Genomic DNA, 53,050 nt, shown 5'->3' on the forward strand with positions numbered 1-53,050 from the left:
ACGTGTCGCTGATCGTGCCGATCGCGATGGAAGAAAAGCTGCGCTTCGCCATTCGCGAAGGCGGCCGTACGGTTGGCGCCGGCATCGTCGCCTCCATCATCGAGTGATCTCACGGCAGCAAGGAATGACGGCGAGGCGGGCTGATCCGCCTGCCTCCCGCAAGCCCTTTCAAGGATAAGACGCATGAACGGACAGAATATCCGCATCCGCCTCAAGGCGTTCGATCACCGCATCCTGGATGCTTCCACGCGCGAGATCGTATCGACTGCCAAGCGTACCGGCGCGAATGTTCGCGGCCCCATTCCGCTGCCGACGCGGATTGAGAAGTTCACCGTGAACCGCGGTCCGCATATCGACAAGAAGAGCCGTGAGCAGTTCGAAATGCGCACTCACAAGCGGCTCCTCGACATCGTCGACCCGACCCCGCAGACCGTCGATGCTCTGATGAAGCTCGACCTGGCCGCTGGTGTCGACGTCGAGATCAAGCTGTAAGACAACGCTTGGGAAGGAATTGACCGATGCGTTCTGGTGTTATCGCACAAAAGATCGGGATGACCCGCGTCTACAATGATGAGGGCGAGCATGTGCCCGTGACGGTTCTTCGCATGGAGAACTGCCAGGTCGTGGCGCAGCGTACCGAGGAAAAGAACGGCTACACCGCCGTGCAGCTGGGCGTCGGCCTGGCCAAGGTAAAGAATACGTCCAAGGCAATGCGTGGCCATTTCGCCACCGCATCCGTGGAGCCCAAGGCCAAGGTCATGGAGTTCCGGGTTTCCCCGGACATGCTGCTCGACGTTGGCGCCGAGATCACTGCCGACCATTTCGTCGCTGGCCAGAAGGTCGACGTGACGGGCACGACGATCGGCAAGGGCTTCCAGGGCGTCATGAAGCGCCACAACTTCGGTGGTGGCCGTGCCACGCACGGTAACTCGGTGTCGCACCGCTCGCACGGTTCGACCGGCCAGCGCCAGGACCCGGGCAAGGTGTTCAAGGGCAAGAAGATGGCCGGGCACATGGGCTCGGTGCGCGTCACCACCCAGAACGTCGAGGTCGTGTCGACCGATGCCGACCGTGGCCTGATCCTCGTTCGCGGCGCCGTTCCCGGCTCCAAGGGTGCCTGGATCATGGTCCGCGACGCGGTCAAGTCGGCGCTCCCGGACAATGCGCCGAAGCCGGCCGCCGTTCGCGCCGCCAATTCCGATGCCGCCCAGCCGGCGACCGAGGGAGCCGAATAATGGATCTCAAGATTACCACGCTCGCCGGGAAGGACGCCGGCAAGATCTCCGTCTCCGACGAGATCTTCGGCCTTGAGCCGCGTGAGGACATCCTGCAGCGCGTCGTTCGCTGGCAGCTGGCCGCACGGCAGCAGGGCACCCACAAGTCCAAGGGCCGTGCCGAGATCTCCCGGACCGGCGCGAAGATGTACAAGCAGAAGGGCACCGGTCGCGCCCGTCACTCCTCGGCGCGTGCGCCGCAGTTCCGTGGCGGTGGCAAGGCTCACGGCCCGGTCGTGCGCAGCCATGCCCACGACCTGCCGAAGAAGGTCCGTGCGCTCGGCCTGAAGCATGCCCTGTCGGCGAAGGCGAAGGCGTCCGATCTGATCGTCATCGACGACCTGGCCGCTGCCGATGCCAAGACGAAGGCGCTGGTCGCCCAGTTCGCCGGTCTCGGACTTTCCAACGCGCTGCTGATCGGCGGCGCCGAACTGGATCAGAACTTCAAGCGCGCGGCGTCGAACATTCCGAACGTCGACGTGCTGCCGATCCAGGGCATCAACGTGTACGACATCCTGCGCCGCGGCAAGCTCGTGCTGTCGAAGGCGGCCGTGGAAGCTCTGGAGGAGCGGTTCAAATGACCGATATTCGTCACTACGACGTGATCGTCGCTCCGGTGATCACCGAAAAGTCGACCATGGCGTCGGAGAACAACCAGGTTGTCTTCAACGTCGCCAAGTCGGCCAACAAGACCGAGATCAAGGCTGCGGTCGAAGCGCTGTTCGGCGTGAAGGTTACCGCGGTCAACACGCTGGTCCGCAAGGGCAAGGCGAAGCGCTTCCGTGGCATCGCCGGCCGCCAGTCCGACGTCAAGAAGGCGATCGTGACGCTTGCCGACGGCCAGTCGATCGACGTCACGACCGGTCTTTGAGGCCAGGCTAAGGAAGAGAAGAGATGGCACTCAAGAAGTTCAAACCGACCACGCCGAGCCAGCGCCAGCTGGTCATCGTCGATCGTTCGGGCCTGCACAAGGGCAAGCCGGTCAAGGGCTTGACCGAGGGCCTGACGCAGAAGGGCGGCCGCAACAACCTCGGTCGCGTGACCGCGCGCTACCAGGGTGGCGGTCACAAGCGGACCTACCGCATCATCGACTTCAAGCGTCGCAAGTTCGACGTCGTCGGTACGGTGGAGCGTCTGGAATACGACCCGAACCGCACCGCCTTCATCGCGCTGGTCCGCTATGCGGATGACGAGCTGTCCTACATCCTGGCGCCGCAGCGCCTGGCTGCCGGCGACAAGGTCGTGGCCTCCGAGAAGCCGGTCGACGTGAAGCCGGGCAACGCGATGCCGCTGGCGGCGATGCCGGTCGGCACCATCATCCACAACGTGGAGATGAAGCCGGGCAAGGGCGGCCAGATCGCCCGTTCGGCGGGTGCCTACGCCCAGCTGGTCGGCCGCGATGCCGGCATGGCCATCCTTCGCCTGAACTCGGGTGAACAGCGCCTGGTGCACGGTTCCTGCCTGGCCACGGTCGGCGCGGTGTCGAACCCGGACCATGCCAACATCAACCTCGGCAAGGCCGGCCGTTCGCGGTGGCTGGGCAAGCGCCCGCACGTTCGCGGCGTCGTCATGAACCCGGTCGACCATCCGCACGGCGGTGGTGAAGGCCGCACCTCAGGTGGCCGCCACCCGGTCACCCCGTGGGGCAAGCCGACCAAGGGCAAGCGGACGCGTTCGAACAAGGCGACCGACAAGTTCATCATGCGCTCGCGTCACGCTCGCAAGAAGTAAGAGAGGACATTTCAGTGACCCGTTCAGTCTGGAAAGGTCCGTTCGTTGACGGCTATCTGCTCAAGAAGGCCGACAAGGTCCGCGAAGGCGGCCGCAACGAGGTGATCAAGATCTGGAGCCGCCGCTCCACCATCCTGCCGCAGTTCGTCGGTCTGACCTTCGGCGTCTACAACGGCCAGAAGCACGTGCCGGTCTCCGTGTCGGAAGACATGGTCGGCCACAAGTTCGGTGAGTTCGCCCCGTCCCGTACCTACTACGGCCATGGCGCGGACAAGAAGGCGAAGAGGAAGTAATCATGGGCAAGGCCAAAGCTCCCCGCCGTCTTGCTGACAACGAGGCCCGTGCGGTTACCCGCACGATCCGTGTCAGCCCGCAGAAGCTGAACCTGGTTGCCGCCCTGATCCGCGGCAAGAAGGCTTCGGCGGCGCTCGCCGATCTCGAATTCTCGCGCAAGCGCATCGCCGGCACGGTCCGCAAGACCCTCGAATCGGCGATTGCCAACGCGGAGAACAACCACGACCTCGACGTCGACGCGCTGATCGTGGCGGAAGCCTATGTCGGCAAGTCGATCGTCATGAAGCGCTTCCATGCCCGTGGCCGCGGCCGCGCCAGCCGCATCGAGAAGCCGTTCTCGCACCTGACGATCGTCGTGCGCGAAGTCGAAGAGAAAGGGGAGGCCGCCTGATGGGCCACAAAGTCAATCCGATCGGCCTGCGCCTCGGCATCAACCGGACCTGGGATTCGCGCTGGTTTGCCAACACGGGCGAATACGGCAAGCTCCTGCACGAGGACATCAAGATCCGCGAGTACCTTGAAAAGGAACTCAAGCAGGCGGCCGTTTCCAAGGTCGTGATCGAGCGTCCGCACAAGAAGTGCCGCGTAACCATCCACGCCGCGCGTCCGGGCCTGATCATCGGCAAGAAGGGCGCGGACATCGAGAAGCTGCGCCGCAAGCTGTCCGAGATGACCAATTCGGAAGTGCACCTCAACATCGTCGAAGTGCGCAAGCCGGAGACCGACGCCACGCTGGTGGCCCAGTCGATCGCCCAGCAGCTCGAGCGCCGCGTTGCTTTCCGCCGTGCCATGAAGCGCGCCGTCCAGTCGGCGATGCGCCTGGGCGCCGAGGGCATCCGGATCAACTGCGCCGGCCGTCTCGGCGGTGCGGAAATCGCGCGTACCGAATGGTACCGCGAGGGCCGCGTTCCGCTGCACACGCTGCGCGCCGACATCGACTACGGATTTGCCGAGGCCGAGACGGCCTACGGCATCTGCGGCATCAAGGTCTGGATCTTCAAGGGCGAGATTCTTGAGCACGATCCGATGGCTTCCGAGCGCCGCGCCGTGGAAGGCGACAACCAGGGCGGCCGCCGCCGCGAAAATGCGTAAGCTTTTGGGCTTGCGAAATTGAGGATTTGGAGTAGAGAACGATGCTGCAGCCCAAGCGCACAAAGTTCCGCAAGCAGTTCAAGGGTCGTATCCATGGCGCAGCCAAGGGTGGGACGGACCTGAACTTCGGTTCCTTCGGCCTGAAGGCCCTGGAGCCGGAGCGCGTCACGGCCCGCCAGATCGAGGCGGCCCGCCGCGCGATCACGCGTCACATGAAGCGTGCCGGCCGCGTCTGGATCCGGATTTTTCCGGATGTGCCGGTCACCTCGAAGCCGACCGAAGTGCGCATGGGTAAGGGCAAGGGCTCGGTAGATTACTGGGCCTGCCGCGTGAAACCCGGCCGCATCATGTTCGAGATCGACGGCGTGAACGAAGAGATCGCTCGTGAGGCTCTGCGTCTCGGCGCCGCCAAGCTGCCGATCAAGACGCGCTTCATCCAGCGCATCGCCGAGTAAGAAAGGGTCAAGGCCATGAAAGCCGTAGACGTTCGGGCCATGAGCCCCGACCAGTTGAACGATGAGCTGGCCAAGCTGAAGAAGGAGCAGTTCAACCTGCGCTTCCAGAAGGCAACGGGCCAGCTCGAAAAAACCGACCGCGTGAAGGAAGTCCGCCGCGACATCGCACGCATCAAGACCATTGCCCGCCAGAAGGCGGCGGATAACAAGGCGTAAGGGGTCAATCCATGCCGAAGCGCATTCTGCAGGGCACTGTCGTCTCCGACAAGAACGACAAGACCGTCGTGGTCCGGGTTGAGCGTCGCTTTACCCATCCGCTGATCAAGAAGACGGTCCGTCAGTCCAAGAAGTACAAGGCTCACGACGAGACCAACGCCTGCAAGGTGGGTGACCTGGTCTTCATCCAGGAGTCGGCTCCGATTTCGAAGGACAAGTGCTGGGTCGTTGTCAGCGGCGACCAGGCCTAATCCCATCAGGAAAGACGGGGGAGGGCATCTCCCCGGCCAGAAGAACATAAAAGGCGGTCAGTCATGATTCAGATGCAAACAAACCTCGACGTCGCGGATAATTCCGGCGCCCGTCGTGTCATGTGCATCAAGGTGCTGGGCGGTTCCAAGCGCAAGTATGCTTCTGTCGGCGACATCATCGTCGTGTCGGTCAAGGAAGCCATCCCGCGCGGCCGCGTGAAGAAGGGCGATGTGATGAAGGCGGTCGTGGTGCGCACCGCCAAGGACATCCGCCGTCCCGACGGTCAGGTGATCCGGTTCGACAAGAACGCGGCCGTCCTGATCGACAACAAGAAAGAGCCGATCGGAACCCGTATCTTTGGCCCTGTGCCGCGCGAGCTGCGCGCCAAGAGCCACATGAAGATCATTTCGCTCGCGCCCGAAGTGCTCTGAGGAGACCGCAGCAATGCAGAAGATTCGCAAAGGCGACAAGGTCGTCGTGCTGGCTGGCAAGGACAAGGGCCGTTCCGGCGAAGTCCTGAAGGTCATGCCGAAGGAAAACAAGGCGCTCGTGGGCGGCATCAACCTGGTGCGCCGGCATCAGCGCCAGACGCAGACCCAGGAAGGCGGCATCATCACCAAGGAAGCAGGCATCGACCTGTCGAACCTGGCGGTGGCCGATCCGAAGGACGGCAAGGCGACTCGCGTCGGCTTCGAAGTCCGCGACGGCAAGAAGGTCCGCGTGGCCAAGCGCTCGGGAGAAGTGATCAATGGCTGACAATTACGAGCCGCGCCTCAAGACGCTGTACAACAGCACCATTCGCGATGCGATGCGTGAGCAGTTCGGCTATGCCAACGTCATGCAGATCCCGCGCATGGACAAGATCGTGCTGAACATGGGCGTCGGTGAGGCCACCGGCGATTCCAAGAAGCCCTCGATCGCCGCGGAAGACCTGGCGCAGATCGCCGGCCAGAAGCCGGTCATCACCCGGGCCCGCAACTCGATCGCCGGCTTCAAGGTGCGCGAAGGCATGCCGATCGGCGCGAAGGTGACGCTGCGCAAAGAGCGCATGTACGAATTCATGGATCGCCTGGTCAACATCGCGCTGCCGCGCGTTCGCGACTTCCGCGGCCTGAACCCGAAGAGCTTTGACGGCCGTGGCAACTTCGCCATGGGCATCAAGGAACACATCGTGTTCCCGGAGATCAACTACGACAAGGTCGATCAGATCTGGGGCATGGACATCATCGTTTGTACGACTGCCAAGTCGGATGACGAGGCCCGGGCGCTGCTCAAGGCCTTCAACTTCCCCTTCCGGCAGTAACGGCTCGCGAAAAGGACATTACACATGGCTAAAGTCAGTGCGACCGAAAAGAACAAGCACCGCCAGGAGCTTGTCGATCGCTACGCCAACAAGCGCGCCGCGCTGAAGGCGATCATCATGGACCGCTCCAAGCCGATGGACGAGCGTTTCCGTGCGCAGCTGAAGCTCAACGAGCTGCCGCGCAATTCCTCGAAGATCCGCCTGCGCAATCGCTGCGAGGTTTCGGGCCGTCCGCGCGCTTATTACCGCAAGCTCAAGATGTCGCGTATCGCGCTTCGCGAGCTGGGTTCGCTCGGCAAGATCCCGGGCCTGGTCAAGTCGAGCTGGTAAGGAAGGATACGTATCATGTCCATGAGTGATCCGCTCGGCGATATGCTGACCCGCATCCGCAACGCTGTCGGCCGCCGGAAGACCAAGGTCTCCACCCCGGCCTCGAAGCTGCGCGCCCGCGTTCTGGAAGTGCTGAAGTCCGAGGGCTACATCCGCGACTACACCACCGTCGACTTCGGCGATGGCAAGTCCGAGATCGAAATCGAGCTGAAGTATTACGAAGGCGCCCCGGTGATCCGCGAGATCGCCCGCGTCTCCAAGCCCGGCCGTCGCGTCTACGTGTCGGTCAAGTCGATCCCGCAGGTCGCCAACGGCCTGGGCATCGCGATCCTGTCGACGCCGAAGGGCGTGATGGCCGATCACGAGGCTCGCGAACAGAATGTCGGCGGAGAGCTTCTCTGCCAGATCTTCTGATCGGCGCAACCGAGACAAAGGCGAGGATTTAAAAATGTCCCGTATTGGCAAAAAGCCCGTTCCGGTGCCTGCCGGCGTGACCGCTTCCGTGGACGGCCAGACCGTCACCGCGAAGGGTCCGAAGGGGGAACTGAAGTTCGTCGTCAACGACGAGGTTCTGGTCAAGATGGAAGACGGCGCGATCGCCGTCAATCCGGTCAACGAGAGCAAGGATGCGCGTTCGAAGTGGGGCATGTCCCGCACGATGATCGCCAACATCCTGAGCGGCGTGAAGGAAGGCTTCGAGAAGAAGCTCGAGATCAACGGCGTCGGTTACCGCGCCGCGATGCAGGGCAAGAACCTGCAACTGTCGCTCGGCTTCTCGCATGAGGTGGTCTACCAGACCCCGGACAGCGTGACGATCGCCGTGCCGAAGCCGACCGAGATCGTCGTGTCGGGCATCGACAAGCAGGTCGTCGGCCAGGTTGCGGCCGAGATCCGCAAGTATCGCGGCCCCGAGCCCTACAAGGGCAAGGGTGTCAAGTACGCCGGCGAGCGCATCGTCCGCAAGGAAGGCAAGAAGAAGTAAGGAGCGGCCGTCATGGCTTCGAAAGTTTCGACCCAGCGCCGGGCATCGCGCATTCGCCGCAAGCTCAAGGCGGTGTCCAGTGGCCGTCCGCGCCTTTCGGTCTACCGTTCGTCCAAGAACATCTACGTCCAGATCATCGACGATGCCAAGGGCCACACCGTGGCTGCCGCCTCGTCGCTCGACAAGGATCTCAAGGGCAAGCTGAAGACCGGCGCCGACACCGCTGCCGCCGTCGAGGTTGGCAAGCTCGTTGCCGCCCGTGCCAAGGAGGCCGGCGTCACCGAAGTGGTGTTCGATCGCGGACCCTACATCTATCACGGTCGCGTCAAGGCCCTGGCCGATGCGGCACGCGAAGGCGGCCTGTCGTTCTGACACGTCGCAAGACAGGACTTGAGGCCGGCCGCAACCCCGTGTAAGGGACGGCCGGCCTTCGGGCATTTTGTTTCACCCCGTGCTACCGGAAAAGAACAAGGAACCAGGATATGGCACAGAACCGCAGGGACGATCGCCGCGAACGCGAAGAGCGTGACAGCGAATTCGTCGACAAGCTCGTTCACATCAACCGCGTCGCCAAGGTCGTCAAGGGCGGCCGGCGGTTCGGCTTCGCCGCTCTCGTCGTCGTCGGCGACCAGAAGGGCCGCGTCGGCTTCGGTCATGGCAAGGCACGCGAAGTGCCGGAGGCCATCCGCAAGGCCACCGAGGCCGCCAAGCGTGACATGATCTTCGTGCCCCTGCGGTCGGGCCGCACGCTGCACCACGACGTTGCCGGCCGTCACGGCGCCGGCAAGGTCCTGCTGCGCGCCGCCAAGCCCGGCACCGGCATCATCGCCGGCGGCCCGATGCGCGCCGTCTTCGAGACGCTGGGCGTTCAGGACGTCGTTGCCAAGTCGCTCGGCACCTCCAACCCGTACAACATGGTGCGCGCCACCTTCGATGCCCTGAAGCACCAGCTTCACCCGAAGGACGTGGCTGCACAGCGCGGCATCAAGTACGCCACGCTGCAGGCCCGCCGCCACGAAACGGTTGGCGGCGAGGACTAAACCCGCCGGCAGATGTCGTCAGCGCCTTGTCGTGGCGCTCCATTGATTGGGAATTTGAAAAATGGCTGAGAAAAAATCGGGCAAGACGGTCACCGTCGAGCAGATCGGTAGCCCCATCCGCCGCCCCGCCGAGCAGCGTGCGACGCTGGTCGGCCTGGGCCTGAACAAGATGCATCGCCGCCGCACGCTGGAAGATACCCCGGCCGTGCGTGGCATGATCGCCAAGGTCGCGCACCTGGTGCGCGTCGTCGACGAAGCCTGAAAGCGTCAGGGAGCAAGATCATGAAACTCAATGAACTGCGTGACGCCGAGGGCGCAACCCATTCCCGCAAGCGCGTGGGCCGTGGCATCGGCTCGGGCTCCGGCAAGACCGGCGGCCGTGGCGTCAAGGGTCAGAAGTCCCGTTCGGGCGTGGCCATCAACGGCTTCGAAGGCGGCCAGATGCCGATCTACCGCCGCCTGCCGAAGCGCGGCTTCAAGAACATCTTCGCCAAGAAGCTGAACGTCGTTTCCGTCGGCCGCCTGCAGGCTGCCGTGGACGCCGGCAAGCTGGATGCGAAGACGATCGTGACGGCGGAATCGCTGGTTGCTGCCGGCGTGATTCGCCGCGCCAAGGACGGCGTGCGGATCCTGGGCGACGGCGACCTGTCGGCCAAGCTGACCATCGAGGTTGCCGGTGCATCCAAGTCGGCCGTCGAGAAGATCGAGAAGGCCGGCGGCTCCATCGCCGTGGCGGCCAAGGAAAGCGCTGAATAAGCGCGAATGTGAAGGCGGCGGCTTCGGCCGCCGCTTGCATCTTTGCCAGCCGGGGCCTATCTCGTGACCTCGGCCCTTTTCGGGCGATCGCAAATACTGCCTGATCCGGTGGCCCGGCGACCAGCATCCAGCCTTTCTCGCCAGGGCCGCAAATTAGCGGAGATCGATACATGGCGTCGGCTGCTGAACAACTGGCATCCAATCTGAATTTTTCCGCCTTCGCGAAGGCCGAGGACCTCAAGAAGAGGATCTGGTTCACGCTTGGCGCGCTGCTGGTCTACCGTCTCGGGACCTATATTCCGCTGCCGGGCATCAATCCGGAAGCGTTTGCCCAGGCCTTCCAGCAGCAGAGCCGTGGCGTGCTCGGCATGTTCAACATGTTCGCCGGCGGCGCGGTCCAGCGCATGGCCATCTTCGCGCTCGGCATCATGCCGTATATTTCCGCCTCCATCATCATGCAGCTGATGACCTCGGTCATCCCGTCGCTGGAACAGCTGAAGAAGGAAGGCGAGCAGGGCCGCAAGGTCATCAACCAGTACACCCGCTACGGCACGGTGCTGCTTGCCACGGTGCAGGCCTACGGCATTGCGGTCGGCCTGGAAGGCGGTAACGGGATCGTCGCGGATCCGGGCTGGTTCTTCAAGCTCTCCGCCGTGATCACGCTGGTTGGCGGCACCATGTTCCTGATGTGGCTCGGTGAACAGATCACCGCGCGCGGCATCGGCAACGGCATTTCGCTGATCATCTTTTCCGGCATCGTCGCCGGCCTGCCGACGGCCATCACCGGTACGCTGGAACTGGGCCGGACGGGCGCGCTTTCGACGGGCATCATTCTCGCCATCATCGCGCTGGCGATCATCGTCATCGGCGTCATCGTGTTTTTCGAGCGTGCGCAGCGGCGCCTGCTGATCCAGTATCCGAAGCGCCAGGTCGGCAACCGCATGTTCCAGGGCGACACGTCGCACCTGCCGCTGAAGCTGAACACCGCGGGCGTCATTCCTCCGATCTTCGCCTCGTCGCTGCTGCTGCTGCCGGCCACCGTGGCCGGCTTCGCCAACACGTCGGAAATGCCGGCCTGGGCGTCGACGATCCTGGCGGCACTGGGTCACGGGCAGCCGTTCTACATGGCGCTCTACGCTCTGCTGATCGTGTTCTTCGCCTTCTTCTACACGGCGATCGTGTTCAACCCGCAGGAAACCGCCGACCAGCTCAAGAAGCACTCGGGCTTCATCCCCGGTTACCGGCCGGGCGAGCGGACCGCCGAGTACATCGACTACGTCCTGACCCGCATCACGCTGGTCGGCGCGGTCTACCTGGTTCTGGTCTGCCTGTTACCCGAATTTCTAATTTCGGCGACCGGCGTTCCGTTCTATCTCGGCGGTACATCGCTGCTGATCGTCGTCAGCGTCACGCTTGACACGGTCGCGCAGGTCCAGGGTCACCTGATCGCCCACCAGTACGAGGGGCTGATCAAGAAATCGAAGTTGAGAGGGGGAAAGAGGGGACGATGAGACTGATTCTGCTGGGACCGCCGGGAGCGGGCAAGGGGACGCAGGCCGTTCGGCTGGTCGAGAAGCACGGCATTCCTCAGCTTTCCACCGGCGACATGCTGCGCGCCGCGGTGAAGGCTCAGACCGAGGTCGGCCTCAAGGCGAAGGCCGTGATGGATGCCGGAGAACTGGTGTCCGACGCCATCGTCAACGCGATCGTTTCGGAGCGCATCGACCAGGCGGACTGCGCCAACGGGTTCATCCTCGACGGCTATCCGCGGACGCTGGCGCAGGCTGATGCCGTGGAGGAGATGCTTGCCGCCAAGGGGATGGCACTTGACGCAGTGATCGAACTGATCGTCGATGACAAGGCGCTGGTCGGCCGCATCGTGAAGCGGGCCGAAGACGCCAAGGCTGCCGGCGAGCCGGTCCGCAAGGACGACAACCCGGAGGTCTTCGACGAGCGTCTGCGCGAGTACTACAAGAAGACCGCGCCGCTGACGGGCTATTACCATGCCAAGGGGTTGCGCAAGACCGTCGACGGCATGGATACGATCGACGGCGTGACGGCCCAGATCGAGGCGGTCCTGGCCGCGCTCTGACCGGGGCGCCGCGAATGGCAATCGTTTGGGGTTGACGGATACGGCAACCCGTGTCATAGCGGCGCGTCTCATTGACAGGATGGTGCAGGCCGCCCTTTCCGGGCGGCTTGTTCATTGAAATCCCCGCAAGGGCCGGCCTCCACCGGACGCGGGTCAACAATCAAAGCGCCGGATGACCGGCCCACATGGAGTGACAAGAAGATGGCACGTATTGCCGGTGTGAACATTCCGACCAACAAGCGCGTGGTGATCTCGCTTCAGTACATCCACGGCATCGGTCCGAAGTTCGCCAAGGAAATCATCGAGAAGTGCAGCATCCCGGCCGAGCGCCGCGTGCACGAACTCACGGACGCCGAAGTGCTGCAGATCCGCGAAACGATCGACCGCGACTACCGGGTCGAGGGCGATCTGCGCCGCGAAGTCCAGCTCAACATCAAGCGCCTGATGGACCTCGGCTGCTACCGCGGCCTGCGCCATCGTCGCGGCCTGCCGGTGCGTGGCCAGCGCACGCATACGAATGCCCGCACCCGCAAGGGTCCGGCCAAGGCGATCGCCGGCAAGAAGAAGTAATTGGAAGCAAGCGGATGTCCGGCGGATGCGGCCCTTTCCGGCCTGTCCGCCTGCCGTCGCTGCTTCCGGTGTAGCCGCCGGCATTACGGCGGTGCTGATATCGTAACGAAAGGAAGACCATGGCCAAGGAAGCCACCCGCGTTCGCCGCCGCGAACGCAAGAACATTTCGTCGGGCGTCGCCCACGTCAACTCCACCTTCAACAACACGATGATCACGATCACGGATGCCCAGGGCAACGCGATCGCCTGGTCGTCGGCCGGCGCGCAGGGCTTCAAGGGTTCGCGCAAGTCGACCCCGTTTGCCGCCCAGGTGGCCGCGGAAGACTGCGCCAAGAAGGCTGCCGAACACGGCATGAAGACGCTGGAAGTGGAAGTGCGCGGCCCCGGTTCGGGTCGTGAGTCGGCCCTTCGCGCCCTGCAGGCGGCCGGTTTCACGATCACGTCCATCCGCGACGTGACGCCGATCCCGCACAACGGTTGCCGCCCGCGCAAGAAGCGCCGCGTCTGACGCGGTCCCGCTTGCCGCCTGCCGCATGAACGGTTGATCCCGGTCCTCTGCGGTTTCCATGTCGCGCCCCGCACGAATGGATGGTGCGGGGGCACCGGAAGGATAATATTACATGATCCAGAAGAACTGGCAGGAACTGATCAAGCCCAACGGCGTGGAGTTCACGTCGAAGAAGGGCAACACGACGACGCTCGTCGCCGAACCGCTGGAGCGCGGCTTCGGCCTCACGCTCGGCAACGCGCTTCGCCGAGTGCTGCTGTCGTCGCTGCGCGGCGCTGCCGTGACGGCGGTGCAGATCGATGGCGTGCTGCATGAATTCTCCTCCATCGCCGGCGTGCGCGAGGACGTCACCGACATCGTCCTGAACATCAAGGAAATCGCCATCAAGATGGAAGGCGAGGGACCCAAGCGCATGGTTGTGCGCAAGCAGGGTCCGGGCGCCGTCACCGCCGGTGACATCCAGACGGTCGGCGACGTGGAAATTCTCAACCCGGATCACGTGCTGTGCACGCTGGACCAGGGCGCGGAGATCCGCATGGAGTTCACCGTCAACGCGGGCAAGGGCTACGTGCCGGCCGATCGCAACCGTTCGGAAGATTCGCCGATCGGCCTCATCCCGGTCGACAGCCTCTACTCGCCGGTGCGCAAGGTCTCCTACAAGGTCGAGAACACCCGCGAGGGCCAGGTTCTTGACTATGACAAGCTGACCATGACCCTCGAGACCGACGGTTCCATCTCCGGCGAAGACGCCGTGGCCTATGCCGCCCGGATCCTGCAGGACCAGCTGTCGATCTTCGTGAACTTCGAAGAGCCGCAGAAGGACCAGCCGGCCGAACAGGTCACCGAGCTGGCGTTCAACCCGGCGCTGCTGAAGAAGGTGGACGAACTGGAACTCTCCGTCCGTTCGGCCAACTGCCTGAAGAACGACAACATCGTCTACATCGGCGACCTGATCCAGAAGACGGAAGCGGAAATGCTTCGCACGCCGAACTTCGGCCGCAAGTCTCTCAACGAGATCAAGGAAGTGCTGGCGTCCATGGGCCTTCACCTCGGCATGGAAGTGCCGGACTGGCCGCCGGACAACATCGAGGACCTCGCCAAGCGCTACGAGGACCAGTACTGAGAATTTCCCGCCGGGGTCCCCTCCGGCGGGCTTCAACCACAGAACCAGGGCCGCGTTCTCAAGACCTAGGGCGCGGACATATCCGAAGAAGGAGAAGGCATCATGAGACACGGCAACGCACACCGCAAGCTGAACCGCACCGCCAGCCACCGCAAGGCGATGTTCGCCAACATGGCGGCCAGCCTGATCGAGCACGAGCAGATCGTCACGACCCTGCCGAAGGCGAAGGAACTGCGTTCCATCGTCGACAAGCTGATCACGCTCGGCAAGCGCGGTGACCTGCATGCCCGCCGCCAGGCGATTTCCCGCATCCGCGACGTGCAGCAGGTCAAGAAGCTGTTCGACGTGCTTGGCCCGCGCTACCAGGAGCGCAACGGCGGCTACACCCGCGTGCTCAAGGCCGGCTTCCGCTACGGCGACAATGCGCCGCTGGCAGTGATCGAACTGGTGGACCGCGATGTCGACGCCAAGGGCGCCGCTGACCGTGCCCGCGTCGAAGCCGAAACGGCTGCCGAGACCGAGAACGCCTGATCGGCGCATCGGCCCGTCTGCAACATGGGAAAGCCGCGCCGGCAACGGTGCGGCTTTTTCGCTTTCAGCCGGCCTGCCGGCCCGTTTGCCGCGGTTCATTTTCCGTTTCCCCTTGTCCTGAAATGGCCGAAGTGCTGTCAAAGACTGGCAACCTCCGAATCGGGGTTATCCAGACAGGGGTCAGCAGGGAGTTTCTGACATGGCGCGTTTCGTTTCAGCTGTTCTGGGGAGCCTGTTGCTGCTCCTGGTGACCGGTGCCGGCCTGCAGGCCGCTGAGAATGGCGACCTGCGCGGCCTGCTCGGCAAGCTGCTCGGCGAACCGCAGCAGGGCCAGGCCGTCGAGCAGGCACCGGCCACAGGGCCGCAGGGAATGGCCGCGGCCGACAGCAAGCGGGTGCCGTTCGGCCGCCGTGACATGGAATTGTCCTTTGCGCCGCTGGTCAAGCAGACCGCGCCGGCCGTCGTGAACGTCTATGCCAAGTCGACGGTGCGCCAGCCGGTCTCGCCGTTTTCCGGGGATCCCTTCTTCGAACAGTTCTTCGGTGGCGGCGGACTTTCCAAGCCGCGTGTGCAGCAATCGCTTGGATCGGGCGTCATCGTCGATGCCTCCGGCCTCGTGGTGACGAATTTCCACGTCATCAAGGGCGCTGACGAGGTGAAGGTGGCGCTGGCGGACGGGCGCGAATTCGAAAGCCAGGTGATGCTGAAAGACGAGTCGGTGGACCTGGCGGTGCTGAAAATCAAGGCGGACAGGCCGTTGCCCTACCTTACCTTCGGCAATTCCGACGCCCTGGAAGTGGGCGACCTGGTGCTGGCGATCGGCAATCCCTTCGGCGTCGGCCAGACCACGACCTCGGGGATCGTTTCGGCGCTTGCCCGCTCGCATGTGGGCGTTTCCGATTTCGGCTTCTTCATCCAGACAGACGCCGCGATCAACCCGGGCAATTCCGGCGGCGCGCTGATCGACATGCACGGCCAGCTCGTCGGGATCAACACCGCGATCTTCACCCGTTCCGGCGGGTCCAACGGCATCGGTTTTGCCATCCCCTCCATCATGGTGCGCGCGGTGGTGAACGTCGCCAAGAACGGCGGCGACTATTTCGAGCGGCCCTGGCTCGGCGCCGAGTTCACGGATGTCGATTCGCAGACGGCCGAGGCGCTCGGCATGGATCATCCGACCGGCGCGCTGGTGCAGAACGTGACGCCTGACAGCCCGGCGGAAAAAGGCGACCTGAAGCCGGGTGACGTGCTGCTGTCCATGAACGGCCGCAAGATCGAGACACCGGACGCGCTCGGCTACCGGCTGGCGACGGAAAGCAGCGGAACGACGGTGAAGTTCGAGGTGCTGCGGCGGGGCAAGGTGCAGACCGTTCCGGTGACGCTGGAACGTGCCCCGGAAGGCAGTGCGAGCAACCGGATCCAGGTGGAGGGCAACAGCCCGTTCGCGGGCGCAACGATCTCCGACCTGTCGCCGCGCCTTGCCCAGCGCCTGCATCTGCCGGAAGGCAAGAAGGGCGTGGTCATCATCGACCTGGCGCGAAATTCACCGGCCGCCCGTTTCGGGTTCCGGCCCGGCGATATCGTGGTCGACGTCAACGGCGAGGTTATCGAGAGCGCCAGCCAGTTGAACGGGATCGCGATGGAGCGCAGCCGCTGGTGGCGGTTCGCCATCGACCGGGATGGACAGATCCTGCGCCAGGTGCTGCGCTATTGAGGTTCTGATGGCCGATCTCTTTGCCGACCCGGCGCAACCCGCAGAGCCCGACAGGTCCCAGGCCAAGGGGCGCCCGCTTGCCGACCGGCTGCGCCCGGGCAGCCTTTCCGACGTCACCGGCCAGGAACACCTGACCGGGGCCGACGGCGTGCTCAGCCGCATGATCCGCTCCGGGTCGCTCGGGTCGATGATCTTCTGGGGCCCGCCCGGCACGGGCAAGACCACGGTCGCGCGGCTCCTGGCCGGCGAAACCGACCTGGCCTTCGAGCAGATCTCGGCGATCTTCTCCGGCGTCGCCGATCTCAAGAAGGCTTTCGACGCCGCGCGCCTGCGCCGGACCAACGGCCGCCAGACGCTGTTGTTCGTCGACGAGATCCACCGTTTCAACCGGGCGCAACAGGACAGCTTTCTTCCGGTGATGGAAGACGGCACGGTGATCCTGATCGGGGCGACGACGGAGAACCCGTCCTTCGAACTCAACGCGGCGCTGCTGTCGCGGGCCCGGGTGCTGACCTTCCGGCCGCACGACGAGGCGAGCCTGGCCATGCTGCTGGCCCGTGCCGAGACGGTGGAAGGCCGGCCTTTGCCGCTCGACGAAGGCGCGCGGGCGTCGCTGATCCGCATGGCCGATGGCGACGGACGGGCCGTGCTGACGCTGGCCGAGGAGGTGTGGCGTGCTGCGGGGCCCGGCGAAATATTCGACCAGGACGGCCTCCAGCGCGTGGTGCAGCGCCGCGCGCCGGTCTACGACAAGAGCCAGGATGGCCACTACAACCTGATCTCCGCGCTGCACAAGTCGGTGCGCGGATCCGACCCGGACGCCGCGCTCTACTACCTTTCGCGCATGCTGGATGCCGGCGAGACGCCGTTGTTCGTTGCCCGGCGCCTGGTCCGCATGGCCGTGGAGGATATCGGGCTGGCCGATCCGCAGGCGCTTGTCATCGCCAATGCGGCCAAGGACGCCTATGATTTCCTTGGCTCGCCGGAAGGCGAACTGGCGCTGGCGCAGGCCTGCGTCTACCTTGCCACGGCGCCGAAATCCAATGCCGTCTACATGGCCCACAAGGCGGCCATGCGGGCGGCCAAGGAGCACGGCTCGCTGTTGCCGCCGGCCCATATCCTCAATGCGCCGACGAAGCTGATGAAGGAAGAAGGCTACGGGACGGGCTACCTTTACGACCACGACCAGCCCGATGCCTTTTCAGGCCAGGACTATTTCCCGGAGGCCATGGGCCGCCAGACGTTCTATGCGCCACCGGACCGGGGCTTCGAGCGGGAAATCCGCAAGCGGCTGGACTGGTGGGAAAAATTGCGCCGCGACCGCGGGCGCTGAGACAAGGGTTCCGAATGTCCAGACTTCTCGCAGCCATCCGGCGCATCCCGTGGCCGACGCTCATCCTCATGGCGGCCCTCATTGGCGGCGCCCCGTTCGTTCCGGAGCCGCACCTGATCGAAAAGGCGCGCTGGCTGGTCGAAGGTCATCCGTTCCGTCCGGTCGACTGGTTCGACATTGCCTGGCATTCATGGCCACTGCTGCTGATCGCGATCAAGCTTTCCGGCCGGCGCCCCGGCGAGACGGCGGGTGATTGATACCGGTCAAGGCGCGGGCGGAAGGAGGCTGCCAATCTGAACCGGACCTGTCAGAGGAGATCCTCATGAAAGTCCTGTCCGCCATCGCCCTTTCCTTTCTTCTTGCCGGCACGGTTTCGGCGCCGGCAGACGGGGATTACCCGTGGTTCAACGACATCCGCATGCAGGCCGAGAGTGAGCTTGCCTGCGACGTCGATTATTTCCTGAATGCACGCGAGGGCGACCTGGGCGGAAAGCATACGCAGGAAGCCCGCTTGCAATGTACGGACGGACGGCGCTTCGACGCCGTGCGCGAGATACCGGAAACGAATTTCCGTTTCCTGGCCTGCGATACACAGGTCTGCTGAGGAGGCCCTGCCATGCATGTCGTCATCCTTTTCGCGACCGTCGAAGGCCAGACACGCAAGATCGCCCGGCACATGGCCGGCACGGTGCAGAGCCTCGGCCATGATGTCACCGTCTACGACGCCGCAGACCTGGAGGATGTGGACCTTGACCTGGCGGATGCCTTCATCGCCGCCGCCCCGGTTCATATCGGCCGGTTCCCGGCTCCCTTCGTTCACTGGGTCAAGGAGCGGGCAGATGCCCTGAACGGCAAGCGCTGTGCCTTCGTGTCGGTCTCGCTGGGCATTGCCTCCCAGTTCGAGGCGGAGAAGCGCGAGATCGAGGCCATCGGCGAGGCATTCTTCGCCGAGACCGGCTGGCATCCGGGCGCGGTGCACCACGCTGCCGGCGCGCTGCGCTACACCCGGTACGATTTCCTCAAGCGCCTGCTGATGCGCCATATCGCGGCCAAGGAGGGCGGCGACGTCGATACGTCGGAAGACCATGAGTATACCGACTGGGACGGGCTGGCGGCCTTCGTGACCGGTTTCCTGGCCGCTGACGGCTGAGCGGGCCGGCGGCTTCTCGCGACAGGCATTCGATGACCGTCCGACCACGGGGCAGGGGATCTGCCCGCGGGGCGGATTCTCCGCTTCACGTGCCGGTTGGACTGGTTTATCAACGGTCGCATGTTGCACACACTTCTTGTCGCCCTGGGCGGGGCAATCGGCGCATCGTTGAGGCATCTGACGGGGCAGTTCATGATGCGTCTCGCCGGCCCCAATTTTCCCTATGGCACGATCACGGTGAACATCGTCGGGTCCTTCGTGATGGGTCTGTTCGTGGCCTGGCTGTCGCGCCGGGCGGGCGGGACCAGCAGCGAATTGCGCCTTTTCTTCGCAACCGGCCTGCTGGGCGGGTTCACCACGTTTTCCGCCTTCTCGCTGGACGTGGCCACCCTGTGGGAACGCGGCGCGGAAATGACCGCGGCGGTCTATCTGCTCGCGTCGGTCATCCTGTCGGTCGCGGCGCTGTTTGCCGGCTTGTGGCTCGCAAGAAGCCTTGCATGATGCTATGGGCAGCGTTTCTTGCAAATGAGGACCAGACATGGCCGGCGTTGAACAGGTGACGGTGAGCGAGGACGAGAACGGCATGCGGCTGGACCGGTGGTTCAAGCTGCATGTGCCGGGCCTCGGCTTCGGCGCGCTGCAGAAGCTGCTGCGCACGGGGCAGATCCGTGTCGACGGCGGCCGGGCGAAGTCCGACACGCGGCTCGGTGCCGGGCAGACCGTCCGCATTCCGCCGCTGGGCGCCGATCTGAAGGACAACGACAGCGGGCCGCTGACCGCACGCACCATCAAGGACCGCGGCGACGGCGAAGTGCTGTCGAAGATGCTGCTCTACGAGGACGCCAAGGTCTACGTGTTCAACAAGCCGGCCGGTCTGGCGGTGCAGGGCGGCTCCGGCGTCGCCCGCCATGTCGATGGCATGCTGGAAGCCTGGCGCAACCAGAGGGGCGAGAAGCCGCGCCTGGTGCATCGCATCGACCGCGATACGTCGGGCGTGCTGGTGGTTGCGCGTACACGCGGCGCGGCGGTGAAGCTGACCGCTGCCTTCCGGGAACGCGAGACGAAGAAGACCTACTGGGCGCTGGTCAAGGGCGTGCCCAAGAAGGCGGAAGGGCGGATTTCCACCTGGCTGGTCAAGGAGCAGACCCCGGACGGCGACCGGATGCGTGTTGCTCGCCACGGCGAACCCGATTCCGATCACGCGGTCTCGCACTACCGCGTCGTCGACCAGGCGGGCCAGAACCTCAGCTGGCTTGAAATGGAGCCCTATACCGGGCGCACACACCAGTTGCGCGTTCACGCCGCGCACATCGGCTGCCCGATCATCGGCGATCCGAAATATTTCGAGGCCGACCAGAACTGGGAGTTTCCCGGCGGCATCCAGAACAGGCTGCACCTGCATGCGCGGCGGATCGTCATTCCCCATCCCGACGGCAAGGGCGTCATCGACGTGACGGCACCGCTGCCGCCGCACATGGTGCAGAGCTGGAACCTGCTCGGCTTCGACGAAGCGACGGCCGAGGCATGAGTACACTCGATGGCGCCAGCAACGCGACGCGCGCCCCCGGACCGGGCGCGATCGCGCTGATGGTGGTGCTGACATCGTGCTGGGGCCTGAGCCAGGTGGCGATGAAGATCGCCAATCTCGGCTACAGCCCGCTGACGCAGTGCTTTCTTCGCTCGGCGGTCGGCGCGCTGTGCATCGCCGGATGGTGCCTGGTGCGCGGCATCCCGCTGACGCTGCGTGACGGTACCCTCAGGCCCGGGCTCGTGGCCGGCCTGTTCTTCGCGGTCGAATTCATCCTCCTGTTCCTGGCGATGGATATCACCAGCGTGGCGCGCGGCGTGCTGATCTTCAATTCCATGCCGTTCTGGGTGCTGGCCGGGAGTCATCTCATCGGCCTGGAGCGCCTGTCGTGGCGCAAGCTGAGCGGCATGGCGCTGGCCTTCTGCGGCGTCTCGCTGGTATTCGCCGACAAGGTGACGCTGCCGTCGCATTTCGCCATCATCGGCGACCTGATGGTGTTCGGAGCGGCGCTGTGCTGGGCCGGCACCGTGCTGGTGATCAAGGTGACGCGGCTGGCGGAGTCGCCGCCTGAAAAGAGCCTGCTCTACCAATTGGGCGTATCGGCCATCGTGACGCTGCCGTTCATCCCGCTCGGTGGTCCGGCGTTGCGCGACGTCGGCTGGCTGCCGACGGCAACGCTGGCGTTCCAGGCGCTGTTCATCGTGTCGATCACCTACCTGGCCTTCTTCCGGATGGTGCAACGTTATTCCGCGTCCAGCCTGTCGAGCTTCGCGTTCCTGACGCCGCTGACCGGCGTGACGGCCAGCGCGCTGATCCTCGACGAACCGTTGAGCCCGCAGATCGGCCTGGCGCTGGCGCTGATCGGTGCCGGGCTGTTCCTGGTCAACCGGCCGCAGCGGCGCATGACGGGGAGGGCGGCATGAAACTTGTTCTGTTCGATTGCGACGGGACGCTGGTGGACAGCGCGGGCATCATCCACGGATGCATGGAACGTACTTTCGCGGAAGCGCAATTGCCGGTACCGACACCGGAGGGCACGCGCGGGATCATCGGCCTGTCACTCGACATCGCCATTGCCCGCCTGCTGGCGCGCGAGGTTGACGACGAGATCGGCGGGCTGGTGCAACGCTACAAGCACCATTTCGTGTCGATGCGCGCGGCGCCCGATTTTCGCGAGGACCTCTATGACGGCATCGCGCCGCTGATCGCCAGCCTGGCCCTGCGGGACGACATCCTGATCGGCATGGTCACCGGCAAATCCCGGCGCGGGGTGGAGTCGGTGTTCCAGACGCACGGATTCGGGCAGCATTTCCTGACCGTGCGCACGGCGGACGACTGCCCGTCCAAGCCGCACCCGGCGATGGTGCTGGAATGTTGCGCGGAAACGGGCATGGATCCAAAGGATACCCTTGTCGTCGGCGATGCGATCTACGATATGCAGATGGCGAAAGCTGCCGGTGCCGTTGCCATCGGCGTTTCCTGGGGCTACGGCGCGGCCGATGAGCTGCGCCGGCACGGGGCCGACGCGGTGCTGGAGCACCCATCCGGCCTGCACGACCATCTTTGAGAAGAAGGGGCTCGCGATGCGCGACATCCTCAACGACCTGGAACAGGGCAAGCTGTCCGATCCCGACCCGATGCGGCGGGCCCAGAAGCAGATGCAGGCGCCGCTGCCGAAGCGGTTCTACAAGGAAGCCGGCATCGCTCCGCACGAGGGCGGCCATGCCGTGACGCTGGACGGGCGCATCGTGCGCACGCCTGTTCGCAGCCCGATGGTGCTGCCGAGTGCCGGGGCCGCGCAACTGGTGGCCGACGAATACGGCGCGCAGGCCGAGGTCATCAACCCGATGAGCATGCCCGTGACGCGGCTGGCCAACACGGCCATCGATGGCGTGGCGGCGGACATGCAGGCGGTCGCCGAGGACGTCCAGCGTTTCTCAACGTCCGACCTGCTGTGCTATCGCGCCGGGTCGCCGGACCGCCTCGTCGCGCGCCAGTCCGAAGCCTGGGATCCCGTTCTGGACTGGGCGCAGAGTGCACTCGGCGCCCGCTTCGTACTCGCGGAAGGCGTCATGCACGTGGCGCAGCCGCGCGAGACGATCTCGGCGATCGGCCTTCACCTGCGCAGCTACGGCGATCCGTTCCGCCTGGCTGCCCTGCATTCCATGACCACGCTGACCGGCTCCGCGCTGCTGGCGCTGGCTGTTGCGCAAGGAGCCCTGACCTGGCCCGAGGCCTGGGACGCGGCGCATGTGGACGAGGACTGGAACATCGAACTGTGGGGCGAGGATGCCGAGGCCAGCGCACGGCGCAAGGCGCGGCGCGCCGAGATGGAAGCCGCCTTCCGCCTTTACGACGCCATTGGCTGATGCTGCTTCGGGAGTCGTTCCGGCCTTTTGAAGGCATGACTTGAAGCAAAACATGAAAAAGGCCCGGACGATCCGTCCGGGCCTTTTCCGTTCGATGCCGCGCAGCGCCTCAGATCGCCAGGTACTCGTGGCGAAGCTGTTCGTTGTCGAGCACTTCCTTGGCCGTGCCCTGGAAGACGACCTGGCCGGTGTCCATGATGACCGCGCGATCCGACAGGCGCAGGGCCGCGACGGCATTCTGCTCCACGATGATGGTGGTGATGCCGATGTCGCGGATCTGCTGGACGATCTTCTCGATTTCCTGGACGATCACCGGCGCCAGGCCTTCGTAGGGCTCATCGAGGAAGAGGATCTTCAGGTCACGGGCCAGTGCACGGGCCACGGCCAGCATCTGCTGCTCGCCGCCCGACATGGTGGTGGCTTCCTGGTTGCGGCGTTCCGCCAGGCGAGGGAAGTGCTCGTAGATCTTCTCGATCGGCCAGCCCTTCGGCTCGGTGACCTGGGCCAGGATCAGGTTTTCCTCCACCGTGAGGCCGCCGATGATGCGGCGATCTTCCGGCACGAGCTGGACGCCTTCTGCCGCGGCCTCGAAGGCGCGCATCTTGTGCAGCGGCTTGCCGTCGAGCCAGATTTCACCGGACTTGAGGGCAGGCGTGTCGACGCGTGCCAGCGTGCGCAGCGTCGAGGTCTTGCCGGCGCCGTTGCGGCCAAGCAGGGACAGGACTTCGCCCTTGGCAATGTCGAAGGACACGCCCTGGACGATGTAGGACTCGCCGTAATAGGCGTGAATGTCCTTGACGCTGAAATAGGGTGACGCGGATTTTTCGTTCAAGGTTATGGTCTCCCCTTCGAGTTCCCCCCGGGTTGCCACGGTCATCAGTGGGCCTCCCCAAGATAGGCTTCCTTGACCTTCGGGCTGTTGCGCACTTCCTCGGGCGTGCCTTCGGCGATGATGCGGCCCTGGGCCAGAACACTGATGCGGTCTGCCAGAGAGAACACCACATGCATGTCGTGTTCAATGATCACTTTCGTCATGCCGCGCTTCTTGATGCGCTTGAGCAGTTCGATCGTCATGTTGGTATCGTGGCGTGCCATGCCCGCCGTCGGCTCGTCCAGAAGCAGAAGCTTGGGCTTCTGGATCAGGCACATGGCCATTTCCAGCCGCCGCTTGTCGCCGCGCGACAGGCTGCCGGCAATCTGGTTGCTCTTTTCCAGCAGGCCGATGTCCTGGAGAACCTCTTCGGCCTCCGTGCGGATGTCGGCCTGACCGGAGAGGGCCGCCATGGCGTTGAAGCGGTAGGCGCCGTCACGCTTGGCGAAAGCCGGGATCATGACGTTGTCGAGCAGCGTCAGGTCGGCGAAGATCTCCGGCGTCTGGAAGACGCGGCTGACGCCAAGCTGGTTGATCTCGTGCGGCTGGTGCTGGTCCAGCGTCTGGCCGTTGAACACCACGTGGCCCGTGGTCGGCTTCAGGCGGCCGATGCAGACGTTGAGCAGCGTGGACTTTCCGGCGCCGTTCGGCCCGATGATCGCGTGCACGGTGCCTTCGCGGACCTGAAGGTCGACATCCGACAGGGCCTTGAGACCGCCGAAGCTCTTGGAGACATCGGCGACGTGGAGAACGATGTTTTCGCTTGCCGTGGTCATGCGTTCACTCCGCGGGCTGGGCGGCGGCCGTGTCGGGAGCACCGGCCCCCGGGCCGGAGCCGCCGCCAAGGCGATTGTAGATGCGCTGCAGGCCTTCCATGATGCCGCCAGGCAGGAAGATCACGATGAGCATGAAGACGACGCCGAGCGTCAGGTGCCAGCCTTCGCCGACGAACAGGCCCGTGAACCAGACGGCCACTTCGCGGGCCGCATCGGGCAGGAAGGAGAAGAGCTGTTCGAGGATGCGGTCGTTGAAGGAGGAGAAGATGTTCTCGAAGTACTTGATGACGCCTGCGCCGAGGATCGGGCCGATCAGCGTGCCGACACCGCCGAGAATGGTCATCAGGACCACTTCGCCGGATGCCGTCCACTGCATGCGCTCGGCACCGGCCAGCGGGTCGGTCACGGCCATCAGCGAGCCGGCAAGACCGGCATACATGCCGGAAATGATGAAGGCCGTCAGCAGGTAGGGCCTTGTGTTGAAGCCCGTGTAGCGCATGCGGTTCTGGTTCGACTTGATGGCGCGGAGCATCATCCCGAACGGTGAGCGGAAGATGCGCAGCGTCAGGAAGAAGCAGATGATCAGCGCCACGGCGCAGAAGTAGAAGCCGGGATAGCCGTTCATCGGGATGCCGAACAGGTCGGTCTGAGGCAGGCCCTCGCCGGGCGTGATGAAGGCATTGTCGATGATCCTCGGATCCTGCAGCGTCAACTGCAGGCCGGTCTCGCCATTGGTGATCGGGGTGAGCACCGAGTAGGCGAGGTTGTAGCTCATCTGGGCGAAGGCGAGGGTCAGGATCGAGAAGTAGATGCCGGACCGGCGCAGGCTCACGAAGCCGATGACGACGGCGAAAATGCCGGCGAAGAGAACGCCGAAGATCACCGCCGGGATGACGTTCATGGTGAAGAGCTTGAACGACCAGACGGCGGCGTAGGAACCGACGCCGAGGAAGGCCGCGTGGCCGAACGACAGGTAGCCGGTCAGGCCGAAGAGGATGTTGAAGCCCATGGCGAAGATGCCGAAGATGCAGAACTTCTGCAGCAGGGCGGGATAACCGGCGCCGAACGGCGTGAGCGTCCAGGGGCTGACCAGCACCACGATCGCGAAACCGAGTACCAGCAGCCAGTCGTTGCGTGACAGATTGCCGAACATGATTGATTAGTCCTCCATCACGCCTTTGCGGCCCATGAGCCCGCGCGGCATGGTGAGCAGAATGGTGACGGCGACCAGGTAGATGATGATCTGGTCGATGCCGGGAAGAATGCCTTTCACCTCGTTCATCGAGGCGAAGGACTGCAGGATACCGAGCAGGAAGCCGGCCAGCACGGCGCCGGGCAGGGAGCCCATGCCGCCGACGACCACGACCACGAAGCTGAGCACCAGGAAGTCCATCCCGAGATGGTAATCCGGCGGCAGGATGGGCGTGTACATCACGCCTGCGAGGCCGGCCACAACAGAGGCGATGCCGAAGACCACGGTGAACCTGCGCTCGATGTTGATGCCGAGCAGGCCGACGGTTTCCCGGTCGCGCATGCCGGCACGCACCACCATGCCGTAGGTGGTGAACTGGAGGAAGGCGAAGACCGCGCCGATGACCAGGAGCGAGAACAGGAAGTAGATCAGGCGCCACCAGGGGTAGACGATGAACATGTCGGTGAGGCCGAACCAGGAGGCGATGTCGGCGGTACCGTTGAACATGGCCGGAGCGTTCTGGGGCAGCGGGTTGGCGCCGAAGAACTTCTTGACGATCTCCTGCAGCACGATGGCCAGGCCGAAGGTGACCAGGATCTGGTCGGCGTGGGCGCGCTTGTAGAAATGGCGGATCAGCCCGCGTTCCATGGCAAGCCCGATCAGCAGCATGACCGGGATGGCCAGCAGGATGGAAATCGGCACCGACCAGTTGATGATCGAGGCGCCGAGATCGCCGAAGGCATATTCGAACCAGGGCTTGGCCGGCGGCGCGAACAACTGGCCTTCCGCCTTGGGCGGCTGGATCGGCCAGGTGATGATCTTGTTGAAGGTCACCGCGCAGAAGGCGCCGAGCATGAAGAGCGCGCCATGTGCGAAGTTGACGACGCCGAGCGTACCGAACACGAGGGTCAGGCCCAGCGCGATCAGCGCGTAGGCGGCCCCCTTGTCGAGCCCGTTGAGGATCTGGATGATGATTGCGTCCATGACGAATTCGCCCCGGTTCCCGTCTGCCGGCGGTGCCGGCGGTCCGGTCTAAGGTTTGCCCATGACGGACCGGCCGCCCCCCGAAAGGAGCGGCCGGTCGTATCGATTGCCGGTCAGGTCAGCACTTCTTCGCGTCCGACGGACCGAGATCGCCACCGAAGATGGCCGGATCGTAGGTCAGCGTCTCGCGGTCGACGACCTTGACCACCTTCAGCAGGTCGTATTCCGACTGCTTGTTCTCGTTGCCCTTCACGACCAGCGCGGACTTCATGCACTGGTGGTCGGCGCCACGGTAGAGCGTCGGGCCGTTGCCCATGCCGTCGAACTCGAAGTCCTCGAGGGCCTCGATCACCTTCGGAGCGAAGAAGGTGCCGGCGCGCTCGCAGGCATCGGCGTAGAGCAGCGTCTGGACGTAGCAGGTGTGAGCGGCCTGGGACGGCGGAGCGCCGTATTCAGCGCCGAAGGACTTCACGAAGGCCTGCGAGGCGTCGTCGTCCAGCGACCAGTTCCAGTTGGTGGTGCCGAGGATGCCCTTGATGTTGTCGCCGGCGCCCTTGGCCATGAGGCGGGAGAACAGCGGGACGATGATCTCGAAGTTCTTGCCGTTGACCTGCTTGTCCTTGAGGCCGAACTGGATGGCCTGGGTCAGCGAGTTCACCATGTCCTTGCCGTAGTGGTTCAGGATCAGGACGTCGGCGCCGGAGTTGAGGACCGGGGTGATGTACTGCGAATAGTCACCCGCGCCAACCGGCGTGCGGACGGTGGCGACCGTTTCCCAGCCGAGAGCCTCGGTGGTGTTCTTGATCGATTCTTCCTGCGTCCAGCCCCAGGTGTAGTCGGCGGTCAGGTGGTAGGCGCGGCGGTCGGTGCCGTATTCTTCCTTGAGCACCGGACCGAGCGCGACGCCGGACTGGTAGGCGTTGAAGAAGTGACGGAAGCCGTAGCGCTTCTTGTCCTTGCCGGTGGTGTCGTTGGAGTGGGTCAGGCCGGCCATGAAGATGATGCCCATCTCCTGGCAGAGGCCCTGCACGGCCACGGCGACGCCCGAGGACGAGCCGCCGGTGATCATGACGGCGCCTTCCTTCTCGATCATGCGCTTGGCGCTGTCGCGCGCGGCATCCGACTTGGTCTGGGTGTCGCCCGTGACGTAGGCGACCTTCTTGCCGAGGATGCCGTTGCCCTTCAGCGCCTTGGACGTGAAAGTGTTCATCATGCCGCCGTCGCCTTCACCGTTCAGGTGCTTGACGGCCAGCTGGTAGGCACGCAGCTCGTCCGCGCCTTCGTCGGCATAGGGACCCGACTGCGGCACGTTGAAGCCCAGGGTCACGGTGTCGCCCGTCGGCATGTTGCACGACATGTCCTCGGCGAAGGCGCCCTTGACGAAATGCATGGGCGCGGCAAGCGCCACACCGCCGGCCGCACCCACCTTGAGGATACCGCGGCGGTTGAAAATCAATTTAGACATGAAAGTCCTCCCGAATTCAGGTTGAAACCTGCCGACCCTTTGTCCTCCAAAGGCCGAAGGTGAGCGCATGCTAACGTCTGTTCCTCCGATTTCTCAATGCGGCTTTCGGATATGCGGCAAAGGTATTAGGTGCAATGCAAAAAGGCGTATCGGGAAATCATCTTATGCTTTTCTCGGGCATGAAAAAAGGCCCCGGCGGATGAACCGCCGGGGCCTTTCGTTCGTCGTGACCGGAGATCAGACGGAGTAGTACATGTCGAATTCGACCGGGTGCGGCGTCATTTCGTAACGCAGCACTTCTTCCATCTTCAGCTCGATGAAAGCGTCGATCTGGTCGTCGTCGAAGACGCCACCGGCGGTCAGGAACTTGCGATCCTTGTCGAGGCTCATCAGGGCTTCACGCAGCGAGCCGCAGACGGTCGGGATCTTCTTGAGCTCCTTGGCCGGCAGGTCGTAGAGGTCCTTGTCCATGGCCTGGCCCGGATGGATCTTATTCTTGATGCCGTCGAGGCCGGCCATCAGCATCGCGGCAAAGCCGAGATACGGGTTGGCCGTCGGGTCGGGGAAGCGCACTTCCACGCGCTTGGCCTTCGGGTTGGAGCCGAAGGGAATGCGGCAGGAGGCCGAACGGTTGCGGGCCGAATAGGCCAGCAGGACCGGGGCTTCGTAGCCGGGGACCAGGCGCTTGTAGGAGTTGGTCGACGGGTTGGTGAAGGCGTTGATCGCCTTGGCATGCTTGATGATGCCGCCGATGTAGTACAGGCAGTTCTCGGACAGGCCGGCGTATTCATTGCCGGCGAAGGTCGGCTTGCCGTCCTTCCAGATCGACTGGTGGACGTGCATGCCCGAGCCGTTGTCGCCGAATACCGGCTTCGGCATGAAGGTCGCCGTCTTGCCGTAGGCGTTGGCCACCTGGTGAACGACGTACTTGTAGATCTGCATCTTGTCGGCGTTGCGGGTCAGCGTGTCGAACTTGATGCCGAGCTCGTGCTGGGCCGCGGCCACCTCGTGGTGGTGCTTCTCGACCGTGACGCCCATTTCCGACATGACGGAGAGCATCTCGGAGCGCATGTCCTGTTCCGAATCGATCGGCGGAACCGGGAAGTAGCCGCCCTTGATGCGCGGACGGTGGCCGAGGTTGCCAGTCTCGTAGTCGGAGTCGTCGTTGGACGGCAGTTCGGTGGAGTCGAGCTTGAAGCCCGTGTTGTACGGATCGGCCTTGTACTTCACGTCATCGAACACGAAGAACTCGGCTTCCGGACCGACGAAGACGGTGTCGCCGATGCCTTCGGCGCGCATGTAGGCCTCGGCCTTCTTGGCGGTGCCGCGCGGGTCGCGGTTGTAGGCCTCGCCCGAGACCGGGTCGAGAATGTCGCAGATCACGACCATGGTCGACTGGGCGAAGAACGGGTCCATGTGCGCGGTGGCCGTGTCGGGCATCAGCACCATGTCGGACTCGTTGATGGCCTTCCAGCCGGCGATCGAGGAGCCGTCAAACATGACGCCGTCGGCAAACATGTCCTCGTCGACGCAGGTGACGTCCATGGTGACGTGCTGCATCTTGCCTTTCGGGTCGGTGAAGCGCAGGTCGACGAACTTGACGTCGTTGTCCTTGATCTGCTTCAGGATATCATTTGCTGTCGTCATGCTGAATTCCCTTTGTAATGACGAATAACTTGCAGTTCGGGCCGGAGACGCCGCCTCAGACGGCGTCGATGCCCGTCTCACCGGTGCGGATGCGGATGACTTCCTCGACGTTGGAGACGAAGATCTTGCCGTCGCCGATGCGTCCCGTCTGGGCCGCCTTTCGGATCGCCTCGATGGCAGTCTCCACGGCATCATCGCCCAGAACCACCTCGACTTTCACCTTGGGAAGAAAGTCGACGACGTATTCGGCGCCACGGTAGAGTTCGGTATGCCCCTTCTGACGACCAAAGCCCTTGGCTTCAGTCACGGTGATGCCCTGAAGCCCGACTTCCTGAAGGGCCTCCTTCACCTCGTCCAGCTTGAAGGGTTTGATGATCGCTTCGATCTTTTTCATGGAAAGAACGGCCTCCGCATTGGTGAAAAACGGGCCTCGGGCCCGCTCCGCATCAAAGTAAGCATGAACTGTGCCAGATTTTTCCGCTGCGCCTGTCCACGCCCCTTTCACGCTGAAAAAATTGTTCCTGCCCACGGTCCGGCCGGTTGTTGCTCCTTCCGCCAGCAGGCAACCCGCCGTCACGCGGCTGGAGCGCGAGGCGATGGGGCATTCATAGCCTGTCTTTCCCGTTCAAAAAATAGGCAAAATGCATAAAGATTGTGCATGGAGATCGAAAAGTTGAATCGCCACTGGCCGGATCGGCCGAAGGCGGACTTGCGGATGCCTGTCCGGCACTCGATAAAAGCCTTTCAGGAAGGCAGGAGGCGGGGCGACAGGCAATGCACGAAATTCTGAGTCCGGCCGAAATGGGAAGGGCGGATGCAGCGGCCATCGCGGCCGGTCCGCTTGACGGACCCGGGCTGATGGAAAATGCGGGCCGTGCGGTTCACCGGGCCATCCTTCAACGGTTTCCCGGCGTCGCCAGCGTCGCCGTTCTCTGCGGGCCGGGGAACAACGGCGGAGACGGCTATGTCATTGCGCGTCTGCTCGCGGCGGACGGGATGACCGTCCGCGTTCATGCGCTGGCCGACCCGCGACCCGGCAGCGACGCCGCGCGCGCGGCGTCATCCTGGACCGGCGATGTCCATCCCCTGGAGCGGTTCGATCCGGACGGTGCCGACCTGGTGGTCGATGCGCTCTTCGGTGCCGGTCTTTCGAAGCCGCTGTCGGGTGAATCCGCGCGTGCGGCCGAAGCCTGCTCGTCCGCGAAGGTTCCCGTCGTGGCCGTCGATCTTCCGTCCGGTCTCTCGGGCGATACCGGGCAACCGCTCGGGCCATGCTTCCGGGCCGTTCTGACGGTGACCTTCTTTCGCAAGAAGCCGGGGCATGTGCTGATGCCGGGCCGGACGCTGTGCGGCGACCTGGTCGTGGCCGATATCGGCATCGCGGACACGATCCTGGCCACCATCGGTCCGAAGACCAGCGAAAACCTGCCCGGGCTCTGGGCTGCCTGCCTGCCGCGTCCGGATGCCGGGACCCACAAATATGCCCGCGGCGCGGCCGCCGTGCTGTCGGGTGGAGCCGCTTCCACGGGCGCGGCACGGCTGGCGGCCATGGCGGCGGCGCGCAGCGGGGCCGGGGCCGTGACCGTGCTTTCGCCTCCCTCGGCCGTACTGGTCCACGCGGCGCACCTGACCTCCGTCATGGTCCGGTCGGTGGCCGATGCGGACGCCATCGGGAGCTTCCTCGGCGAGGGCAAGACGCGCGCCGCGGTCGCCGGTCCGGGCGCAGGTCTCGGCCCTTCGACCCGGGCGGCCGTGCTCGCCCTGTTGCAGGCGCCGGCCGGCACGGACGGGCGCGGCCTGAATGCCATCGTGCTCGATGCCGATGCGTTGACGGTCTTCCAGGATGATCCGCCCGCGCTCTTCTCTGCCATCCGCGACAGCGGATCGGCCGTCGTACTGACGCCGCACGCCGGGGAGTTCGCGCGGCTCTTCCCGGACCTTGCAAGCGACGCAGCAATAGCCAAGACCGAACGAGCGCGCAGGGCCTCGGCGCGGGCGGGCGCGGTGGTGCTGCTGAAAGGCAGCGACACGGTGATCGCCGAACCCCACGGCCGTACCGCCGTCAATACCAACGCCACCGCGGTACTTGCCACGGCCGGGTCGGGTGACGTGCTCGCCGGGATCATCACCGGCCTTCTGGCCCAGGGCATGCCGGCCTTCGAGGCGGCCTGCGCCGGCGCCTGGCTGCACGGCGAGGCCGGCCATGCCGCCGGCCTGCGCCCCATCGCCGAAGACCTTGTCTCGGCGCTCGGCCGGCTGGCTTTTCCCGGGGCTTGAAAGCGCAGGCGCCCCGCTGGCCGGCTCAGGCCTTGCCGATCTCGACCTTGCGGGCGGCCGGGGCCGCTTCCTTGCGCTTCGGCATAGTGACCGTCAGGACACCCTTGTCGAACTTCGCGTCAATGGCATTCGCGTCGACCCGCTCGGGGATCGGAATGGAGCGCTGGAACGAACCGTAGGACCGCTCGATGACGTGGACGTCGTCCCTGTCGCCGTCATGCTCGATCTTCTTTTCGCCCTTCAGCGTCAGCATTCCGTTGCGGATCGTCAGGTCAACCTGGTCCTCCGTCATGCCGGGGAGTTCGGCGGTGACGGTGATGGCCTGATCGTTCTCGGCAATGTCGATGGCCGGGCGAATGGCGCCGGTCATGTCCAACGACGGCAGGCCGCTCCTGCCAGCCAGTGTGCTGCCGGAGCCGAAAAAGCCTTCCATCAGGTCATCCATCTGCTTGCGGAAATCGGTAAAAAGATTTCCGGACCAGGGTGAAAGCGCGTTCTTCGCGGGCTTGTCTGACATGGGAACCTCCTTCCTCTTTCGCCCGCAACGGTTCATGCGGGCGAGAGGAAGATGCCAGACGGAACGGCCGCGGCATTGACGATGGTCAAGCCGGGGGGGGGCGAGGCCCGGCCGCCTACTCGGCGGCCTCGACCTTGTGGCCCGCCCTGCGGGCCAGGAGATCCTTGAGATAGGCACCGGTGTGGCTGCGCGGCTCGGCGGCAATGTCTTCCGGCGTGCCCGAGGCCACCAGTTCGCCGCCGCCGTCTCCGCCCTCCGGACCGAGGTCGAGGATCCAGTCGGCGGTCTTGATGACCTCGAGATTGTGCTCGATGACGACCACGGTATTGCCCTGTTCGACGAGTTGGTGGAGCACTTCGAGCAGCTTGGCCACGTCGTGGAAGTGCAGGCCCGTGGTCGGCTCGTCGAGGATATAGAGCGTGCGCCCGGTCGCCTTGCGCGAGAGTTCCTTGGCGAGCTTGATGCGCTGCGCCTCGCCACCGGACAGGGTGGTTGCCTGCTGGCCGACGTGGATATAGCCGAGGCCGACGCGCGCCAGTGTTTCCAGCTTGTCGCGGATCGCCGGAACGGCGGCGAAGAAGGCCGCGCCTTCCTCCACCGTCATGTCGAGCACGTCGGCGATCGACTTGCCCTTGTAGGCGACTTCCAGCGTCTCGCGGTTGTAGCGCTTGCCGTGGCAGACGTCGCACGTGACGTAGACATCGGGCAGGAAGTGCATCTCGATCTTGATGACGCCGTCGCCCTGGCAGGCCTCGCAGCGGCCGCCCTTGACGTTGAAGGAGAAACGCCCGGGCTGGTAGCCACGCGCCTTGGCTTCGGGAAGGCCGGCGAACCAGTCGCGAATCGGCGTGAAGGCACCGGTGTAGGTGGCCGGGTTGGAGCGGGGCGTCCGGCCGATGGGCGACTGGTCGATGTCGATGACCTTGTCGATGTGCTCCAGCCCCTCGATGCGGTCATGCGGTGCGGGGTTCTCGCGCGCGCCCATGATACGGCGCGAGGCGGCACGGAACAGTGTCTCGATAAGGAAGGTCGACTTGCCGCCGCCGGAGACGCCGGTGACGCAGGTGAAGGTGCCGAGGGGAATGTCGGCGGTGACGCCCTTCAGGTTGTTGCCGCGCGCATCGACCACGCGAATGCGCTTCGTTTTCGACGGCTTGCGGCGCTCGGCCGGCACGGCGATGCCCATGGCGCCCGAGAGATACTTGCCGGTCAGCGATTCCGGATGGGCCATGATGTCGGCCGGCGTGCCGCTGGCGATGACCTTGCCGCCATGAATGCCGGCAGCCGGGCCGATATCGACCACGTAATCGGCGGCCAGGATCGCATCCTCGTCGTGCTCGACAACGATCACGGTATTGCCGAGATCGCGCAGGTGCTTGAGCGTCGCCAGCAGGCGGTCGTTGTCCCGCTGGTGCAGGCCGATGGAGGGCTCGTCGAGCACGTAGAGCACGCCGGTGAGGCCCGAGCCGATCTGCGAGGCAAGGCGGATGCGCTGGCTTTCGCCACCCGACAGCGTGCCGGAATTGCGCGACAGGGTCAGGTAGTCCAGCCCGACGTCATTGAGGAACTTCAGCCGTTCGCGGATCTCCTTGAAGATACGCGCGGCGATCTCGTTCTGCTTGTCGGTCAGGCGCTCCGGCAGCGTTTCGAACCATTCGTTGGCCCGGCGGATCGACATGTCGGTGACCTGGCCGATGTGCAGGCCGTCGATCTTGACCGCCAGCGCCTCGGCCTTCAGCCTGAAGCCGGAACAGACCGGGCAGGGGGTGGCCGACATGTAGCGCTCGATCTCCTCGCGCGCCCAGGACGATTCGGTCTCCTTCCAGCGGCGCTGGAGGTTGGGCACCACGCCCTCGAAGGTCTTGGCGGCCTTGTAGGTGCGCAGGCCGTCATCGTAGGTGAACTCGATCTTGCGCTCGCCTGTGCCGTTGAGAATGGCGTCCCTGGCTTCGTCGGACAGGTCGCGCCAGCGGTCGCCGACCTTGAAGCCGTAGGCCTTGCCGAGGCCTTCCAGCGTCTGCAGGTAATAGGGCGAGGTCGACTTTGCCCAGGGCGCGATGGCGCCTTCGCGCAGCGCCACGTGTGGTTCCGGCACGACGAGGGCGGGGTCGATGGCCTGCTGGTGGCCGAGGCCGTCGCAGCCCGGGCAGGCACCGAAGGGATTGTTGAACGAGAACAGGCGCGGCTCGATCTCGGGTATGGTGAAGCCGGACACCGGGCAAGCGAACTTCTCCGAGAAGATCATCCGCTCGTGCGTCTCGTTCTTGGACCGGTTGGCGGCTTCGCCCGAGAGCTCCTCGGGCGGCAGCGGGCGGTCGGCATATTCGGCGATGGCGAGGCCATCGGCGAGCCTCAGGCAGGTCTCGATGGAATCGGCCAGGCGCGCGGCGAGATCGTCGCGCACCACGACGCGGTCGACCACGACGTCGATGTCGTGCTTGTACTTCTTGTCCAGCGCCGGCACGTCGGCGATCTCGTGGAACTCGCCGTCCACCTTGACGCGCTGGAAGCCCTTCTTCTGCAGTTCGGCCAGTTCCTTGCGGTACTCGCCCTTCCGGCCGCGCACGATGGGCGCCATGATGTAGAGGCGGGTGCCTTCCTCCATGGCCAGCACACGGTCGACCATCTGGCTGACCGTCTGGCTTTCGATCGGCAGGCCGGTGGCGGGCGAGATCGGCACGCCGGCGCGGGCGAACAACAGGCGCATGTAGTCGTAGATCTCGGTGACCGTGCCGACAGTGGAACGCGGGTTGCGGCTGGTCGTCTTCTGCTCGATGGAAATGGCCGGCGACAGGCCGTCGATCTGGTCGACGTCGGGCTTCTGCATCATTTCCAGGAACTGGCGGGCGTAGGCGGACAGGCTCTCGACGTAGCGGCGCTGCCCCTCGGCGTAGATCGTGTCGAAGGCGAGCGACGACTTGCCCGATCCGGACAGGCCGGTCATCACGATCAGGCTGTCGCGGGGAAGGTCGAGATCGACATTCTTCAGGTTGTGTTCGCGCGCGCCGCGCACGGAGATGTACTTGTGGTCTGTCATGTCTGCTCGCAGCATGTTCGGCCCGCCGGCCGGCCTGGGAGATGGCCTGGAAAACATATCCGGCGTGTCGCCGCCGATCACGCCTCTCATGTAGTCATTGTGCACGGCAGGGAAAGGGGCATCGGATCACCTGCTGACGGCACGTTGCCAGTCTATCCACAGAAATGCGGACAAAACAAGAACATCTGTGGATAAGCGGTGGAAAACCGCTGGCTGGCGGCGAAAAATGTGATCGGCAGCGCCATTGACGAGACGCGGTGCGAGGCGCATCATTTTTCCGGCATCCGACGGTACGTGGCGCCAGCGGAACGAAGCACCAGCGCGTGCTCCCGTGATGGCAGACAGTCCGTGGATGCGAAGGCCGGTCCGATCCGGCCGCATTGCAAACCAACGGGAAGAGGAGAGGAGCATGAATCCGCCGAAGAGTCCCGGCAGGCCCGCCGAACGAGGACGGGCCACGGGTTGCAAGGCCTCCTGGCGCTTGAGCAGCGCCGCGTGACAGGGGACACCGGCAATTCGCCGACAATCTGATTTTCGAACGGGACGGGCGTGAGGCACTTTTTGAACGCCTCGCAGGTGTCCGGCCCGCCACAGCATCCGGTCCACGACCGGTTGAAGGGGTCAAACCCATAGAGGCCCGGCGCGCGCAAGACACAGGATCGCGGCCGGGCCGTTTGCTGCCCGATACCGCATCTGGATGAGCGCTGCGCAACCATTGCAGCGCCTGCCGGCGCACCGAGAGGGGGGAAGGTCTGGTCTTCGTTCTCGAAGCGAGGCCGCCACGGTTCCTGGCTGCCCAATTGACGCTGGAACAAAAAAAGAACATCATGATCCGGCATCATGCGCAGGGCCTGAAGTGCGCAAAGAGGGCGTAAAGCTTCTGTGGACAGGTGCGCTGATGCCGCGCGTCCGCCTGGTTGACAGTGTAGGGTCCGGGCATTCGAAGAGAGATTGGTGAGGCGCTTTTCTTTGCGCCTCTTGCGACAAGTGGAGTGAATAGCCATGGCTGGTAGCGTCAACAAGGTCATCCTGGTGGGCAATCTGGGTGCCGATCCGGAGGTCCGCCGTCTCAATTCCGGCGATGCCGTGGTCAACATGCGCATAGCGACGTCGGAGTCATGGCGCGACAAGAATTCCGGCGAGCGCCGCGAGCGCACGGAATGGCACAATGTCGTCATCTTCAACGAACAGCTGGCCAAGGTGGCCGAGCAGTACCTGAAGAAAGGCATGAAAGTTTACCTGGAAGGCCAGTTGCAGACCCGCAAGTGGCAGGACCAGCAGGGCCAGGATCGGTACACGACCGAGATCGTCCTGCAGCGCTATCGCGGCGAGTTGCAGATGCTCGACAGCCGCGGGCAGGGCGGCGACCAGGGACAGGTCAGCTATGGCGGCGGCTCGCGCGGCGGGTCCGACTTCGGCTCGTCAGGGCCGTCGGGCGGCAGCAATTACGGCGGCGGCCAGCAGGGCGGCGGTTACTCGCGCGACCTCGACGACGAAATCCCGTTCTGAGGGCCGGCTGCGGGGGCATGGCGCAGCGTCTCGCCCATGTGCAACTCGTCGTGCCTGACTACGACCCGGCCATCGCCTTCTATTGCGGCGTGCTGGGCTTCGACCTGATCGAGGACAGTTACCAGCCGGAGCAGGACAAGCGCTGGGTGGTTGTGGCGCCGCCGGGCGGCGGCGCTTCGCTCGTCCTCGGGCGTGCCGGGTCGCCCGAGCAGGTTGCGGCCGTGGGTAACCAGGCCGGCGGGCGGGTCTTCCTGTTCCTGCAGACCGATGATTTCGCCCGCGACTACCGGCGATACGGCGAGGCGGGGGTCGAGTTCGCACGGCCGCCCAAGGAAATGGACTACGGCACCGTTGCGGTTTTTCGCGATCCGTTCGGCAATCTCTGGGACCTGATCCAGTTCGCAGACGGGCATCCGCTGGCGGGTGCCCTGGAGCCATGACCCATTCGTGACTGGCGCGTGTCCGGCACGGCCGTCATCATGGCGGCATGAAATCTCTGACTTTTGCCATCCTGATTTCCCTTTCTGCCGGTCCGGTCTTCGCCGGCCCGGCCGATGTCGTCGCGGTCCGCTACGACCAGGGCTCCGACGGGACCTATTCGTTTCATGTCACGGTCCGCCATGACGATGCGGGCTGGGATCATTATGCCGACCGGTGGCAGGTCCTTGGACCCGACGGGACGGTGCTCGGCGAACGGGTGCTGGCCCATCCGCACGACAACGAGCAGCCGTTCACCCGGAGCCAGTCGGGCATCGTCATTCCCGATGAGGTGGACGAAGTCACGGTGCGTGCCCACGACACGGTTCACGGGTGGAGCGGGCAGGAGGCGACCGTGGCGATGAAGGGCCGCTTCTGAGCGCGCCCTCTCACGCTTCTTCGCCCTGTCCCTGCCGGAAGATGCCCGCCGTCCAGGCCATGCACGTCAGGACGCGGCGAGCGCCTTCACGCCGTCGGCGACGAACTGCACTGCCAGAGCCGAGAGAATCACGCCGAGCAGGCGGGTCAGGATCGAGCGGCCGGTCTCGCCGAGCACCTTGTCGATGCGGTCGGCGAGCAGGAAGACGAACCATGTCAGCCCGATGATGGCGGCGATGATGCCGATCAGGGCGGCGCGCGGCCCGGGTTCGGAAAACTGGCCGGACAACAGGATGACGGCGGAAATGGCGCCGGGGCCGGCTATCAGCGGAATGGCCAGCGGAAACACGGCGACCTGGCGGATCTCGTCGGCGCTGATGGCGACTTCGGCCGTGTGCTCGTGGCGCTGCTGGCGTTTCTCGAAGATCATCTCGAAGGCAATCCAGAACAGCAGCAGCCCGCCGGCCACGCGGAAGGCGGGCAGGGTGATGCCGAAAACGGCGAGAATGCCGGCGCCTGCAAGGGCAAAGAGGGCGAGCAGGGCAAAGGCCAGCGCGGCGGCGCGCCAGGCCACCTGGTTGCGCTGGCTGCGATCCATGCCGTTCGTCACCGCCAGGAAGAGGGGGGCGAGGCCGGCGGGGTCGATGGTGACCAGCAATGTCACCACCGCGGTGGCCATCATGTCGTTGAACATCGCGAATCCGATCCCGTCTTCCGTTTGCCGGCCCGAAGCCTAGCCGGTTTTGGCGGCCGAATCGACCACGGTCGCGCGGCCGTTCCGCGTGCCCGGCGCATTCCTGCGCTCAGCTTTGGATAACTGCCCGGGAAATTGGAATGACCGGCCGGAATCCTATATACGGAAACAAGTGATTCCAACGTGATCGTGACACGCATTTGACTGATCAGCCAACACCTCCCGGGCTGCCCGAAGGCATCGAGCCCGTCTCCATCATCGAGGAGATGCAGCGCAGCTATCTCGACTACGCCATGAGCGTGATCGTGAGCCGTGCGCTGCCCGATGTCCGCGACGGCCTGAAGCCGGTTCACCGGCGCATTCTCTACGCGATGCACGAGGGCGGATTCCACTGGAACCGCAAATACGTGAAGTCGTCGCGCATCGTCGGCGACGTCATGGGTAAGTATCACCCGCACGGCGACGCGGCGATCTACGATGCCATGGTGCGCATGGCGCAGGACTGGTCGATGCGCGTGCCGCTCATCGACGGGCAGGGCAATTTCGGTTCCATCGACGGCGATCCGCCGGCGGCGATGCGCTACACCGAATCGCGTCTCGCCAAGGTGGCGCACGACCTGCTGGAGGATATCGACAAGGAAACCGTCGATTTCCAGGAGAACTACGATTCGTCCGGCTCCGAGCCCAAGGTTCTTCCGGCGCGCTTCCCCAACCTGCTGGTCAACGGCTCGGGCGGCATTGCCGTCGGCATGGCGACCAACATCCCGCCGCACAACCTCGGCGAACTGGTCGACGGCTGCGTCGCGCTGATGGACAACCCGGCCATCACGCTGCCGGAACTCATGGAGCACATTCCCGGCCCGGACTTTCCGACCGGGGCAATCGTGCTCGGCCGGTCCGGCATCCGTTCGGCCTACGAGACGGGCCGCGGGTCGATCATCATGCGCGGCCGCGCGCATATCGAAACCGTGCGTGCCGAGCGCGAGGCAATCGTTGTCACGGAAGTGCCGTACCAGGTCAACAAGGCCTCGATGATCGAGAAAATGGCCGAACTGGTCCGCGACAAGCGGATCGAGGGCATTTCTGACATCCGCGACGAATCCGACCGCCAGGGCTACCGCGTCGTCGTCGAACTGAAGCGCGACGCCAATGCGGACGTCGTGCTGAACCAGCTCTACCGCTACACGCCGCTGCAGACCTCGTTCGGCGCGAACATGGTGGCGCTCAACGGCGGCAAGCCGGAACTGATGACGCTGCTGGACATGCTCCGGGCGTTTGTCTCGTTCCGCGAGGAAGTGGTCAGCCGGCGGACGAAATACCTGCTGCGCAAGGCGCGCGAGCGGGCCCATGTGCTCGTCGGCCTGGCCATCGCCGTGGCGAATATCGACGAGGTGATCAAGCTGATCCGCCACGCGCCGGACCCGGCAACGGCGCGCGAGCAGTTGATGACGAGGCGCTGGCCGGCCCACGACGTGGCGCCGCTGATCCGGCTGATCGACGATCCGCGCCACAAGGTCAACGAAGACGGCACCTACAACCTCTCGGAAGAGCAGGCCCGCGCCATCCTCGACCTGCGGCTGCAGCGACTGACGGCGCTGGGGCGCGACGAAATCGCCGACGAGCTGAACAAGATCGGCGAGGAAATCCGCGACTATCTCGACATCCTGTCGTCGCGTGCCCGCATCCAGCAGATCGTCAAGGACGAGCTGACGGCGGTCAAGGACGAGTTCGGCACGCCGCGGCGTACCGAGCTGGCCGAGGGCGGCCCGGACATGGATGACGAGGACCTGATCGCGCGCGAGGACATGGTCGTCACCTTCAGCCACGAAGGCTATATCAAGCGCGTGCCGTTGTCGGTGTACCGGGCGCAGCGCCGTGGCGGCAAGGGCCGGTCCGGCATGTCGACCAAGGACGAGGATTTCGTCACCCGGCTGTTCGTGGCCAACACGCACACGCCGGTGCTGTTCTTCTCGTCGCGCGGGATCGTCTACAAGGAAAAGGTCTGGCGCCTGCCGGTCGGTACGCCGCAGTCGCGCGGGAAGTTCCTGCGCAACATGCTGCCGCTGCAGGACAACGAGCGTATCACCTCGATCCTGCCGCTGCCGGAGGACGAAGACAGCTGGGGCGAACTGGACGTGATGTTCGCCACGACGCGCGGGACCGTGCGGCGCAACAAGCTGTCCGACTTCGTCCAGGTCAACCGCAATGGCAAGATCGCCATGAAGCTGGATGACGAGGGCGACGAGATCCTGTCCGTCTCCACCTGCACGGAAGACGATGACGTGGTGCTCACCACGGCGGTGGGCCAGTGTATCCGGTTCCGGGTCACCGACGTGCGCGTGTTTGCCGGGCGCAACTCGATCGGCGTTCGGGGCATCGCGCTTGGCGAAGGCGACAGCGTCATCTCGATGGCCATCCTGGGCCATGTCGATGCGGAACCGTCGGAGCGCGCGGCCTATGTCAAGATCGCGGCTGCGGAACGGCGTTCGGCCCACGGTGACGAGGACGAACCGGCGGAAGGGCTGACCGGCGAGGACGCCGAGGCCGCTGAACTGTCGCCAGAACGGGTCGAGGAGTTGCGTGCACGCGAGCAGCACCTGCTGACCGTTTCCGAATTCGGCTACGGCAAGCGGTCGTCGTCCTACGAGTTCAGGATTTCAGGCAGGGGCGGCAAGGGCATCCGCGCGACCGACATCTCAAAGACCGAGGAAATCGGCCCTCTGGTTGCGATGTTCCCGGTGGAAGGCGGCGACCAGATCATGCTGGTCACCAATGCCGGCAAGGTCATCCGCGTGCCCGTCGAGGGCATCCGCTTCGCCAGCCGGGCGACCAAGGGCGTCACAATCTTCAAGACGGCCGAGGGCGAGCGCGTCGTTTCCGTCGAGCGGATATCCGAACCGGAACCTGAGGACGTCGAGGACGACGCTCCTGGAGGCGAATCGGATGGTCCGGTCGAAACCGGTGACGGTGAGGGTACGCCCGAGGCGTAACACCGTCAGTAGCGCCGGCTGGTGCGGTTGTAACCAAAGCGTGGCCGGATGCGTTCCGGCTGCGGCTCGGGTTTGAGGTCACCAACCAGGCCGATCACGGTGGCGATCAGCATGGCAACGGTCATGGCAGAGGCAAGCAGCACGATCATCATTGGCTTTCTCCTTGCTTACATGACGCATCAGAGCGCCAAAAGTTTCAAACAACGCTTTCGCAACATTGCGTGAGTTTGCTTGAATGGACCGTGATTGCTCCGTTCATCGGCCGTTCATACTGGCGGGTGAACCTTGCGCGAGGCCGATTGCCGGTTGAACACAGGGGCTTCGGACCTGCCTCGGACAGGGCCTGTCGATGCGATTTCATTTGCCTGGTTTTCCTGCACTCCTGCTGCGCCGGATGAGGCCGCCGGCAAGAAAAAGTTCTCGCTTTGCAGTATTTCGCGACCAGGGACGCGAAACCGGTTTCCACTTTCCCTGCAATTGATCTAGAAGCGCTGTCATGAGCGAGAAAAAAGCCATCTATGCGGGCTCGTTCGACCCGCTCACCAACGGTCACCTCGACGTGCTCCACGGCGCGCTGGCGCTGGCGGACACGGTCTTCGTTGCCATCGGCATTCATCCGGGCAAGAAGCCGCTTTTTTCCTTTGAAGAACGGCTGCGGCTGATCGAGGAAGTCGGGGAGGCCCAACTGGGAGCCGACCATGCCCGTCTGCGAGTCGTCGCCTTCGACGGTCTCGTCGTCGATGCGGCGCGGGCGCATGGCGCAACGATGATGATCCGCGGCCTGCGTGACGGGACCGATCTCGACTACGAAATGCAGATGGCGGGCATGAACGGGCAGATGGCCCCGGATATCGGCACGGTGTTCCTGCCGGCCAGCCCGGCCGTCCGGCATATCACCGCCACATTGGTACGCCAGATCGCGGCCATGGGCGGCGACATTTCCGGTTTCGTCCCGGGTGTCGTCGAGAAAGCCCTGAAATCGAAATTCTGATCCGATCGGAGAAATGACATCCATGTCCATCCTGCGCTTCGCTGCCGCAACGGCCCTTGCCGCTGCCATGAGCCTTTCGGCCCTTCCGGCTTTCGCCTCCAAGCTCGTCATCACGCTGAAGGACGGTGACGTCGTCATCGACCTGGCCGACAAGCTTGCGCCCAAGCATGTCGAGCGCATAAAGGCGCTGGCCGAATCGGGCGCCTACGACAACGTCGCCTTCCACCGCGTCATCGACGGCTTCATGGCGCAGACCGGCGACGTGCAGTTCGGCGACATGGAAGACGGCTTCGATCCGGGCCGCGTCGGAACCGGCGGTTCCGACATGCCGGATCTTCCGGCGGAGTTTTCCGACGCGCCGTTCGAGGAAGGCGTGGTCGGCATGGCGCGCTCGTCCAATCCGAACTCGGCCAATTCGCAGTTTTTCATCATGTTCGCACCGGCGCCGCACCTGAACGGCCAGTACACGGTGGTCGGCAAGGTCGAAAGCGGGATGGACCACGTTCATGCGATCAAGAAGGGCAGCCGGGCGGCCAATGGCTCGGTGGATGATCCTGACCGCATGATCAAGGTGCGCGTCGAAGAGTGAAATCACGAATCTGAACAGGAAGGTAGAGAGAATGGCTGAGATCAAGGATCCGGAAAACGCGCTGGTGATGGAAACCACGCAGGGCAAGGTCGTCATCGAGTTGTTCCCGGACCTGGCGCCCGGCCACGTCGGACGGATCAAGGAACTGGCGCGCGAAGGCGGCTATGACGGCGTTGTGTTTCACCGCGTCATCGACGGCTTCATGGCCCAGACCGGCGACGTGCGCTACGGCAAGAAGGGCGGCAAGGACTTCAACCCGGCGCGTGCCGGCATGGGCGGTTCCGACCGGCCCGACCTGAAGGCCGAGTTCTCAAACATGAACCACGGCCGTGGCACCTGCTCCATGGCACGGGCACAGAACCCGAACTCGGCCAATTCGCAGTTCTTCATCTGCTTCGAGGACGCCGGCTTCCTGAACCGCCAGTACACGGTCTGGGGCCAGGTCATCGAGGGGATGGAGAACGTCGACAAGATCAAGCGCGGCGAGCCCGTGCAGGATCCCGACTCCATCGTGTCGATGAAGGTCGCGGCCGATCTGTGATCGCCTTTCCGCTTGCTTTCGAGGGCGCCGGGCAACCGGCGCCTTTTTCATGTGCGGGCTTTGCCTGACCGTTCAAAGAGGCTATGTGCGCGGCCATGCGCGTTGACCTGTTCGATTTCGAGCTTCCCGAAACCTCCATTGCCCTGCGTCCGGCCGAACCGCGGGACGCGGCACGCATGCTGGTCGTGCGTCCGGGCGAGGGGCTGGAAGACTGCGGCGTGCTCGATCTCGCCGACCTGCTGGACCCCGGCGATGCGCTGGTTTTCAACGATACACGGGTCATCCCGGCGCAGCTGGAGGGGCTGCGCGTTCGCGATGGCGGGGAAGCGCGCGTCTCGGCGACGCTGCACATGCGCACCGGGCCTGACCGCTGGAAGGCCTTCCTCAAGCCCGGCAAGCGTGTAAAGGCCGGCGACCGGATCCGCTTCGGCCACGCCGGCAGCGCCTGCTTTCTCGGAACGCTGGATGCGACGGCCGGGGACAAGGGCGAGGGCGGCGACGTGGAACTGGTCTTCGACCTGTCCGGCCCGGCTCTGGACGAGGCGCTGCACGCGGTCGGTCACGTTCCGCTGCCGCCGTATATCGCGTCCAAGCGGGCGGAAGACGACCGCGACCGGTCCGACTACCAGACGATCTATGCCCGCGAGGAGGGCGCCGTTGCCGCGCCGACGGCCGGGCTGCATTTCACGCCGCGCCTCATGGAGCGGCTGGATGCGCGGGGCATCGAGCGCCATTTCGTGACACTGCATGTCGGCGCCGGGACGTTCCTGCCGGTCAAGGCCGATGACACCGGTGAGCACCGCATGCATGCCGAGATCGGCCACGTCAGCGCCGGGGCAGCCGAGGCGCTGAACGCGGTAAAGGCGCGGGGCGGGCGCATCGTTTCGGTGGGCACGACGTCGCTGCGACTGCTTGAGAGCGCCGCCGACGAGGCTGGTCGGCTGGATGCCTGGTCCGGTCCGACCGATATCTTCATCACGCCGGGTTACCGCTTCCGTTTCATTGACGTTCTGATGACGAATTTTCACCTGCCGCGGTCGACGCTGTTCATGCTGGTCTCGGCCTTCAGCGGTCTTGAGACGATGCATGCGGCCTATGACCATGCCATCGCGAGCGGATACCGCTTCTATTCCTACGGCGATTCCAGCCTGCTGTTCCGGAAGGACTGAACCATGAGCGAAACGTTCCAGTTCCGCCTTCTTGCGAGCGACGGCGGTGCGCGGCGCGGCGAAATCACCATGCCGCGCGGCACGATCCGCACCCCGGCCTTCATGCCGGTGGGTACGGGCGGCACGGTGAAGGCCATGTACATGGACCAGGTGCGGGAGCTCGGCGCCGACATCATCCTCGGCAATACCTATCACCTGATGCTGCGGCCGGGTGCGGAACGGGTCGCCCGCCTCGGAGGACTGCACGACTTCGCCCGCTGGCCTTACCCGATCCTGACCGACAGCGGCGGTTTCCAGGTGATGTCGCTGGCGGCGCTGCGGAAGCTGGATGAGCGGGGTGTCACCTTCAAGTCGCATATCGACGGCGTGAAGTACGATATGACGCCGGAACGGTCAATCGAGATCCAGGGCCTGCTCGATTCCGATATCCAGATGCAGCTCGACGAGTGCATTCGGCTGCCGGCGGAACGCGACGACGTGGAGCGAGCGATGGAGCTTTCGCTGCGCTGGGCGGACCGTTGCAAGGCCGCTTTCGGCGACCAGCCCGGAAAGGCGATGTTCGGCATCGTGCAGGGCGGCGACGTGCCGGACCTGCGGGTCCGCTCGGCGCAGGCGCTGGCCGCCATGGACCTGAAGGGCTACGCCGTCGGCGGGCTTGCCGTGGGTGAGCCGCAGGCGGTGATGCTGGAGATGCTGGAGGCGGTCTGCCCGGTTCTGCCGGCGGAGAAGCCGCGTTACCTGATGGGGGTCGGGACACCGGACGACATGCTGAAATCGGTGGCGCGCGGCATCGACATGTTCGACTGCGTGATGCCGACCCGGGCCGGGCGGCACGGGCTGGCCTACACAAGGTTCGGCAAGATCAACCTGCGCAACGCCCGCCATGCCGACGATCCGCGCCCGCTGGATGCCGAAAGCGATTGCCCGGCGGCGCGGGACTATTCCCGCGCCTACCTGCATCACCTGGTGCGCTCCGGCGAGGCGCTGGGCGGGATGCTGCTGACCTGGAACAACCTGGCCTATTACCAGCGCCTGATGCAGGGCGCGCGCGATGCCATCGAGGCCGGCCGCTACGGCAACTACGTGGCCCAAACCCAGGCCGGCTGGGAGCGTGGCGACCTGCCGGCACTCTGACGGCCCGCGGGCGCAAGTTTTTCCGGCAGGGCAGAACCGCGGCGCAACCGGATGCGTAACTGGTTCGGTTGTCCCGTCGAAGGAGCTCAGGGTCGTGAAATATGCCGTCGCCTATCTCGCTGCGCTCGTCATCTTTTTGGCCATGGACTTTGTCTGGCTTGGCTATGTCGCGCGCAATTTCTACTGGAGCCGGATGGACAGCCTGCTTCTCGACCAGCCGCGCATGGGCGTCGCGGCGGTCTTCTACCTGGTGTGGGTGGCCGGCCTGGTGTGGTTTGCACTGGTCCCCGCCATGGGCACCGGGCTTCTTTCGACGGCGCTGGTGAACGGAGCGCTGTTCGGCCTTTTCACCTATCTGACCTACAACGGGACCAATCTCGCGGTGCTGAAGGGATATGACCCGGTGATCGCGGTTACCGACACGAGCTGGGGCATGGTGGTCGGTGCGGTTTCCAGCGGTCTTGCCTTCGTCATCGTCCGGGCGCTCGGCCTGCTGGAGGCCGGGAACTGATCACGCGGTCGGCAGATCGGCCGCCTTCAGCGACACGCCGGCGATTTTCCATGTCCCGTCCGGCTGACGCTGCATGCGATAGATCGCCTTCCAGCCCTTGCCATCGCCATCGACCAGCAGGACTTCCTGCAGTACCGTGTCGCCGGCCATGGGGATCGACTGTCCGAACGAGTAGGACGAGGGCCGCCGCACCGGCTGGTAGCCCTGCTCGACCATGGACATGAAGCGCTCCACGGTCGGAAAGAGGCGCTTGATGTTCGGCGCCGCGTAGGCATAGGCACCCTTCGCGTCATCGGCGAGAAAGGCTTCGAGCTGACCCTTGATGGCCGACTGGGCCCCGGTCATGTCCGGCGTTTCCTGGGCCGACAGGGGCGTGGCGAGGAGACATGCGGCCGCCATCAGGAACATTCTCCGGCTTGCTGCATTGTCCATGTTCACCTCCCACATCTACAAGCATACCCTCACCAGTACGTATTCGATCACGATCCGGTTTCAAGCGCAGGCGAAATCGTCGGGGACCGGCCTTCATTCCGGACGTTTGTTGATCTAGACAAGGGGTGGATGCGTGAGTCGGACGGAGGGCGGGGTGTCGACCGAAGACTTGGATACCAAACCGGCGGAAGCCGAAGACACGGTGCCCGGTGCCGACATCTATGACGATGACGGCTACGTCCGCGCGTCCTATCTCGCCCACATCGGAGCGGCCATTGCGGATCGCGATACCGTCACGCTGAAGCGCGACGCGGGGGAACTGCACGAATCGGAACTGGCCGACCTGATCGAGGCCCTGATCCCCGACCAGCGCCGCGCGCTGGTGGAGTTGCTGGGATCCGATTTCGACCTTGCAGCGCTGACGGAAGTCGACGAGGCGATCCGGCTCGAAATCGTCGGATACCTGCCCAACGACCAGATCGCCCAGGCCGTTCAGGAACTGGATTCCGATGACGCGGTCTACATCCTGGAGGACCTCGAGGAAGAGGATCAGGACGAGATCCTGTCGCAACTGCCGTTCACCGAGCGCATTCGCCTGCGCCGGTCGCTGGACTATCCGGAAGAGACGGCCGGGCGGCGCATGCAGTCGGAATTCGTGGCCGTGCCGCCGTTCTGGACGGTCGGCCAGACCATCGACTACATGCGCGAGGACAAGGATCTGCCGGACAGTTTCTCGCAGGTCTTCGTCATCGATCCCACCTTCCGGCTTGTCGGTGCGGTCAATCTCGACCAGATCCTGCGCACCCAGCGCGGCACCAAGATCGAGGAGGTGATGCACGAAACGCGGCACGCCATCCCGGCCACGATGGACCAGGAAGAAGCGGCGCAGGTCTTCGAGCAATACGACCTCCTGTCCGCCGCCGTGGTGGACGAGAACGAGCGTCTTGTCGGCGTGCTGACCATCGATGACGTCGTCGACGTCATCCAGCAGGAGGCGGAAGAAGATATCAAGCGCATGGGCGGCGTCGGCGACGAAGAACTGTCGGACAGCGTCATGGAAACGGCCCGGTCGCGCTTCCTCTGGCTGCTGATCAACCTTGGAACCGCGGTGCTGGCCTCGCTGGTCATCGGCCTTTTCGACGCGACGATCGAGCAGATGGTGGCGCTGGCGGTGCTGATGCCGATCGTGGCCTCGATGGGCGGCAACGCGGCCACGCAGACCATGACCGTGGCGGTGCGCGCGCTCGCCACCCGCGACATCGACATCTACAACGCCGGCCGCGTCATACGCCGCGAAACCATGGTCGGCATGCTCAACGGGGTGCTCTTCGCGGCGATCATCGGCCTTGTCGCCGGCCTGTGGTTCGACAACCTCGGACTCGGCGCGGTCATCGCCATGGCGATGGTGGTCAACATGCTGGCCGCCGCGCTGGCAGGTATCCTCATCCCGCTGTTGCTGGACCGGGTGGGTGCGGACCCCGCGATTGCCTCGGGCGTTTTCGTGACGACGGTGACCGATGTCGTCGGATTCTTTGCCTTCCTGTCGTTTGCCGCCTGGTGGTTCTCGCTGCGCTGATCCGGGCGGAGGAAACGGCGGAACACGGCGGATAACCATGCGCGGCGCCGGCATTCCGGCGATACGGGACAGCCGGCAGCACCGGCAGATCGGCAATCGTTGAAAAATTTGACTTTTACGTAAGAGTTATGCAGTCTGCCTGACCAATGACTTGAAGGCGGGCGACCGGCATGCGTGAATTCTACACCATCACCGAATTGACCAAGGAGTTCGGGATTTCCACCCGGACGCTGCGGTTCTACGAGGACGAGGGGCTGATCCAGCCACACCGCAGGGGCCGCACGCGATTGTACCGTCCGGCGGACCGCCATCTCATCAAGCAGATCATGCGCGGCAAGCGGTTGGGTTTCTCCATCGCCGAGATTCGCGAGATCATCCAGATGTACAGGGAGCCGCCGGGCGAGGCGGGTCAACTGAAGACCATCATCTCCAAGATCGATGCCCGGCGCGAAGAACTGCGCCAGAAACGCCGTGACCTGGAAGAGACGCTGGCCGAGCTCGACCGCTCGGAAGAGGCCTGCCTGGAGCGGCTGGCCGAACTGGGCGTGACGACCTGACTCCCTGATTCTCCAAGGCCGTCACCGGCCGGAGGATCAGAACCAGCGCCGGACCTTTTTCATGTAGTCGCGATAAGGCTTGCCGAAGCGGTGGGCGAGATGGCGTTCCTCGCGCTCGATGGCGAGTTTCTGCGTTGCGAAGGCGGCGGCGAAGGCGAAGAGGATGAACCACGCGATGCCGGATACGAGACCGACACCGATGAGCAGCAGCGTGTTGCCGAGATAGATCGGGTTGCGGGACACCTTGTAGGGGCCCGACGCGACCAGGTGATCGGAGCGGCGATTTGGCCAGATGGTGGTCCGGGCGCGGTGCAGCGTCGCCATGGCCGAGAGGTCGAGGGCCAGTGCTGCCAGGATCACGACGCCGCCGGTGGCGAACAGCAGGTCGGAGAACGGGTGAGGAATCCAGCCGATGCCCAGCGGATAGGCGACCTGGGCAGCGATGGCCGCGAGGATGGCGATAGCGTAAAGAACCGGTGGCCAGGGAAACCGGTTCGGCCGTTCCAGGTCTGTCGTCATTGGCTTTGATCCCCCGTTGTATCCTGCGGACTTTCGCACAAGGCCCTTGCCGCGGCTACAGCGTCGTTTGCGCCGGCCGAGCGGTTGCCGCGCAACACCGGACCGAGCATGCCGCGCTGATCCAGTTCATCGAGCACGCAGAGGCACCAGGCGCGGCAGAATTCCTCGTCGTTCGTGGTCATGCACTGGGCTTCGCAGCCGGGCCTTGCGTCACCGACGGTCACCGCCGGCGGGAAAAGTTGCGCCCAGGTCCATACCATGGCGATCAGCACCGGCTGGTGGACCAGGTAGACGGCGAGGCTGTGCCGGCCCGGCCAGGCCAGCCATGCCGGCGTGCGGGCATTGAGCCTCGAGTTTCGCAGGGCCTCGAACCAGCCGCGGCTGCGGCCAAGCTGCGCCAGCGCCATGCCGGCGAGGACCGCCCCTGTCCAGGGAAACACCGGCACGTAGTCGTTCGACATGGGCGGCAGCGGCGCCAGGCCGACCCACCAAAGCCAGGGGGAGGCGAACAGCGGGTCGCGAAAGACGGCGGGCAGGGCGACGATGGCGGCCGCGGCCACGGCGGTCACGACCCAGGGCAGGCGGAGGAAGGCAAGGCCGATCACGCTCGCGAGCGCGATCTGGTGGAGGATCCCGAAGAATATGTAGGTGTCCGGCATGGCATACCATGTCGCCACCGTGATCAGCGCGGCGGCGGCGGACACCCTGAGCAGCCGGTCGAGCCACGGGCGCCAGCGCAGGCCACGGCCGTGGCCAAGCACGAGAGAGATGCCGGCCAGCACCAGGAAGGAGGTGGCTATCGAGCGCGCAAAGACCTTCCATGCGCCGAAACCGGCGGTGCCGCTCTCGACATAGCCGAAATATTCCAGATCCCAGGTGAAGTGGTAGACCGCCATGGCGACCAGCGCGACCGCCCGGGCGGCATCGATCGCCACGATGCGCCCCTTGCCCGTTTGCGGTGATGCCATAAACTGCTGTTCAACCATGACTGACAGGTATTTCAACCGGGTGCGTCCCGGTCAATCGACAAAACGGGAAAGGAACCATCATGCACAGGGTTGAGGCGAACGGGGCATCCATTCCAGCCATCGGAATGGGGACATGGACGCTGGAAGGCGATCATTGCGCCGAGATGGTCGCCGAGGCATTGCGGGTCGGCTACCGCCACATCGATACGGCCGCCAAGTACGGCAACGAGGCTGCCGTGGGAGCGGGTCTGCGCGCTTCCGGCATGGCGCGCGACGACTATTTTCTCACCACCAAGGTCTGGTTCACGGATATCGCGGATGGCGACCTTCAGCGTTCGGCAGAGGCAAGCCTCGAGCGCCTCGGCGTCGATGCCGTCGACCTGCTGCTGATCCACTGGCCCAACCCGGCCATTCCGCTGGCCGATTCGATTCGGGCGCTGAACGCGGTGAAGGCGGCCGGTATGGCGCGGCACATCGGCGTCTCGAACTTCCCCACGGCGCTGCTCGCCGAGGCGCTGCATCTTTCGGGCGAACCGCTGGTCTGCAACCAGGTCGAGTACCATCCGTATCTCGACCAGGACAAGATGCTCGCCATGGTGCGTACCAACGGAATGGCGCTCACGTCCTACTGCCCGCTTTATCGCGGCGGCGCGCTCTTCGATGAGCCCGCGGTACGGGATGCCGCCAGCTCCCATGGCCGCACGCCGGGCCAGATCGTGCTGCGCTGGCACGTGCAGCAGGACAGCGTGATCGCCATTCCGCGCACGTCGAAGCCCGAGCGGCTTTCCGAAAACCTGTCGGTTTTCGATTTTGCGCTGACGGACGGCGAGATGGCCGCCATCTCGGCGCTGCGGAAGCGGCATGAGCGGATCTGCGACTTCGACTTCTCGCCCGTCTGGGATGCCGCATGAGCCAATCCCTTGCCGACCTGGTTGCCGCGCTGGGGCGCAACATCGAGAGCCTGATCGGCTCGATCGATCCGCTCTGGTCCGGCATCCAGGTGGCAATCGCGGCCTGGGTCTTCCTGGTGGCCTGGCTGGTCTCGCTGCGCGTGGAGCCGGCGCTGGAAGAACGGGCGCGGCGCATCAAGGGGCATCCGGGGCTGCTTCGCATGGTGGTCGCGTTCCTGCGGCGCAGCGAGTGGGTCCTGTTCATCGCCGCCATGGCGGTCACGCTTTCGATCATGCGGGCCGTCACGTGGCCGAGCCGCTCCTGGCTGATTTCGCTCATTCTTTCGCTGGCGACGCTCTGGCTCGTCATCTCGGTGCTGTCGCGCGTGATCCGCAACCGGACCTTCGCCCGGACGGTTGCCTATGCCGGCTGGATCTGGGCGGCCATCCTCGTCCTCGGGGTCTCGACACAGGTCCACGACCTGCTGGACAGCCTGGCGCTGACGATCGGCTCGGCCCGCATATCGCTCTGGTTCGCGATGCAGTCGCTGTTTGCGCTGGGGATCACGCTCTGGCTGGCGACGGGCATCGGCAATTTTCTCGACCAGCGTCTGCAGCGCAGCGACGACCTGACGCCGTCACTGCGGGTGCTTCTGGGCAAGGTCGTCAAGATTGCCCTGGTGCTCCTGGCGAGTGCTGTCGCGCTGTCCTCGCTCGGCATCGACCTGACGGCGCTGACCGTCTTTTCCGGCGCCGTCGGCGTGGGGCTCGGCTTTGGCCTGCAGAAGGTGGTGTCGAATTTCATCAGCGGAATCATCATCCTGCTGGACCGGTCGATCAAGCCGGGCGACACGATATCGCTGGGCGAAACCTTCGGATGGATTCGCGAACTCAGGGCCCGCTTCGTCTCGGTGGTGACGCGTGACGGCAAGGAATACCTGATCCCCAACGAGGAGTTCATCACCAACCGGGTGGTCAACTGGTCGTTCACGGACCAGCTCGTACGCCTCGATGTCGACTTCGGGGTGTCCTATGATTCCGATCCGCACGAGGTGTCGCGGCTCGCCATCGAGGCCTGCAAGGGAGCGGCACCGCGCGTGCAGTCGCATCCTTCCCCGGTATGCTGGCTGATCGGTTTCGGCGACAGTTCGCTCGATTTCGTACTGCGGTTCTGGATCGCGGATCCGCAGGCGGGGCTGACGAACGTCCGCGGCGCGGTGATGATGGCGCTGTGGGACACGTTCAAGGCGAACGGCGTGGGCATCCCGTTCCCGCATCGCGAGATCATCATGCGCACGCCAGTCGAGGTCACGGGCATGGAGCCGGGTGAGCCGGCAACCGCCCGGCGGCGCACAACGAGGCAAAAGGACTGACCCGCCCGATGTTCTTCTACCTGTCGAAGATCCTGTGGTTCCTCATCCAGCCGGTCGGCCTGCTGTTCGTCTTCATGCTGCTGACCGGCTTTTCGGCGCTGCTCGACTGGAAGCGGATGACGGTGCTGCTGTCATCGGCCGGCCTTGTGCTGCTGGTCGTGTGCGCGTGGACCAATGTCGGGCAGATGCTCCTGAATCCGCTGGAAGAGCGCTTCCCGCGGCCCGATCCGGTGCCGGATACCGTCACGGGCGTCATTATCCTCGGCGGCGGCATGGCGGGGGCGGTCAATCTGGCGCGCGGCGGCCACGAGCTGGAAGACGCCGGCGACCGGTTCGTCGAGG

68 protein-coding genes (1 of these 68 cut by a window edge) are annotated in these 53,050 nt (G+C 64.6%); 54 read left to right on the forward strand and 14 right to left on the reverse strand.

Features of this window, described 5'->3' with window-relative positions; genetic code table 11:
- The 38 genes from CSC94_RS20920 to CSC94_RS21105 form a co-directional block, all read left to right on the forward strand.
- Window positions 1-107: EF-Tu C-terminal domain-related protein (locus CSC94_RS20920; protein ID WP_133122961.1), on the forward strand; the 107-nt coding region annotated here is incomplete at its 5' end.
- Window positions 108-183: 76 nt separating this feature from the next.
- A complete protein-coding gene (rpsJ, locus tag CSC94_RS20925; protein ID WP_099308327.1) occupies window positions 184-492 on the forward strand; it encodes a 30S ribosomal protein S10 in 309 nt (102 codons plus the stop codon).
- A gap of 26 nt (window positions 493-518) precedes the next feature.
- Window positions 519-1,235 carry a 50S ribosomal protein L3 gene (rplC, locus tag CSC94_RS20930; RefSeq protein WP_099308328.1) on the forward strand — a complete coding sequence of 239 codons (717 nt, stop codon included), beginning with the start codon at window positions 519-521 and terminating at the stop codon, window positions 1,233-1,235.
- Window positions 1,235-1,855, forward strand: coding sequence for a 50S ribosomal protein L4 (gene rplD, locus CSC94_RS20935; RefSeq protein WP_099308329.1), 621 nt, complete (start codon window positions 1,235-1,237; stop codon window positions 1,853-1,855). The genes rplC and rplD overlap by 1 nt, the downstream gene beginning before the upstream one ends.
- Window positions 1,852-2,145 (forward strand): 50S ribosomal protein L23, encoded by a 294-nt coding sequence (locus CSC94_RS20940; RefSeq protein WP_099308330.1) that lies wholly within the window; start codon window positions 1,852-1,854, stop codon window positions 2,143-2,145. Before rplD ends, CSC94_RS20940 begins: the two co-directional genes overlap by 4 nt.
- A gap of 23 nt (window positions 2,146-2,168) precedes the next feature.
- Window positions 2,169-3,005 (forward strand): 50S ribosomal protein L2, encoded by an 837-nt coding sequence (gene rplB / locus CSC94_RS20945; RefSeq protein WP_099308331.1) that lies wholly within the window; start codon window positions 2,169-2,171, stop codon window positions 3,003-3,005.
- Window positions 3,006-3,019: 14 nt separating this feature from the next.
- Complete coding sequence (gene rpsS / locus CSC94_RS20950; protein ID WP_099308332.1) at window positions 3,020-3,298, forward strand: 30S ribosomal protein S19; 279 nt, start codon at window positions 3,020-3,022, stop codon at window positions 3,296-3,298.
- Between the two features lie 2 nt (window positions 3,299-3,300).
- The gene (rplV, locus tag CSC94_RS20955) at window positions 3,301-3,690 is read left to right on the forward strand and encodes a 50S ribosomal protein L22 (RefSeq protein WP_099308333.1); all 390 of its coding nucleotides are present in this window, start codon (window positions 3,301-3,303) and stop codon (window positions 3,688-3,690) included.
- Window positions 3,690-4,391 (forward strand): 30S ribosomal protein S3, encoded by a 702-nt coding sequence (gene rpsC, locus CSC94_RS20960; RefSeq protein ID WP_099308334.1) that lies wholly within the window; start codon window positions 3,690-3,692, stop codon window positions 4,389-4,391. The genes rplV and rpsC overlap by 1 nt, the downstream gene beginning before the upstream one ends.
- 41 nt (window positions 4,392-4,432) lie before the next feature.
- Window positions 4,433-4,846: a 50S ribosomal protein L16 gene (gene rplP, locus CSC94_RS20965; RefSeq protein ID WP_099308335.1), complete on the forward strand. Its 414-nt coding sequence runs from the start codon at window positions 4,433-4,435 to the stop codon at window positions 4,844-4,846.
- A gap of 15 nt (window positions 4,847-4,861) precedes the next feature.
- A complete protein-coding gene (gene rpmC, locus CSC94_RS20970) occupies window positions 4,862-5,062 on the forward strand; it encodes a 50S ribosomal protein L29 (protein WP_099308336.1) in 201 nt (66 codons plus the stop codon).
- Between the two features lie 11 nt (window positions 5,063-5,073).
- Window positions 5,074-5,313 carry a 30S ribosomal protein S17 gene (gene rpsQ / locus CSC94_RS20975; protein ID WP_099308337.1) on the forward strand — a complete coding sequence of 80 codons (240 nt, stop codon included), beginning with the start codon at window positions 5,074-5,076 and terminating at the stop codon, window positions 5,311-5,313.
- Between the two features lie 63 nt (window positions 5,314-5,376).
- Window positions 5,377-5,745 carry a 50S ribosomal protein L14 gene (gene rplN, locus CSC94_RS20980; protein ID WP_099308338.1) on the forward strand — a complete coding sequence of 123 codons (369 nt, stop codon included), beginning with the start codon at window positions 5,377-5,379 and terminating at the stop codon, window positions 5,743-5,745.
- Window positions 5,746-5,758: 13 nt separating this feature from the next.
- On the forward strand, window positions 5,759-6,070 hold the full coding sequence (gene rplX, locus CSC94_RS20985) for a 50S ribosomal protein L24 (protein WP_099308339.1): 312 nt from the start codon (window positions 5,759-5,761) through the stop codon (window positions 6,068-6,070).
- Window positions 6,063-6,617, forward strand: coding sequence for a 50S ribosomal protein L5 (gene rplE / locus CSC94_RS20990; RefSeq protein WP_099308340.1), 555 nt, complete (start codon window positions 6,063-6,065; stop codon window positions 6,615-6,617). The genes rplX and rplE overlap by 8 nt, the downstream gene beginning before the upstream one ends.
- A 24-nt stretch (window positions 6,618-6,641) precedes the next feature.
- Window positions 6,642-6,947, forward strand: a complete 306-nt coding sequence (gene rpsN / locus CSC94_RS20995) for a 30S ribosomal protein S14 (RefSeq protein WP_099308341.1) — start codon at window positions 6,642-6,644, stop codon at window positions 6,945-6,947.
- 15 nt (window positions 6,948-6,962) lie between these two features.
- A complete protein-coding gene (gene rpsH / locus CSC94_RS21000) occupies window positions 6,963-7,361 on the forward strand; it encodes a 30S ribosomal protein S8 (RefSeq protein WP_099308342.1) in 399 nt (132 codons plus the stop codon).
- A gap of 34 nt (window positions 7,362-7,395) precedes the next feature.
- Entirely contained in the window at window positions 7,396-7,929 is a 534-nt protein-coding gene (gene rplF, locus CSC94_RS21005) for a 50S ribosomal protein L6 (protein ID WP_099308343.1), read from the forward strand.
- 12 nt (window positions 7,930-7,941) lie between these two features.
- Window positions 7,942-8,301 (forward strand): 50S ribosomal protein L18, encoded by a 360-nt coding sequence (gene rplR, locus CSC94_RS21010; RefSeq protein ID WP_099308344.1) that lies wholly within the window; start codon window positions 7,942-7,944, stop codon window positions 8,299-8,301.
- A gap of 110 nt (window positions 8,302-8,411) precedes the next feature.
- Window positions 8,412-8,969: a 30S ribosomal protein S5 gene (gene rpsE / locus CSC94_RS21015; RefSeq protein ID WP_099308345.1), complete on the forward strand. Its 558-nt coding sequence runs from the start codon at window positions 8,412-8,414 to the stop codon at window positions 8,967-8,969.
- A gap of 61 nt (window positions 8,970-9,030) precedes the next feature.
- Entirely contained in the window at window positions 9,031-9,231 is a 201-nt protein-coding gene (gene rpmD, locus CSC94_RS21020) for a 50S ribosomal protein L30 (RefSeq protein ID WP_099308346.1), read from the forward strand.
- A gap of 20 nt (window positions 9,232-9,251) precedes the next feature.
- A complete protein-coding gene (rplO, locus tag CSC94_RS21025) occupies window positions 9,252-9,725 on the forward strand; it encodes a 50S ribosomal protein L15 (protein WP_099308347.1) in 474 nt (157 codons plus the stop codon).
- A 170-nt stretch (window positions 9,726-9,895) separates the two neighbouring features.
- Window positions 9,896-11,236 (forward strand): preprotein translocase subunit SecY, encoded by a 1,341-nt coding sequence (gene secY, locus CSC94_RS21030; protein ID WP_099308348.1) that lies wholly within the window; start codon window positions 9,896-9,898, stop codon window positions 11,234-11,236.
- Window positions 11,233-11,817 carry an adenylate kinase gene (locus tag CSC94_RS21035; protein ID WP_099308349.1) on the forward strand — a complete coding sequence of 195 codons (585 nt, stop codon included), beginning with the start codon at window positions 11,233-11,235 and terminating at the stop codon, window positions 11,815-11,817. Before secY ends, CSC94_RS21035 begins: the two co-directional genes overlap by 4 nt.
- A 201-nt stretch (window positions 11,818-12,018) precedes the next feature.
- Window positions 12,019-12,387 (forward strand): 30S ribosomal protein S13, encoded by a 369-nt coding sequence (rpsM, locus tag CSC94_RS21040; RefSeq protein WP_099308350.1) that lies wholly within the window; start codon window positions 12,019-12,021, stop codon window positions 12,385-12,387.
- Window positions 12,388-12,506: 119 nt separating this feature from the next.
- Entirely contained in the window at window positions 12,507-12,896 is a 390-nt protein-coding gene (rpsK, locus tag CSC94_RS21045) for a 30S ribosomal protein S11 (protein ID WP_099308351.1), read from the forward strand.
- A gap of 112 nt (window positions 12,897-13,008) precedes the next feature.
- Entirely contained in the window at window positions 13,009-14,019 is a 1,011-nt protein-coding gene (locus CSC94_RS21050; RefSeq protein WP_099308352.1) for a DNA-directed RNA polymerase subunit alpha, read from the forward strand.
- Between the two features lie 102 nt (window positions 14,020-14,121).
- Complete coding sequence (rplQ, locus tag CSC94_RS21055) at window positions 14,122-14,550, forward strand: 50S ribosomal protein L17 (protein WP_099308353.1); 429 nt, start codon at window positions 14,122-14,124, stop codon at window positions 14,548-14,550.
- 199 nt (window positions 14,551-14,749) lie between these two features.
- The gene (locus CSC94_RS21060) at window positions 14,750-16,264 is read left to right on the forward strand and encodes a DegQ family serine endoprotease (protein WP_099308354.1); all 1,515 of its coding nucleotides are present in this window, start codon (window positions 14,750-14,752) and stop codon (window positions 16,262-16,264) included.
- A gap of 7 nt (window positions 16,265-16,271) precedes the next feature.
- Window positions 16,272-17,597: a replication-associated recombination protein A gene (locus CSC94_RS21065; protein ID WP_099308355.1), complete on the forward strand. Its 1,326-nt coding sequence runs from the start codon at window positions 16,272-16,274 to the stop codon at window positions 17,595-17,597.
- A 14-nt stretch (window positions 17,598-17,611) separates the two neighbouring features.
- On the forward strand, window positions 17,612-17,854 hold the full coding sequence (locus tag CSC94_RS21070; protein ID WP_099308356.1) for an RND transporter: 243 nt from the start codon (window positions 17,612-17,614) through the stop codon (window positions 17,852-17,854).
- A 65-nt stretch (window positions 17,855-17,919) separates the two neighbouring features.
- On the forward strand, window positions 17,920-18,201 hold the full coding sequence (locus tag CSC94_RS21075) for a hypothetical protein (RefSeq protein WP_099308357.1): 282 nt from the start codon (window positions 17,920-17,922) through the stop codon (window positions 18,199-18,201).
- Between the two features lie 12 nt (window positions 18,202-18,213).
- The gene (locus tag CSC94_RS21080; RefSeq protein ID WP_099308358.1) at window positions 18,214-18,747 is read left to right on the forward strand and encodes a flavodoxin domain-containing protein; all 534 of its coding nucleotides are present in this window, start codon (window positions 18,214-18,216) and stop codon (window positions 18,745-18,747) included.
- Between the two features lie 120 nt (window positions 18,748-18,867).
- Complete coding sequence (gene crcB / locus CSC94_RS21085; RefSeq protein ID WP_099308359.1) at window positions 18,868-19,248, forward strand: fluoride efflux transporter CrcB; 381 nt, start codon at window positions 18,868-18,870, stop codon at window positions 19,246-19,248.
- A gap of 37 nt (window positions 19,249-19,285) precedes the next feature.
- Window positions 19,286-20,275 carry an RluA family pseudouridine synthase gene (locus tag CSC94_RS21090; RefSeq protein ID WP_099308360.1) on the forward strand — a complete coding sequence of 330 codons (990 nt, stop codon included), beginning with the start codon at window positions 19,286-19,288 and terminating at the stop codon, window positions 20,273-20,275.
- A complete protein-coding gene (locus tag CSC94_RS21095) occupies window positions 20,272-21,198 on the forward strand; it encodes a DMT family transporter (protein WP_099308361.1) in 927 nt (308 codons plus the stop codon). The genes CSC94_RS21090 and CSC94_RS21095 overlap by 4 nt, the downstream gene beginning before the upstream one ends.
- The gene (locus CSC94_RS21100) at window positions 21,195-21,842 is read left to right on the forward strand and encodes an HAD-IA family hydrolase (RefSeq protein ID WP_099308362.1); all 648 of its coding nucleotides are present in this window, start codon (window positions 21,195-21,197) and stop codon (window positions 21,840-21,842) included. The genes CSC94_RS21095 and CSC94_RS21100 overlap by 4 nt, the downstream gene beginning before the upstream one ends.
- 16 nt (window positions 21,843-21,858) lie before the next feature.
- Window positions 21,859-22,644, forward strand: coding sequence for an ATP12 family chaperone protein (locus tag CSC94_RS21105; RefSeq protein WP_099308363.1), 786 nt, complete (start codon window positions 21,859-21,861; stop codon window positions 22,642-22,644).
- A gap of 109 nt (window positions 22,645-22,753) precedes the next feature.
- Here the strand turns inward: CSC94_RS21105 and CSC94_RS21110 are convergent, their stop codons facing one another.
- From CSC94_RS21110 to CSC94_RS21140, 7 genes are all read right to left on the reverse strand, one after another.
- On the reverse strand, window positions 22,754-23,476 hold the full coding sequence (locus tag CSC94_RS21110; protein WP_245408451.1) for an ABC transporter ATP-binding protein: 723 nt from the start codon (window positions 23,474-23,476) through the stop codon (window positions 22,754-22,756).
- 44 nt (window positions 23,477-23,520) lie between these two features.
- The gene (locus CSC94_RS21115) at window positions 23,521-24,291 is read right to left on the reverse strand and encodes an ABC transporter ATP-binding protein (RefSeq protein WP_099308365.1); all 771 of its coding nucleotides are present in this window, start codon (window positions 24,289-24,291) and stop codon (window positions 23,521-23,523) included.
- Between the two features lie 4 nt (window positions 24,292-24,295).
- Window positions 24,296-25,444: a branched-chain amino acid ABC transporter permease gene (locus CSC94_RS21120; protein WP_099308366.1), complete on the reverse strand. Its 1,149-nt coding sequence runs from the start codon at window positions 25,442-25,444 to the stop codon at window positions 24,296-24,298.
- A 6-nt stretch (window positions 25,445-25,450) separates the two neighbouring features.
- A complete protein-coding gene (locus CSC94_RS21125) occupies window positions 25,451-26,467 on the reverse strand; it encodes a branched-chain amino acid ABC transporter permease (RefSeq protein WP_099308367.1) in 1,017 nt (338 codons plus the stop codon).
- Window positions 26,468-26,585: 118 nt separating this feature from the next.
- Entirely contained in the window at window positions 26,586-27,932 is a 1,347-nt protein-coding gene (locus CSC94_RS21130) for a substrate-binding protein (RefSeq protein WP_099308368.1), read from the reverse strand.
- Window positions 27,933-28,169: 237 nt separating this feature from the next.
- Window positions 28,170-29,579: a type I glutamate--ammonia ligase gene (gene glnA, locus CSC94_RS21135; protein WP_099308369.1), complete on the reverse strand. Its 1,410-nt coding sequence runs from the start codon at window positions 29,577-29,579 to the stop codon at window positions 28,170-28,172.
- 55 nt (window positions 29,580-29,634) lie between these two features.
- Complete coding sequence (locus tag CSC94_RS21140) at window positions 29,635-29,973, reverse strand: P-II family nitrogen regulator (RefSeq protein ID WP_099308370.1); 339 nt, start codon at window positions 29,971-29,973, stop codon at window positions 29,635-29,637.
- A 380-nt stretch (window positions 29,974-30,353) separates the two neighbouring features.
- Between CSC94_RS21140 and CSC94_RS21145 the strand changes: the two genes are divergently transcribed.
- On the forward strand, window positions 30,354-31,856 hold the full coding sequence (locus CSC94_RS21145) for an NAD(P)H-hydrate dehydratase (RefSeq protein WP_099308371.1): 1,503 nt from the start codon (window positions 30,354-30,356) through the stop codon (window positions 31,854-31,856).
- A gap of 25 nt (window positions 31,857-31,881) precedes the next feature.
- Here the strand turns inward: CSC94_RS21145 and CSC94_RS21150 are convergent, their stop codons facing one another.
- Complete coding sequence (locus CSC94_RS21150; RefSeq protein WP_165784542.1) at window positions 31,882-32,373, reverse strand: Hsp20/alpha crystallin family protein; 492 nt, start codon at window positions 32,371-32,373, stop codon at window positions 31,882-31,884.
- 115 nt (window positions 32,374-32,488) lie between these two features.
- The gene (gene uvrA, locus CSC94_RS21155; RefSeq protein WP_099308373.1) at window positions 32,489-35,410 is read right to left on the reverse strand and encodes an excinuclease ABC subunit UvrA; all 2,922 of its coding nucleotides are present in this window, start codon (window positions 35,408-35,410) and stop codon (window positions 32,489-32,491) included.
- A gap of 1,002 nt (window positions 35,411-36,412) precedes the next feature.
- Here uvrA and CSC94_RS21160 point away from each other — a divergent pair.
- Genes CSC94_RS21160 through CSC94_RS21170 form a run of 3 tightly spaced genes read left to right on the forward strand, consistent with a single transcriptional unit; the run spans window position 36,413 to window position 37,775 of the window.
- On the forward strand, window positions 36,413-36,919 hold the full coding sequence (locus CSC94_RS21160) for a single-stranded DNA-binding protein (RefSeq protein WP_099308374.1): 507 nt from the start codon (window positions 36,413-36,415) through the stop codon (window positions 36,917-36,919).
- 17 nt (window positions 36,920-36,936) lie between these two features.
- Window positions 36,937-37,359, forward strand: a complete 423-nt coding sequence (locus tag CSC94_RS21165) for a VOC family protein (RefSeq protein WP_099308375.1) — start codon at window positions 36,937-36,939, stop codon at window positions 37,357-37,359.
- A 47-nt stretch (window positions 37,360-37,406) separates the two neighbouring features.
- Window positions 37,407-37,775 (forward strand): hypothetical protein, encoded by a 369-nt coding sequence (locus CSC94_RS21170; protein ID WP_099308376.1) that lies wholly within the window; start codon window positions 37,407-37,409, stop codon window positions 37,773-37,775.
- 66 nt (window positions 37,776-37,841) lie between these two features.
- Here the strand turns inward: CSC94_RS21170 and CSC94_RS21175 are convergent, their stop codons facing one another.
- Window positions 37,842-38,468 (reverse strand): MarC family protein, encoded by a 627-nt coding sequence (locus tag CSC94_RS21175; protein ID WP_099308377.1) that lies wholly within the window; start codon window positions 38,466-38,468, stop codon window positions 37,842-37,844.
- Between the two features lie 200 nt (window positions 38,469-38,668).
- Here CSC94_RS21175 and gyrA point away from each other — a divergent pair, with 200 nt between their 5' ends.
- A complete protein-coding gene (gyrA, locus tag CSC94_RS21180; protein ID WP_099308378.1) occupies window positions 38,669-41,458 on the forward strand; it encodes a DNA gyrase subunit A in 2,790 nt (929 codons plus the stop codon).
- Window positions 41,459-41,463: 5 nt separating this feature from the next.
- Here gyrA and CSC94_RS24705 read toward each other — a convergent pair whose 3' ends face one another.
- Window positions 41,464-41,610: a hypothetical protein gene (locus tag CSC94_RS24705; protein ID WP_099308379.1), complete on the reverse strand. Its 147-nt coding sequence runs from the start codon at window positions 41,608-41,610 to the stop codon at window positions 41,464-41,466.
- 344 nt (window positions 41,611-41,954) lie between these two features.
- Here CSC94_RS24705 and coaD point away from each other — a divergent pair, with 344 nt between their 5' ends.
- From coaD to CSC94_RS21215, 6 genes are all read left to right on the forward strand, one after another.
- Window positions 41,955-42,449 carry a pantetheine-phosphate adenylyltransferase gene (gene coaD / locus CSC94_RS21190; protein WP_099308380.1) on the forward strand — a complete coding sequence of 165 codons (495 nt, stop codon included), beginning with the start codon at window positions 41,955-41,957 and terminating at the stop codon, window positions 42,447-42,449.
- A 22-nt stretch (window positions 42,450-42,471) separates the two neighbouring features.
- Window positions 42,472-43,038 (forward strand): peptidylprolyl isomerase, encoded by a 567-nt coding sequence (locus CSC94_RS21195; RefSeq protein ID WP_099308381.1) that lies wholly within the window; start codon window positions 42,472-42,474, stop codon window positions 43,036-43,038.
- A gap of 31 nt (window positions 43,039-43,069) precedes the next feature.
- Window positions 43,070-43,579: a peptidylprolyl isomerase gene (locus CSC94_RS21200; protein WP_099308382.1), complete on the forward strand. Its 510-nt coding sequence runs from the start codon at window positions 43,070-43,072 to the stop codon at window positions 43,577-43,579.
- A gap of 95 nt (window positions 43,580-43,674) precedes the next feature.
- Window positions 43,675-44,748 carry a tRNA preQ1(34) S-adenosylmethionine ribosyltransferase-isomerase QueA gene (gene queA / locus CSC94_RS21205; protein ID WP_099308427.1) on the forward strand — a complete coding sequence of 358 codons (1,074 nt, stop codon included), beginning with the start codon at window positions 43,675-43,677 and terminating at the stop codon, window positions 44,746-44,748.
- 3 nt (window positions 44,749-44,751) lie between these two features.
- Window positions 44,752-45,882, forward strand: coding sequence for a tRNA guanosine(34) transglycosylase Tgt (gene tgt / locus CSC94_RS21210; protein ID WP_099308383.1), 1,131 nt, complete (start codon window positions 44,752-44,754; stop codon window positions 45,880-45,882).
- A gap of 94 nt (window positions 45,883-45,976) precedes the next feature.
- The gene (locus CSC94_RS21215) at window positions 45,977-46,393 is read left to right on the forward strand and encodes a DUF2177 family protein (RefSeq protein ID WP_205853383.1); all 417 of its coding nucleotides are present in this window, start codon (window positions 45,977-45,979) and stop codon (window positions 46,391-46,393) included.
- Here CSC94_RS21215 and CSC94_RS21220 read toward each other — a convergent pair whose 3' ends face one another.
- A complete protein-coding gene (locus CSC94_RS21220; protein WP_165784543.1) occupies window positions 46,394-46,825 on the reverse strand; it encodes a DUF4864 domain-containing protein in 432 nt (143 codons plus the stop codon).
- 154 nt (window positions 46,826-46,979) lie between these two features.
- On the opposite strand from CSC94_RS21220, the gene mgtE reads away from it, so the two are divergent.
- The gene (gene mgtE / locus CSC94_RS21225) at window positions 46,980-48,401 is read left to right on the forward strand and encodes a magnesium transporter (protein WP_245408452.1); all 1,422 of its coding nucleotides are present in this window, start codon (window positions 46,980-46,982) and stop codon (window positions 48,399-48,401) included.
- A gap of 170 nt (window positions 48,402-48,571) precedes the next feature.
- Window positions 48,572-48,958, forward strand: a complete 387-nt coding sequence (locus CSC94_RS21230) for a MerR family transcriptional regulator (protein WP_099308386.1) — start codon at window positions 48,572-48,574, stop codon at window positions 48,956-48,958.
- A gap of 36 nt (window positions 48,959-48,994) precedes the next feature.
- Here CSC94_RS21230 and CSC94_RS21235 read toward each other — a convergent pair whose 3' ends face one another.
- Complete coding sequence (locus tag CSC94_RS21235; RefSeq protein ID WP_099308387.1) at window positions 48,995-49,477, reverse strand: methyltransferase family protein; 483 nt, start codon at window positions 49,475-49,477, stop codon at window positions 48,995-48,997.
- Window positions 49,474-50,445 carry a heparan-alpha-glucosaminide N-acetyltransferase gene (locus CSC94_RS21240; RefSeq protein ID WP_165784544.1) on the reverse strand — a complete coding sequence of 324 codons (972 nt, stop codon included), beginning with the start codon at window positions 50,443-50,445 and terminating at the stop codon, window positions 49,474-49,476. The genes CSC94_RS21235 and CSC94_RS21240 overlap by 4 nt, the downstream gene beginning before the upstream one ends.
- Before the next feature lie 80 nt (window positions 50,446-50,525).
- On the opposite strand from CSC94_RS21240, the gene CSC94_RS21245 reads away from it, so the two are divergent.
- The 3 genes in view from CSC94_RS21245 to CSC94_RS21255 are tightly spaced (at most 8 nt apart) and all read left to right on the forward strand, a layout consistent with a single transcriptional unit that may run on beyond the window.
- Window positions 50,526-51,356 carry an aldo/keto reductase gene (locus tag CSC94_RS21245; protein WP_099308389.1) on the forward strand — a complete coding sequence of 277 codons (831 nt, stop codon included), beginning with the start codon at window positions 50,526-50,528 and terminating at the stop codon, window positions 51,354-51,356.
- Complete coding sequence (locus CSC94_RS21250; protein ID WP_099308390.1) at window positions 51,353-52,708, forward strand: mechanosensitive ion channel family protein; 1,356 nt, start codon at window positions 51,353-51,355, stop codon at window positions 52,706-52,708. The genes CSC94_RS21245 and CSC94_RS21250 overlap by 4 nt, the downstream gene beginning before the upstream one ends.
- 8 nt (window positions 52,709-52,716) lie before the next feature.
- Window positions 52,717-53,050, forward strand: the start of a protein-coding gene (locus tag CSC94_RS21255; RefSeq protein WP_099308391.1) for a YdcF family protein. 461 nt of this gene lie beyond the right edge of the window; the window shows 334 of its 795 coding nt (coding positions 1-334); the start codon lies at window positions 52,717-52,719; its stop codon lies off the right edge, out of view.

Source organism: Zhengella mangrovi (assembly GCF_002727065.1).
Taxonomy (GTDB): Bacteria; Pseudomonadota; Alphaproteobacteria; order Rhizobiales; family Rhizobiaceae; genus Zhengella; species Zhengella mangrovi.

Coding starts and splice junctions, on each gene's coding strand:
- rpsK (WP_099308351.1), top strand. CDS start 12,507: ATGGCCAAGGAAGCCACCCGCGTTCGCCGCCGCGAACGCAAGAACATT.
- CSC94_RS24705 (WP_099308379.1), bottom strand. CDS start 41,610: ATGATGATCGTGCTGCTTGCCTCTGCCATGACCGTTGCCATGCTGATC.
- CSC94_RS21220 (WP_165784543.1), bottom strand. CDS start 46,825: ATGGACAATGCAGCAAGCCGGAGAATGTTCCTGATGGCGGCCGCATGT.
- coaD (WP_099308380.1), top strand. CDS start 41,955: ATGAGCGAGAAAAAAGCCATCTATGCGGGCTCGTTCGACCCGCTCACC.
- glnA (WP_099308369.1), bottom strand. CDS start 29,579: ATGACGACAGCAAATGATATCCTGAAGCAGATCAAGGACAACGACGTC.
- rplO (WP_099308347.1), top strand. CDS start 9,252: ATGAAACTCAATGAACTGCGTGACGCCGAGGGCGCAACCCATTCCCGC.
- rpsC (WP_099308334.1), top strand. CDS start 3,690: ATGGGCCACAAAGTCAATCCGATCGGCCTGCGCCTCGGCATCAACCGG.
- rpsQ (WP_099308337.1), top strand. CDS start 5,074: ATGCCGAAGCGCATTCTGCAGGGCACTGTCGTCTCCGACAAGAACGAC.
- queA (WP_099308427.1), top strand. CDS start 43,675: ATGCGCGTTGACCTGTTCGATTTCGAGCTTCCCGAAACCTCCATTGCC.
- rplP (WP_099308335.1), top strand. CDS start 4,433: ATGCTGCAGCCCAAGCGCACAAAGTTCCGCAAGCAGTTCAAGGGTCGT.
- rplD (WP_099308329.1), top strand. CDS start 1,235: ATGGATCTCAAGATTACCACGCTCGCCGGGAAGGACGCCGGCAAGATC.
- rplX (WP_099308339.1), top strand. CDS start 5,759: ATGCAGAAGATTCGCAAAGGCGACAAGGTCGTCGTGCTGGCTGGCAAG.
- rplF (WP_099308343.1), top strand. CDS start 7,396: ATGTCCCGTATTGGCAAAAAGCCCGTTCCGGTGCCTGCCGGCGTGACC.
- CSC94_RS21130 (WP_099308368.1), bottom strand. CDS start 27,932: ATGTCTAAATTGATTTTCAACCGCCGCGGTATCCTCAAGGTGGGTGCG.
- crcB (WP_099308359.1), top strand. CDS start 18,868: ATGTTGCACACACTTCTTGTCGCCCTGGGCGGGGCAATCGGCGCATCG.
- secY (WP_099308348.1), top strand. CDS start 9,896: ATGGCGTCGGCTGCTGAACAACTGGCATCCAATCTGAATTTTTCCGCC.
- CSC94_RS21245 (WP_099308389.1), top strand. CDS start 50,526: ATGCACAGGGTTGAGGCGAACGGGGCATCCATTCCAGCCATCGGAATG.
- CSC94_RS21160 (WP_099308374.1), top strand. CDS start 36,413: ATGGCTGGTAGCGTCAACAAGGTCATCCTGGTGGGCAATCTGGGTGCC.
- CSC94_RS21140 (WP_099308370.1), bottom strand. CDS start 29,973: ATGAAAAAGATCGAAGCGATCATCAAACCCTTCAAGCTGGACGAGGTG.
- uvrA (WP_099308373.1), bottom strand. CDS start 35,410: ATGACAGACCACAAGTACATCTCCGTGCGCGGCGCGCGCGAACACAAC.
- rplE (WP_099308340.1), top strand. CDS start 6,063: ATGGCTGACAATTACGAGCCGCGCCTCAAGACGCTGTACAACAGCACC.
- CSC94_RS21095 (WP_099308361.1), top strand. CDS start 20,272: ATGAGTACACTCGATGGCGCCAGCAACGCGACGCGCGCCCCCGGACCG.
- CSC94_RS21200 (WP_099308382.1), top strand. CDS start 43,070: ATGGCTGAGATCAAGGATCCGGAAAACGCGCTGGTGATGGAAACCACG.
- CSC94_RS21090 (WP_099308360.1), top strand. CDS start 19,286: ATGGCCGGCGTTGAACAGGTGACGGTGAGCGAGGACGAGAACGGCATG.
- rpsN (WP_099308341.1), top strand. CDS start 6,642: ATGGCTAAAGTCAGTGCGACCGAAAAGAACAAGCACCGCCAGGAGCTT.
- rpmD (WP_099308346.1), top strand. CDS start 9,031: ATGGCTGAGAAAAAATCGGGCAAGACGGTCACCGTCGAGCAGATCGGT.
- CSC94_RS21035 (WP_099308349.1), top strand. CDS start 11,233: ATGAGACTGATTCTGCTGGGACCGCCGGGAGCGGGCAAGGGGACGCAG.
- CSC94_RS21170 (WP_099308376.1), top strand. CDS start 37,407: ATGAAATCTCTGACTTTTGCCATCCTGATTTCCCTTTCTGCCGGTCCG.
- CSC94_RS21175 (WP_099308377.1), bottom strand. CDS start 38,468: ATGTTCAACGACATGATGGCCACCGCGGTGGTGACATTGCTGGTCACC.
- CSC94_RS21150 (WP_165784542.1), bottom strand. CDS start 32,373: ATGTCAGACAAGCCCGCGAAGAACGCGCTTTCACCCTGGTCCGGAAAT.
- CSC94_RS21105 (WP_099308363.1), top strand. CDS start 21,859: ATGCGCGACATCCTCAACGACCTGGAACAGGGCAAGCTGTCCGATCCC.
- CSC94_RS21065 (WP_099308355.1), top strand. CDS start 16,272: ATGGCCGATCTCTTTGCCGACCCGGCGCAACCCGCAGAGCCCGACAGG.
- CSC94_RS21125 (WP_099308367.1), bottom strand. CDS start 26,467: ATGGACGCAATCATCATCCAGATCCTCAACGGGCTCGACAAGGGGGCC.
- CSC94_RS21115 (WP_099308365.1), bottom strand. CDS start 24,291: ATGACCACGGCAAGCGAAAACATCGTTCTCCACGTCGCCGATGTCTCC.
- CSC94_RS21145 (WP_099308371.1), top strand. CDS start 30,354: ATGCACGAAATTCTGAGTCCGGCCGAAATGGGAAGGGCGGATGCAGCG.
- CSC94_RS21195 (WP_099308381.1), top strand. CDS start 42,472: ATGTCCATCCTGCGCTTCGCTGCCGCAACGGCCCTTGCCGCTGCCATG.
- rplQ (WP_099308353.1), top strand. CDS start 14,122: ATGAGACACGGCAACGCACACCGCAAGCTGAACCGCACCGCCAGCCAC.
- CSC94_RS21070 (WP_099308356.1), top strand. CDS start 17,612: ATGTCCAGACTTCTCGCAGCCATCCGGCGCATCCCGTGGCCGACGCTC.
- CSC94_RS21250 (WP_099308390.1), top strand. CDS start 51,353: ATGAGCCAATCCCTTGCCGACCTGGTTGCCGCGCTGGGGCGCAACATC.
- CSC94_RS21120 (WP_099308366.1), bottom strand. CDS start 25,444: ATGTTCGGCAATCTGTCACGCAACGACTGGCTGCTGGTACTCGGTTTC.
- CSC94_RS21230 (WP_099308386.1), top strand. CDS start 48,572: ATGCGTGAATTCTACACCATCACCGAATTGACCAAGGAGTTCGGGATT.
- CSC94_RS20940 (WP_099308330.1), top strand. CDS start 1,852: ATGACCGATATTCGTCACTACGACGTGATCGTCGCTCCGGTGATCACC.
- rpsH (WP_099308342.1), top strand. CDS start 6,963: ATGTCCATGAGTGATCCGCTCGGCGATATGCTGACCCGCATCCGCAAC.
- tgt (WP_099308383.1), top strand. CDS start 44,752: ATGAGCGAAACGTTCCAGTTCCGCCTTCTTGCGAGCGACGGCGGTGCG.
- rpsM (WP_099308350.1), top strand. CDS start 12,019: ATGGCACGTATTGCCGGTGTGAACATTCCGACCAACAAGCGCGTGGTG.
- rplN (WP_099308338.1), top strand. CDS start 5,377: ATGATTCAGATGCAAACAAACCTCGACGTCGCGGATAATTCCGGCGCC.
- CSC94_RS21075 (WP_099308357.1), top strand. CDS start 17,920: ATGAAAGTCCTGTCCGCCATCGCCCTTTCCTTTCTTCTTGCCGGCACG.
- CSC94_RS21235 (WP_099308387.1), bottom strand. CDS start 49,477: ATGACGACAGACCTGGAACGGCCGAACCGGTTTCCCTGGCCACCGGTT.
- rplC (WP_099308328.1), top strand. CDS start 519: ATGCGTTCTGGTGTTATCGCACAAAAGATCGGGATGACCCGCGTCTAC.
- CSC94_RS21100 (WP_099308362.1), top strand. CDS start 21,195: ATGAAACTTGTTCTGTTCGATTGCGACGGGACGCTGGTGGACAGCGCG.
- rplV (WP_099308333.1), top strand. CDS start 3,301: ATGGGCAAGGCCAAAGCTCCCCGCCGTCTTGCTGACAACGAGGCCCGT.
- rplR (WP_099308344.1), top strand. CDS start 7,942: ATGGCTTCGAAAGTTTCGACCCAGCGCCGGGCATCGCGCATTCGCCGC.
- CSC94_RS21240 (WP_165784544.1), bottom strand. CDS start 50,445: ATGGCATCACCGCAAACGGGCAAGGGGCGCATCGTGGCGATCGATGCC.
- rpsJ (WP_099308327.1), top strand. CDS start 184: ATGAACGGACAGAATATCCGCATCCGCCTCAAGGCGTTCGATCACCGC.
- CSC94_RS21165 (WP_099308375.1), top strand. CDS start 36,937: ATGGCGCAGCGTCTCGCCCATGTGCAACTCGTCGTGCCTGACTACGAC.
- rpsE (WP_099308345.1), top strand. CDS start 8,412: ATGGCACAGAACCGCAGGGACGATCGCCGCGAACGCGAAGAGCGTGAC.
- CSC94_RS21060 (WP_099308354.1), top strand. CDS start 14,750: ATGGCGCGTTTCGTTTCAGCTGTTCTGGGGAGCCTGTTGCTGCTCCTG.
- rplB (WP_099308331.1), top strand. CDS start 2,169: ATGGCACTCAAGAAGTTCAAACCGACCACGCCGAGCCAGCGCCAGCTG.
- CSC94_RS21050 (WP_099308352.1), top strand. CDS start 13,009: ATGATCCAGAAGAACTGGCAGGAACTGATCAAGCCCAACGGCGTGGAG.
- rpmC (WP_099308336.1), top strand. CDS start 4,862: ATGAAAGCCGTAGACGTTCGGGCCATGAGCCCCGACCAGTTGAACGAT.
- CSC94_RS21080 (WP_099308358.1), top strand. CDS start 18,214: ATGCATGTCGTCATCCTTTTCGCGACCGTCGAAGGCCAGACACGCAAG.